Origin of the sequence: Dactylosporangium sp. CA-139066, assembly GCF_050936175.1 — a bacterium.
Classification (GTDB): Bacteria; Actinomycetota; Actinomycetes; order Mycobacteriales; family Micromonosporaceae; genus Dactylosporangium.
This window is the reverse complement of sequence record NZ_JBNJNH010000001.1, coordinates 397136-453215: the sequence shown is the minus strand read 5'-3', so window position 1 is coordinate 453215 and position 56080 is coordinate 397136. Positions and strand designations below refer to the sequence as shown.

Below are 56080 nucleotides of genomic sequence, written 5' to 3'. Positions count from 1 at the left end.
CAACGGCGACCAGGCCGTGCAGCCGGTCGGCCGCCAGGTCATCTACTACAAGAGCGGCGTGATCGACTACCGCAGCGTCCGCCCGTTCCCGGCCGGCCTGCGCTACGTCGTGGGCAGCCCGTCCGCGACGATGGCCGACTTCCAGAACAACCCCGGCCACGTCGAGGGCTTCGAGTGCGGCGACATCACCAAGCAGTGGGACATCCCGGCCAACTGCGTGGCGGGCAGCCAGCTCAACGTCCGTCTCCAGGCCCCGAGCTGCTGGGACGGCACGCACCTGGACTCCCCCGACCACAAGGCGCACATGGCCTACCCGGTCGTCGGTGTCTGCCCGCCGGACCACCCGGTGGCCGTGCCGATGATCGAGTTCAAGATGGCCTGGCCGGTCTCCGGCAACATGGCCAACGTGCACTTCTCCAGCGGCCGCGGCTACTCGTTCCACTACGACTTCTACAACGCGTGGGACGCCCCGACCCTCAAGGCGCTGTCCGACCACTGCATCAACGGTGGCCTGCAGTGCGACCCCCGCGGCTTCGACCAGTACAAGCCGGACCGCGGCGCGGCCCTGAACGAGAACTACGTCCTGCCCTAACGACCTGACGAACACGCGGCCCGCCCGGGATGCCCGGGCGGGCCGTTGCGTTCAGACCACGCTGCAGTTGAGGCCGGTCAGCGCGGCCGAGATCATCCGCTCGTGCTCCTGCAGGGTCGGCAGCGTCTGCCGGGCGAAGGTGACCAGGTCGGGGTTGTCGCCGTGCGCGGCCTCGGCCTGGAACAGCCCGATCGCGCCGACGTGGTCGAGGTACGCGGCCGGCTCGTACGAGCAGTCGAACGCCTGCCCGTTGAGCCGCGACCAGTTCGTGACGATGTGCTGCTGCGACGGGTTGAGCCCGTGCGGCACGGTCGCGCCGCCGGCCTTGGTGGCGATCGCGGCGAGCTGGTTGTCGATCCGGGTGTGGTCGGTGACCATCCGCGCCCCGAAGGCGCGCACGGCCGGCGAACCGCCCCGGGCCTGCGCCAGCTGGCCGCCGGCGACCTCGAAGTTGCCGCCGTAGCCGGCGGCCGTGATGAACGCGGAGTCCTGCTGCGACTGCTGCGGGGGCGCGGCCAGCGGCGCGAGGACCAGGGTGCCGGTCAGGGCCGCGGCCACGAGTGATGGCATTGGCATGACCTGTCCCATTGCCCGCGGCGCGGCCCGGAAACGTGCCCGGCGGCGGCAAGGTCAGCCGGTACGCCGCAGCGCGTTCACCACCGTGGTCAGCTCCGCGATCAGCCCCGCCACGCTCGTCCCGTCCGTCCCGCCGATGTTCACCGCGCGCAGCTCGGCCGGCTTCGGCAGCTTCTCCACGATCGCCGGCAGCCGCTCGATGAGCCGCGCCTGCAGCGCCTCGGCCGACTGCTCGTTGTCGATGCCGGCCCGCAGCCGGACCCGCTCGAGCTCCAGCAGCGCCTGCTCGTGCGTACCCTGCGACCGGGCCGCGGCGAGCGCGATCTCGGCGTCGGCGGCCAGCCGGGTCAGCTCGGCCTCCCGCTCGATGCGCAGCCGCCCGATCTCGGCCTCCTCGGCCGCCCGCTCCCGCTCCAGGGCGAGCGCGTGCCGGCTCGTCGCGTCCTGCAGCTCGGCGAGCGCGCGGGCGTCCTCCTGCTCGCGCTGCGAGCGGCGCAGCGCCTCGGCCGTCTCCCGGTCGAACTCCAGCGCCGCGTTGCGCGCCCGCTGCTCGGCCAGCTCCCGCTCGCTCTCGATGCGCTGCTGCTCGCGCCGCCGCCCGGAGGCGAGCTCCCGCTCGGCCACCGCCTCCTCGGCCGCCAGCTCGGCCAGCCGCGCGATGCGCCCCTGCTCCGAGCGGTACGGCTTCTGCAGGTTCTCCCACAGCCGCGACGAGCTGACGACGGCCTCCTTGATCTGCACCGTCACGATCCGCAGCCCCAGCCCCTCGTCGGCGCTGCCGGAGCCCTCGGCGACCGCGCGCAGCCGCGCCGTGAGCTCCTCGATGATCGGCTGCTTGTCGCTGAGCACGTCGGCCACGCCCATCGTGGACACCTTGTCCTTGATGGCCGCCTCCGCCTGCTCCTTGAGCTGCAGGTTGACCAGCCGCATCGGGTCCTCGGCGTCGCCGAAGTCCAGCCGCCGGTACGCCGTGGAGAAGTCCTGGATGATCCACTGCACGTAGGCCTGCACGAGCACGCCCTGCAGCTCGCGGCAGATGCAGTACGCGTTGATGAGGATCGTCTGCATCGCGCCGGGCACGACGAGGTACGAGTCGGTCGCCGGGTTGTACCGGAACGAGACGCCGAGCCCGACGTGCAGCGGCTCGTCCCGCCCGCGCCGCGTGTGCACGACGAACGCGTTCGGCGGCACCAGGACGGTCTTCCACCGCCCGAACCCGGTCACCCGCACCTCGACCGCGTTCGGCGCCGGCTGCGTCACCACGCCGCCGCCGCGGCCGCCGCCCCCGCCGCTCGCCGCCTGCGCCATCGGCGGCATCGCGGACGGCGGTGCGCTGCGCTTCGAACGCAGGTCGGCCTCGAGCCGCTCCTGCTGCTTGACCACCTGATCGAGGTACGTGTTGGTGTTCGACATCCCGCCGGCCTCCTCAATGTCCGCAGTGGACGGTTGCGGCCCCAGTCTGCCAACCCGGTTCAAACCCTTGATGTATCCATGGCTCGGGTCCGTGCAACGCACGACCGTTCCTCCCGCGAGGAATCCCGGCGTCCGTGGTGCCAAGAACAGAACCGGCCCTCAGCCCCCGTTGCCGCTCGAGGCGGTCGGGCAGCCGGGCCCCGGCGTGCACTTGGGCGGCGCCGACGTCTTCGGGCTCGCCTCGAGCGCCCCGACCCACAGCGTGACCGTCCCGTTCTTGGCCACCTGCTTGTTCGCCTTGGGATCCTGCGCGAGCACGTGCCCGACCTGGTCCGCGTCGCTCGTCGTGCGCTGCTGGGTGCGGATCGTCCCGTCGAACCCGGCGTCGCGCAGCTGCTCCTTGGCGTAGTCGATGTACAGCCCGCTGAGATCCGGCATCGTGATCGTCTCGGCCCGCTGCGTCGTGGCCTGCGCCCGCGTCGTCGTGCTCGTCGCCGTGGCGGTGTCGTCGCCGCCCACCGCCCCGCCGCCGTCCTGGCTCGGCGCGTCCCCGGTCGTCGTGTCCGGTGTCGGCGTCTCGCTGGTCGCCGCCGGCTTCTTGTCCAGCTGCACCAGATAGATGGTCGTGCCGGCCCCGGCGAGCGCGATGAGCGCCACGACGACGAGGATCGCGTTGAGCAGGTTTCCCCGCTCCCGCCGCGGCCCCCGCCCGTCGGTCAACGGCGGCCCGGCCGGGCTGGCGGGCCGCACCGGCGCACCGGAGCGCCCGTCGTCGTACACCGGAATCACCCGGCTCTGCGGCCCCGGCGAGACCGGCACAGCTGCCGCATACGGCACGGCCATCGGCGGCGGCACGTACCGGTTGACCGGCGGCGGCGCCTGAGGTGTGACGGTCGGGAACTGCCCCGTCTGGTACAGCGTCCCCCTGGCCCCGGGCGCCCCTGACACCGGCACCCCGGAGACCGGCGCCGCCGGCACTCCCGACACCGGGGCACTGCCGACCTCGCGGGCCGGCGCACCGGAGGTGGGCACGCTCGACACGGGCGCACCGGGCATACCGGAGACCGGCTCGGCAGGCATTCCAGACGTCCCGGGCACCGGCTGACCGCCCTCGGGCCACGCCGGCCACGCCGGACCACCGCCATCCACCGGCGGCGCGGCCATACTCGCCGCAACCGGGTTCGAATCAACCGGGTTCGCGGCAACGGGGTTCGGGGCGATCGGACTCGGCGGCGGGACCGGGGCGTTCGGCGAGATCGGCGCCGGCGGGCTCTGCGCGGCGGCCATCGAGGCGTACGGCGCGGCCGCCGCCGCGGCGGCCGGCCACAGCGGCCCCTCCCCCGGCGCCCCCGCCCCGTCCCCCGGCGCCGCCGAGAGCGACAGCAGGCACCCCTCCGCCACCACGATCTCGGGCTGCTCGGTGATCGTCGGCGCGATCCCGAGCGACCGGTGCAGCATCGTCGCCACGAGCGGGATGCGGCTGCCACCGCCGACGAGCAGCACACCGGCCACGTCGTCGGGCGCGACGCCGGCCTGGCGGATGAGCGCGGCGGTGGTGAACACGGTCCGCTCGAGCAGCGGCTTCGCGGCCGCCTCGAACTCGTCGCGGGTCAGCTGGGCGTCGACGTTGAGCGGGGGCGGCATCTGCAGGACCACCGCCGGGGCCCGCGACAGCATCTCCTTGGCCACCCGGGCGTCGTGCCACAGCATCCGCCGGTGGCGCAGCGACTCGGCGTCCTGCGCGTCGGCGAGCCGGTTCCACAGCTCGGGGTCGTTGGGCGAGTACCGCTCGCCGAGCCACCGCACGATCGTCGCGTCGATGTCGAGCCCGCCGACGTCGGTGAGCCCGTCGACGGCGACCGCCTCGAACCCGGCCGGGCGCCGCACGACCACGCTGGCGTCGAACGTCCCGGCGCCCAGGTCGTACACGACGAGGGCCTTGCCGGTCGGCACCTGCTGCCCGAGCACCGCGGTGAACGCGTGGGCGGCCGCGACCGGCTCGGGCACGAGCCGCGCCGAGCCCAGCCCGGCCCGCCGCGCCGCCTCGGCGAGCACCGCGCGCCGCGAGGTCCCCCACCCGGCCGGATGGGCGAGCGCCACCGCGAAGTCGTCGGAGCCGGCGACCCGCCGGGCCTCGGCGTACACGAACCGGAGCACCGCGGCGACGAGCTCGGTGACCGCGACCTCGCGCGCCCCGAGCAGGATGGCCTGCTCGTCGATGTGCTGCTTCGGGTTCGGTTCGAGCCCCGCCGGGTCGAACCGCGCGTGGTGCAGCGCGTCGCCGCCGACGACCAGCTCCCCCGGGCTCTCGGGCGCGGCCGATCCCGGCCCCGGCTTGGACGGGGCGAACACGGCGGACGGGAGCAACGGGTTGGCGTCGAACAGCAGCGGCCTGACCCGCCCGTCGGGCCAGCGCATCAGGGCGACCGTGTTCGACGTACCGAAGTCGATCCCGAGCCCGAAGGCCGGTGACATGGCCCCAATCGTAGTGCCGCGCGCCCCGCCCCTACGATCGCGTTTCGGACGGCGACGGTCGCAACCCGGACAGTTCTTCGTAGGCCGCCAGCACGACCGCCGTCCGCCCCTCGACCTCGGCGATCGGGTCCGCCCCCGGCTCCTCCACCGCCGGCGGCCCGGCGGCGAGCAGCGCCCGCACCCGCTCGGCCCGCTCGTGCCCGCGCAGCGAGGAGGCCAGCCGCCCGAGCGCCTCGACCCGGGCGGCGAACTGCGCCCCGAGCTCCCGTGCCCGCTCCTCGGCCACCTCGGCCCGCTCGTCGGCCTCGTCGCGCAGCTCCCCCGGCGCGAGCCCGGCCCGCGCGGCCCGCAGCTCCTGCGCGTACGCCGCCATGCGCGCCCGCGCGCTGATCAGCTTCGCCAGGTGGTAGCCGGTCAGCGCCAGTGTCGGCCGGATGTCCGCCGGCTCGGCCATCCCGCCCAGCCCCCGCCACCCCCGCCGGATCTCCCGCAGCAGCGAGGCCGCGCGCACCCAGTCCCGCGCCGCGTCCCCTTCGAGCCGGATCCCGCTGCCCATGCGGTACCGCACGAGCCCCCCGACCCCGAACACCAGCGCAACGGCGACCAGGAAGGCGGCGGCGGGCGCCAGCGGCCACAGCACGAGCCCGCACAGCGGCACCAGCCACACCCACCACCCGGCCCGCGGTTCGGCACGATCGGCTCGGAGCGGGCGAAGCGCAAGGGCGACCCGCCGCGGATCGCGAACCACGCACACGGTCCGCCGCCGCCGCTCGTGCCTGCCCATCGGCACATCATGCCGCACACCGGCCCGCCACCCGCATCGACGCGTCACGCTGCCGGGCAAACCACTCGCCGCCCCACCCGACGCCGCTCGGGGCGACCCGTTCGTGACCCTGAGTCCGCCCGGCGCCGCCGACCCAGCGAACCGGTTTACCTCCTGACGACGCAGAGATTCGACACGTCACGGCGCGGGCCCACCCGGCCTTTCGTGCCGCCCGCGATCGGCCCTGCGTCGATGCCGTTTCGTAGTCGACCTGTGGCAAGGTGTCCGGGTGGCAGACGTATCCCCCGCCGGGCCGCCGGCGGTCGGCGCCGTCGTGGCGACGGCGCTGGCCGAGGAGCAGGACGCCGTCCTCGCCGTCCTCGACGACGTCGAGGTGACGCGGGACAGCGGCCGCGACCTGTACACCGGCCGGGCCGGCGGGCTGCGGGTCGCGGTGGAGTCGCTGCACGGCATGGGCAACCCGGGCGCCGCGGTCATGGCCGGAAGTCTCCTGGCCCGCTGGCGGGCCGAGCGCATCCTGCTCGTCGGCATCGCCGGCGGCTTCGGCGCCGCGGGCGTGCGCGTCGGGGACGTCGTCGTGCCCGACCAGGTGGTCGGGTACGAGGCGGGGAAGCTGCTGCCGGACGGCGCCCAGCGCCGGCCCGAGGCGTACCGCCCGGACTTCGACCTGCTCGCCGCGGCGCGCAGCGTCCAGCCGGCCGAGTGGGCGCCGCCGGCCGCCGTCCACTTCGGCACGGTGCTCAGCGGCGAGAAGGTCGTCGCCGACGCGGACGTGCTGGCCGGCTTCCGCCGCGACTGGCCCAAGGCCGTCGCCGTGGAGATGGAGAGCTTCGGCGTCGCGCTGGCCGCCTACCGCTTCGGCGGCCGCTTCCTCATGGTCAAGGGCGTCAGCGACCTCGCCGACGAGGCCAAGGACGACCGCGGCCGGGCCGGCGCCGCCGAGGCCGCGGCGCGCTTCGCCGCCGCCGTCCTGCGCCGCCTTACGGTCGCCGCACCGGCCCAGCCCGACCTCGTCGTCCGCGGCCCGCGGATGCTGCAGATCTGCTGGCGGCTCGTCGACGACTGGACCAAGCTCGCCCTGTACTTCGAGATCCCGCCGCACGACCGCGCCACGTTCGCCAAGGGCGACGAGCCGGCGCGGGTGTGGGAGTGGCTCGCGGCCCGCGGCCGGCTGCGCGAGCTGCCGGCCGCGCTCGTGTTCATCGGCCGCGCCGACCTGGCCGAGGAGCTGCTGCGTGGCTGAGGAGCGGCTGTACCCGGGGCCGGTCCGCATCGCCGTCTGCAAGGCGCTGGCCGGCCAGAAGTGGCTGGACCTGGCCCGCTACCTCGAGGTGCCGGCGGACGTCTACGCCACCGCCCCGGCCGACGAGAAGATCCCGCGGATCTGGGACTGGCTGGAGGGCGAGGGACGCCTCGGCGAGCTCGAGGCCGCGCTGGCGAGCCTGGGCTGGACCCCGGTCCTCGACCGGCTGCGAGAGGCGGCCGAGGAGCGCCGGCGCAGCCGGCTCGCGTTCACCATCCCGGAGCAGCACCGCAGCCTCACGACCACCTACTTCGACCTGAAGCAGGTGCGCGCCGCCCTGCTGCGGGCCCGGGACCGCAGCCCCGTGCAGCTCTTCGCGCTGCCGCACCCCGACGTCCGCATCGGCCACAAGCTCATGGAGTGGGTCACGGCCGTCTACCACCCGATCAAGGACAAGGGGAACCTGAGCCTGGGCACGCTGGCCTCCACCGCCGACACGGTCGCCCGCGCGATCCTGCGGCACCGCACGGAGCTGCGGCACACCGACCTCGCCCGGCACATCGACGCCATCCGCGCACCAACGCCGGTGCTGCAACGTCTGGTCGAGCGGCTGGAAGGCCAGTTCGACGCCGGAGGCTTCCAGCTCATGCTGCTGGTCACCGTCACGCCGGACGTCCAGCTTCCGGCCGCCATGCACCCGCTGCCGGCGCCGGTGGTCGTGCGCGAGGACATCGAGTACTGGACGGCCGAGGCGGCGGGCGTGCTGCGCGTGCCCGACGCCTGGCGGGCCTGGAGCGAGCTCATCTGCGCCTACGCCGCGGAGGAGAACGACGCCCTCAACCCGGGCAGCGTCTTCGAGTCGATGGACCGCGACATCAAGGAAATCCACGACGACATCGAGACCTTCGTCAACTACCTGAAGGGGGCGGGCCGCGATGCCTAGCCACGGCCGCGTCCACCGCGGCGTCCGGTTCGACCGGAACGCGGAGCTGCCCGATGAGCGCCCGATCGAGACCGTCGTGGACGGCGTGGTCGCGGAGCAGGACCCGCCGACGGTGATCGTCCAGCGGGAGCGGTACCGCGCCTCCGCCGCCCTGGAGGACGCGGTCAACCTGGCCCTGGCCCTGGGCCGGCCGCTGCTGCTGCAGGGCCACCCCGGCGCCGGCAAGACGCGCCTGGCCCACGCCGTGGCGTACGCGCTCGGCCGGCCGCTCGAGCTGGCCGTCATCAAGTCGACCAGCCTCGGCCGGGACCTGCTGTACACCTTCGAGGCGGTCCGCCGCCTCTACGACGTGCAGGTCCTGTCGTCGGACGGCCACGGCCCACGGCCGCAGGCGCGCGACTACGTCACCCTCGGCCCGCTGGGCCGGGCGATCGCCCGCGCCGGCTACGGCCGGCCGTCGGTCGTGCTCATCGACGAGATCGACAAGGCGGACCTCGACTTTCCCAACGACCTGCTGTACGAGCTGGACGAGCTGGCCTTCAGCGTCGCCGAGGTGCCCGGCCTGCGCTACGAGGTGCCGCGGGGCGAGCGGGATCTGTGGCCGCTGGTCATCGTCACGAACAACGAGGAGAAGACGCTGCCGGACGCGTTCCTGCGCCGGTGCATCTTCCACTACGTCGAGTTCCCCGACGACGAGGAGCTGCCCGAGATCCTGGCCCTGCACGACATCGACCGGCCCGACCTCGTCGAGGCGGCCGTGGCGGTACTGCAGGAGCTGCGCGGGCTGGACCTCGCCAAGAACCCCGGCCTGAGCGAGCTCATCGACTGGCTCAGCTACCTCGCCGACACGGCCGCGACCCCGGCCGAGGTGGCGAAGCTGCCGCACGCCGGCGCGCTGATCAAGCAGCACGGCGATCAGGTCCGCGTCGAACGCATGCTCCGCGACCGATGAGCGCGCCGCTGCCCGCCTTCGTCCGGTCGCTGGTCCGCGACGTGCGCCGCCGGGGAATCCCGCTCGGCGTCGACGACTGCATGGCCCTGCAGGAGGCGCTGGCCGCCGGTTTCGGCTGGCGCTCGACGGACGAGCTGCGGGCGCTGTGCGTGCGCCTGTGGGCGAAGTCGCGGGAGGAGGCCCGCACGATCGAGGCCGTGTTCGCCCGCAGCAACGTGCCGGCCTGGGACGTGGCCGCGCCGTCCACGACCGGCGGGGCGGGCGACGGCGAGCCGGCCCGGGCGGCCGCGGACCGCCCGATCGGCACGGTGGCGCTGAACCAGCCGGGGTCCGGTTCCAGCGCGCCGCCGCTGAGCGGCCAGCGCGACCCGACGCTGCTGCTCGTGCCGCAGTACCCGATCGGCGAGCGGGCCGTCGCCCAGGTCTGGCGCCGGCTGCGCCACCCGGTCCGGCAGGGCCCGCGGACCCGTCTCGACGTGGCGGCCACCGTCGAGCGGCGGGCCCGCGCCGGGGTCGCCGTGCCGCCCGTCCTCGTCCCGGCCGTGCGCAACGCCGCCCGGCTGCTCCTGCTGGTCGACCGCGACGGCTCGATGACGCCCTACCACCGCTACGTCGAGCACATCGGCCGGGCGATCGCGAACGCGGCCCGGCTCGACGTGCTGACCGTCGCCTACTTCCATGACGTGCCCTCCCACGGCGACCGCTCGGTGCTCGCCGCGGCCGCGCCGGGCACCGCCGACCTCGACCAGATCCTGCCCCGCATCGAGGCGCTGACCGGCGGCGCCGTCTACGCCGACGCGGCCCTGACCGAGCCCGTCGACCTGGGCCGCCTGCTCGCCGCCCTGACGCCGGACTCCTCGGTGGCCGTCGTCAGCGACGCCGGCGCGGCCCGCGGGACCCTCGACACGGTCCGGCTGCTCGACACCATCGCCCTCGCCAAGGCGGTCCGCCGCCGCCGCGCCACCCTCGCCTGGCTCAACCCCGTCCCGCGCCACCGGTGGCCCCGCACGACCGCCGGCCTGATCGCCCGCCACGTGCCGATGCAGCCGCTGGACCTGCCCGGCATGTACCGCGCGGTCGACGCCCTGCGCGGCCGGCACACCGCGGTGGAGCGGCCGCTGTGACCACGCCCGCGGCCGCGACCAACCGCCTCGACGACGTCCTGGGCACCCTGCCGCCCCGGGCCGTCGAGCTGGCCTACCACGCCGCCCTGCCGGTGGCCGTCGACGTCGAGCTGCTGCACCTGCTGCGCATCAACTTCCTCGACGACCTGGACTGGGAGACGGAGGCCCGGCTGCTGCTCTCCCCGCTCTTCCGCGAGCTGGGCGAGGGCCTGTACGAGATCGAGCCGGACCTGCGCTCGATCCTGCTGATCGGCCTGAACACCCGCTTCGGCGAGGAGCGGCTGCGGCGGGTGGCGCTGCTCCTCGAGCAGTACTGCGAGACGCTCGTCTGGGACGACAGCCCGAGCCTGGACTTCGCCCAGCGCCTCACCGCCCTGCACGTCCTCGACCCGGCCCGGGCCGAGGCGTGGCTGGCCTCGAACACGGCGCACGACGAGGACGCCGACCTCGGCGACCCGTGGTACGTCGCCATGCGCGGCCACCTCGACCGCCCGCCCGCCGACGTGACCCTGGACGACGAGCTGGCCGCCGCCATCGGCCGCCTCGATGCGGCCCGCCCGGGCGCGCGCACGGCCGCGATCCGCGCGGTCGGCGCGATCGGCGCCCTGCCCGGCGTGGACCCGGACCCGGCCGTGGAGACGCTGCGCGACGTCAAGGCGACCGGCTCCCCGCCGGAGAGCAGCCAGGCCGAGCGCCTCCTCAGGCGCGTCTCGACCACGGCGCACACTCGCGCTCCACGGCCGGACCCGGACCCGGACCAGATCGCCGCAATGATCGCCGACTTCCCGATGGGCGGCCTGACGGACGAGACCGGCCGCCGCCACCTGCGCCAGATCCTGACCTGGCTCCTGACGTCGGACCAGGACATCTTCGTAGCGGGCCCACCGTGGTCGGGCGTCGATACTCTGCGCCGCATGCTCGAGGCCGAGCTCGCGGCATGGTCGGCGCGGCATAGACCGGGCGTCGGCGCGCGCTTCTTCTTCGGGAACATGCCCGCGGGATCGTCCGGGCACATGCTCGAATTGGAGGCGCAACCCGGCACGCAGGACTACCTGGGCCGCGTCTTCGACCAAAACGGGACCGTGACCGGCGCGTGCTTCCAGATCGAACCCGGGGTGCTGGCCACCGCCTGGAACGTCGTCGCGGCGGCCGGCGCCGAGGACGTCGGCGACGAGGTGCTGATCGGAGCGCAGGCCGGCTACGACACCGCCACCGCGGTTGTCGTCGCCGCCGACCGGCCGCGGGACGTTGCGGTGCTGCGCTGTGACGTACCGCTGCCGGCGTCGGCACCCGGCCTGGCCGTGCCGAGCGCCCGTTCGGGCACGAAATACGCTGGGGATCTTGCCGGTTCGCCAGTGTTACGACGGATCGACGGATCGGTCGTCGGCATCACGGTGCACGGTATCCCCGGAATGGTGCGGAAATGGGTTGGCGCCGAGCACTTGGATCCGCTGCTGGAGGGCGTGGCCGAAACGAGGGTGCGGCCGACGCCGGCCGCAGAGGTACGGGATCGTGAGGCGCCGCCCTCTGTCGAGGATCTGGACCCGGCGGCCCCGGTGTTCTTCGTCAGCTACGCGAGGCCGAGGTCTCCGCAGCCCGCAGCGCCGACCGTCAGCAACCGCGTGGTCAACTTCTTTCACGAGCTCTCGCTGCACCTCAACAACCTGGTCTACCGCGAGGCCGGCGCCGATCCGGGCTACCTCGACGTGTCCCAGGACGACACCGGCGACTACCCCAGCCGCAGCCTGGAAGCCCTCGGCAGCTGCCAGGTGTTCGTCCCGCTGCTGTCGCCGGCGTATCCCAGAAGTCGATGGTGCGCGCTCGAGTGGAACGCCTTCACCTCCCGAGCGGTGCGCTCTCGCGAGAACGAGAGCCCGACCCGTTCCACATCGATATTGCCGGTCCTCTGGACATCGACACTCTCAAACTTCAGTCAGATGCCCGATGCGATTCGGAACATCCAATTCTTCTATCCCAGCCGCGTCGGTCGTTCTGGCAACTCGCAGCAATACACGGAAGACGGTCTGTACGGGATGCTCGCCTCGAACGCCCCCGGCACCGACGAGGTCATCTTCCGGCTGGCCCAGCGCATCGTGGAGATTTATCAGAGCAACCACGTCGGGCCGCTGACGACGGATCCGGCCGACCTGCCGTCGGTCATCACATAACGTCGATGTACTTCTTCCTCAGCCACGCTCCCCCGGCCCCGCTGAGCGGGTCGGCGGCCGATCCCGACCGCGAGGTGCGGCGGTTCTTCGGCGATCTGTCCCGGCAGGTCCGGGCCCGGGTCGGGGCGGGCGCGGCCGAGCCCGTGGGATTCCTCGAGGCAGAGGTGCGGGCGGGGGCCGACCGCAACGCGGCGCGGATCCGCGCGCTCGGATCCGCGCAGGTCTTCGTGCCGCTGTACTCCCCCGCGTACCTCGAGAACGCGTTCGCGCGCGGTGAGCTGGCGGCGCCCGGTCGGAGTTCAAGGTGGCGCACGAGGACTACGCCGGCCTGTTCGGCCACGGCCACCCGCATACGCTCGCCGCCCTGAACAACTTCGCCGTTGCCGAACGCGCCATGGGCGACATCGCCACCGCCGTCTTCGCGGTCGAGCTCGCCCACGACGAGCTCGCCCGGGCGCTGCACCCCGAGCATCCGCACCGGCTGGCGGCCCGCCTCAACCTCGTTGTGCTCGAGTTCGGATTCGGGACCGTGGGCAACGAGCCGGCGCAACGGGAAGCCGAGGCGGTCGCCGAGCTCCTCGGGGCGGGGCTCGGTGACCGGCACCCCGCCACGCTGCTGGCCCGGGCCGACGCCGCCCTGATGCGGACCGGCGGGGAGCCCGGCCACGCTGCCGTGCGGGCCCTGGCCGAGGTGCTGGGGGCCAACCATCCCGAGGTCCGGGCGCTGGAGGAAGGGCGGCTGGTCGCCGTGCTGCTCGACCCGCATCCGTTCTAGAGCGCGGACAGCTCGCGGTACGCGGCCAGCACCGCCTCCGTGCGCTCGGTCAGCTCCGCGACCGCGTCCGGCGCCGGCTCGGGGCCGATCGCGGCCGCCTCCGCCCGCCGCAGCGCGTCCCGGGCCCGGTCCGAGCGGGATACGTGGTGGGCGTGGTCGCCCGCCGCCTCCGCCAGGCGGCGCAGCGCGCCGATGCGCTCCGCGATGCGATCCGACAGCTCGGCCCGCCGGGCCGCGAACTCCGCGCCGCGCTCGTGGGCCTCGGCGCGCAGCGGGGCGCCGGCCGGGAGGCCGTTCGTGGCGGCGCGCAGTTCCTGCAGCGCCCGGTCCAGCTCGTCGCGCCGGTGCAGCAGCAGCGCCAGCCGGTAGCGGGCGCGGTCCAGGGCGGGGCCGATGTCGGGCGGGTCCGCCATGGCACCCAGGGAAGGCCACGACGCGCGGATGCGCTGCTCCGCCCGTTCGGCCTCGCGCCAGGCGGGGAGGGCGGCGGGCGGGACGTAGACGAGGCCGTGGCGCGGGGCCAGCGCCCGCGGCACCACGGCGCGGGCCGCCGCCACGAGGCCGGACAACGCCACCGTCAGGGTCACCGCCGCGAGCGGGGCGGCCGGCCACAACGCCAGGGCGGGCAGGGGCGCCGCCCACCACCAGCGGCTCAGCAGCAGGGCCGGGAGACGGGCGTCGGGGTCGGTGACCGGGACGTCGTCGGGGCCGCGCGAGCGGGAGTGGTGCTTGCCCACCCGAGCATCATGCCGCATGACCACAACCGGTTGACTTTTAGTTAACTTTCTTTATTGTTGTGCCTCAATAGATTCCTCGTTCTCCCTGGATGCAGGAGGCAGTGATGACATCCCGACTCCGGCTCGTCCTGGCCGCGGCCGCGGTCCTGGCGACCGCCGGCGGTATCGCGGCCATCACCACGCCGGCGCAGGCCGCCGGCTCGCTCACCGCCACGCTCAGCTACGACTCCGACTGGGGCAGCGGCTACCAGGCGAAGTACACGATCACGAACGGGACGGCCGCCACCGTCACGTCGTGGACGGTCGAGTTCGACCTGCCGTCGGGCTCGACGCTCGGCAGCTACTGGGATGCGCTCATGAGCCAGAGCGGCACCCACGTCACCGCGACCAACCGGACCTACAACGGCACGATCGCCGCCGGCGCCGCGACGAGCTTCGGGTTCCTCGTGTCCGGCTCCGGCAAGCCCGCCAACTGCAAGCTCAACGGCGCCTCCTGCGCCGGCGTCGCCGACACCCAGGCCCCGACGGCCCCGGGCAGCCTGCGCGTCACCGCCACGACGTCCAGCAGCGTGAGCCTCGCCTGGAACGCCTCGACCGACAACGTCGGCGTCACCGGCTACGACATCTACCGCGGCAGCACGCTCGCGGCGTCGGTCACCGGCACCAGCGGTACCGTGTCCGGCCTCTCCGCGTCGACGGCCTACACCTTCACCGTGAAGGCCCGCGACGCGGCCGGCAACGCCTCGGCGGCGAGCAACCAGGTCAGCGCGACCACCCAGGCCGGCGGCGGGGGCGGCGGCGGTGGGGGCGGCAGCACGCTCGCGGTCGCGCCGTACGTCGACATGGGCGCCTGGCCCACCCCGACCCTGACCGACATGGCCACCGGCGGGAACCTCAAGAACTTCACGCTCGCGTTCGTCAACAGCGCCGGCTGCAAGGCGTCGTGGTTCAACGCCTACGACCCGCGCGCCGCGTGGGCGAAGGACCAGATCGACGCCGTCCGGGCCCGCGGCGGCGACGTGAAGATCTCCTTCGGCGGCGCCAGCGGCATCGAGCTGGCCCAGGCCTGCTCCACGCCGGCCGCGGTCGAGGCCGAGTACCAGGCCGTTGTGGACGCGTACAGCCTCAACTACATCGACCTGGACATCGAGGGCGCCGCGGTCGCCGACCCGACGACCATCGCCCGCCGCTCGCAGGCCCTGGCCCTGCTGCAGGCCGCCCGGCCGAGCGTGAAGATCTCGCTCACCCTGCCGGTACTGCCCGAGGGCCTCACCAGCGACGGGCTGAACGTGGTCCGCTCGGCCCGCGACGCCGGCGTCAACCTCGACCTCGTCAACGTCATGGCGATGGACTACCAGCGCTCCACCGGCGACTACGGCAACTTCGCCGTGCAGGCCGCCCAGTCGACGTTCACGCAGCTCAAGGGCCTGTACCCGAGCAAGACCGACGCCCAGGTGTGGCGCATGCTCGGCGTGACCCCCATGCTGGGCAAGAACGACGACGGCGGCACGTACGACCAGAACGACGCCCGCCAGCTGGTCACCTTCGCCCAGCAGAACCACCTGGGCATGCTGTCGTTCTGGGAGGAGACCCGCGACCGCAACGCCTGCAACGGCGCGCTGTACATGTGCACCAACGTCCCGCAGTCGCCGTACGAGTTCTCGAAGATCTTCGCCGGCTACACCGGCTGACGCAGACCGCAGCAAAACGGCGCCCGGCCGCGAAGGCCGGGCGCCGCTTTTGTGCGGGTACTTACGACGGGTAGTTGGCCAGGTAGCTGGGCACGCCGATCGCGTCGTTGTTCACCGGCGCGCCGGTGTCGTTGACGACGTGGTCGATGGTGCCGGCGCTGAGGTTGACCGTCAGCACGTCGTGCAGCCGCACGCCGGGCTTGTTCGGGACCTCGAAGCCGTGCGCCGCGTGGATGGTCGGGTCCACGTTGGTGAAGATGTAGCTGCCGCCACCCCACAGCTCGTGGGTCTTCACGCGGTCGTTGACCTTGTACGCGGCCCAGCCCAGCGTGCCGTCGTGCTGCCAGGCCGCCTGGTTCGGCGGGTCGTACGGCAGCTCGTTCTGGAAGAAGATCGTCTTGCCGCGCTCCCCGTTCCAGATGACGTTGTACTGCTGGTAGTGCTCGACGAACAGGCCGGTCGCGAGGACGTCGTCGCCGTTGACGATGACGCCGTTACGCCCGGTGTTGACGTCCCAGCCGACCGAGCCCGCCACGCCGTGGTCGGCGCGCCACGCCCAGATGTCGTCCAGGATGACGTGGTCGGAGTTGACCTCGAGGCTCACGTCGGCCTTGCCGACGTGCGGGCCGCCGACGCGGAAGAACACGTCGTGCAGCACGGTCGGGTCGTTGGCGTCGCCCAGGTTGAGGGCGCCGCCGAGCTTCGTGCCGACCTGCATCAGCGCGGGCGAGTTGACGGTGCCGGCGTCGATCATGAGGCCGGACACGTCGATGCCCTTGCTGTCGGCGATCCACAGCGGGACCGCGCCCTTGACGGCCGTCAGCGTCGCGATGCCCATGCCGAGCACGACGGTGTCGGGCCGCCAGACCAGGATGGAACGGTCGACGTTGTACACCCCGGGCGTGAAGATCAGGTCCTTGCCCAGGGCCAGCGCGACGTTGATGGCGGTGATCGAGTCGGACGGCTTGGCCAGGTAGAAGTCCGAGATCGGGACCGAGCGGCCCTGGGTCGGGCCGTTCTGCCAGGTCGCACCCGACGAGTTCTTGCGCAGTGCGGGCACGAAGACCTTCCACTTGCCCTGCGCGTCCACGTACAGGAACGGCCGCTCCTTGCTCACCGGCGTCGCGGCGAGCGTGGTGTACGGCGGGTTCGGGAACTGCTGCGCCGGGGCGCCCACGGTGCCGCTGAACACCTGGTTCCACACGGCGTTGGACCACGACGCGATGTTGGAGTCGCGGACCAGGAACTGCTGCTGCGAGCCGTTGACCAGCGAGCCGGTCACCGAGTCGGACATGAAGCCGCCGCTGGCGTACTGCGGGCCGGCGGTGCAGTAGTCCATGAAGGTCATGTTGCCGTTGACCTTCACCCGGCGCAGCGGCGCGGCCTGCGACACCGCCCAGAACTCACCGGAGGCGCGGCAGCCGGACTCGCCGGCCACGTTGATGGTGAGGTTGGACAGCGAGCGCCAGAAGTTGACCAGCGCGATGCAGTTGTCCGCGGCGAGGCAGCGGTTGTAGACGTCGACGTGGCCGTTGATGACCGTGTCGGTGGGGTTGAGCCCGAGGCCGGCGACCTCGGTGTAGTACCCGACCTGGAAGATCAGCGGGTGGTCGGGCGTGCCGTACGTGCCGGGCTTGAACAGCAGCGTGTAGCGCTGCGTGCCCATCTCGTTGTCGACCTGCTCATTGTGGATGGCGTCGACACTCGCCTGGATCTGCTCCACCGTCATCGACGGGTCGAAGATCTTGACGTTGGGGCCGAAGTCGGGCTGGCCGCCCGACTTGCCGGCCGGGGCGGCCGCCGCGATGCCCGGGGTGGAGACGGCGGCGGCGGTCAGCAGGACGGCGGCGCCGAGGGCGAACCACCGGCCCAGGCGACGGAGGCCCGGTGCTGACCCGGCAGACCTGGCGGGCGCCTGGCCGGAGGGGACCAATGCCATGAAACGCGACCTACTTTCTAACAGTGGCTGCGTCCCCGGCGCGGGGCGACGATGCCTCGCCTGACCTGGTCCTTGGCCCAGGGCGAGTGCCATCGCGAGCCGGGGATTGCGCGCCACACCTGTGAGAGAGCGCTTTCACGGAGGGACGTTACCTCCTACATCACGACTGGTCCACGGGTACAAATCGCCCACGATCCTTCGGGAACTCGCTCTCTCGGCGCGGTTGCGGCCGACCCCGTTGACATCGGCGTTGCTCAGCGCCGGGAGAATGGCCGCAAATGACCCCGCTGCTCACCGCCGACGTGTTCGGCTGGACCGTGCGCCCCGCCCGGCGGCGCCGCGCCCGCGCGTTCCTCGTCGCGGTCGCCGCGACCGCGGTCATCGCGCTGCACCTGTGGTACGACCCGCCGGTCGAGTGCAGCGACGCCGCCCCGTGCGGCCCGGACCCGCTCAACGCCGTGCTGCTGGGCCTCGTCGCGGCCGTGCCCCTGGTCGCGTTCGTGTCGCTGCCGGTGACCGCGGCGCTGGCCGCCGGGTTCTTCGCCACCGACGTGCTGTGGCAGGTCGCGCACCCGGCGCTGGCCTCCCCGGCGTGGCTGAGCGGCGCCGACGCCGGGCTCGTCGTGCTGGCGTTCGTCGCCGCCCGGATCGCGCCGCCGGGGCTGGGCAGCGGCGCGCAGATGTGGGCGGCGACGACGTCGCACCTGACGCTCCCGCGGCCTTCGAGGCTGCCACGGTACGGGCTGGGGTGGCGACTGCTCGCGGTACCACTGCTGCTCGTGGCGTGTGGCGTGAGCACGGCGGCGCTGGTGTCGCAGTCGGGCGCGGACGCCCGCCTCGCCGGCGCCGAACGGGTCACGGCCGAGGTCACCGGCCATCCCGACGACTACTCGCTCCAGGTGCGCCTGCCCGGCGGCCGCGACGCCCGGATCACGGTGGTGGCGGCGGCCGATCACCCGGTCGGCGCGCACGTCGCCGTCCTCGACTCCGGCGACGGCCTCTACCAGCTCGTCAGCGAGCCCTACGACACGAGCCCCTGGCTGGCCCTGGCCGTCCTCGCGGCCGCGCTCGCCGCCGGGTGCCTGGCCCGGGCGAGGGCGCGGGGCGTGGCCGCGCGGGCGTTGTTCACGGGTGAGCAGCCGGCGACCGAGGTGTACGTCTGGGCGCTCGGCGGCCGCGTCGCCGTCTACGCCACCGACGCCCGCCCGGGCGAGCCGGCGCTGCTGGAGTTCTTCGCCCTGTCCCGCACCGGCTCCGACGACATCCGCCCCGGCGTCCTCTTCGGCGTGCCGGCCCAGCGCCACTGGTGCGCGGTCGCGGTCGACGGCGAGCTGCTGGTGCCCCGCGGCCCGGCCCGCAGCGGCCGCTTCGCCCCGACGTACGGCGGCATCGCCGACGGCGACCCCCGCGACGCCACCGGCGTGCCGGACGCCGCCCGCCTGCCGCTGCGCCCCGAGGAGATCATGGCGCTGCGCCCGGAGGACGTCTCCGCCGACCCGGAGACGGTCCACACGCACCGCCACAACCGCTTCTCGGGCTACGCCGTCATCGTCGCCGCCTCGTGGCCGTTCCTGCTGGTGCTGACCCGCCTGCTGCCGGACCTGCCGTACTGGGCCGACGTCGCGATGACCGCCCCGATCACCGCGATCGCCTGCCTGTCGGGCTGGCGGCTGTTCCTGCGCCCCCGCGTGAGCTGGAACGGCGCCGGCGTCAGCGTCGTGGGCAGCATCGGCGCCCGCCTGCTGGTCTGGTCGGACGTGCACGCGGTGCGCGCGGACCGCCACGGCGCGGTCACCATCGAGACCGACCACCACGGCGCCGGCCTGGTCGTCGCCGCCCGCGCCGAGCACTCACTGCTCCCCCGCGTCCTGTCCGGCGACGAACGCACGTCCACCCAGCTCGCCGGCGCCCTGCGCCTGTCCGCCGAACGCGCCGCCGCCCGCACCCGAGCCCGCCTCCGCGACGTGGTGAGTCTCCCCCCGGCCCCCGTGGCCCCGGCGGCGCCCGCTCTGCTGTACGCCGCCTGGCTGGCCGAGACCCTGACCTACGCCCTGCTCCTGCACTAGCCGCAACCGCAACCACCGCGCGAAGCGCGACAAGAGACCCGCGCGTGGGCGCCAGGCCGGCTTCAGCCGACGGTCGTGCCGCCCCACTCCTCGGGTGCGACGTCGGCGAGGGTCTGCGAGAACGTCCAGCGGTGCCCGGCGAGGTCCTCGGCCTGGTACTGCCGCTCGCCGTACTCGAAGTCCGCCGGCTCCATGACGATGCGCGCCCCGTGGGCCCGGGCGTGTTCGCAGTGGGCCCGGGCGTCGTCGACGCGGACCATCACGGCGTGCGTGACCGGCCCGCCGGTGGGGGCGCCGCGCTCGCCGCCGGTGTCGGCGACGATGAGCGCCCCGTCGCCGACGCGCATCTGCGCGCGGTGGTCCTCGCCGATGCGGACGCGCTCGGCGAACCCGAACGCGGCCTCGAGCCACGCGACGGCGGCCCGCACGTCGGGGTAGGTGAGCACCGGGATGACGGTCGCGGCGGGGATGGAACGGTTCGTCCTCACACCGCCGATTCAACCACCGCGCGGCGGAAGGTGCCCGACCATCGGCGCACCGGGGGCTCGCCGACGTCGAGGGCTTCCAGGTGTACCGCCGCGAGATCGCCGGCGGCGAAGGCCTCCATGTCGGCCCGGGTGAGGGGCCAGGGCATGGCGCCGGGGTCGCCGGCGTCCTCGCGGGCGCGGGCGAAGACCAGCAGCGTGCCGCCGGGGGCGACGAGCGCGCCGCAGCTGGCGATCGCGGCCGCGCGGGCGGCGCCCTGCAGCACCTGGACGGTGTAGCACTCGAAGACGAGGTCGAACGCGCCGAGCCAGTCCGCGGGCGGGGCGAGCAGGTCGGCCGTCTCGTAGCGCACCGGCGAGTCCGGGAAGCGGCGGCGGGCCCCGGCGACCGCGGTCGGGGCGACGTCGAAGGCGACGGTGCGGTAGCCGAGGCCGGCCAGGTACTCGGCGTCGTCGCCGAGGCCGCACCCGACGACGAGCGCGGTCCCGCCGTGCGGGTGCCCCGACTCCTGCGCCCACGCGACGAGCATCGGGTTGGGCTCGAGGTCCGCCCACGGCACGACGGCCTCGCCGGCCTCGGCCGCGGCGTACAGGGTCTCGAACCACGCGGTGGGCTCGCCGGCCGCGATCGACGCCGCGGCCAGCCGCCGCGCATGCGCCCGCTTCTCGTCCGTCATGCGCCCATCCTTACCCGGCCGCCGCGGAGGCCGGGTAGGCGGGGATCAGCGCGGTGATCTCCGCCGCCGTGAAGTGCGGGGCGGCGCCGGTCTCCCAGCGCCCGCGCGCGGTCACGGCGGTGTGCTCCTCGCCGGTGCGGCGGTGGGTGTACCGCACCTCGCGCTCGCCCCGCGTGCGGGCCGTCAGCCGGCCGCGCCGGCAGGCCGCCGGGTAGTCGTTCCAGTTGATGCCGGCCTCGGCGAAGAGCAGCTCCTGCACCTGCCCGGAGTGCAGGCCCTGCAGGCGCCGGTGCGGGAACACCGACTGGGCGGCCATCGCGATGCTGTTGCGCACGGCGTCGCGCTGGCGCCACATGAGGTAGCCGGCCACGTCGAGGGGGTCGGCGATGGTGAACACGCGGGCGTCGAACAGCGCGGTGGCGCCCGGGCGGCGGGCGTTGAGCGTCGCGGTGGCGAGGGACGCGGCGACCGAGCACCACTTCTGCACGACGCCGCCGAACCACGGCTCGGTGCCGGGCGCGGCGAAGTCGGTGACGAGAACGCTGACCTCGTCGGACTGCGTGTAGGCGAGGACGGCGCCGCTGATCTCGGCGCACAGCGCCTCGGCGACGCCGTCCATGGCGGCCATGAAGGCGGCGTCGAACGGGCGTTGCGCGCCGCGCAGGTACGAGTGGAAGGCGCGCCCGTCCACGCGCACCACGGTGTAGGTCCGTCGCGGCAGCACGGCGCGGGTGGCGCGCTCGTGCGCCTTCATCCGGTCCCCGAGGCCATCCATGCCCGTCAGGATGCCGCAGGTCGGGGGCGGGCGCCGCCGAGTTTTTACGGGATGAACCGCCTTACAAGATGAACCGCTCGTCGGTGAGCGGGCCGGCGGTTGCCGGGCGGGCCTCGGCCGGCAGCCAGAAGAGCTCTTCCGCGTCGTCCGGCTCGGCGGTCATCGGTTGGCTGCTGATGTCACTGGTGCTGATCATCGCGCTTTCCATGTGGGGTCCGTACCCCGTTTGCCGCTCGTCAAACCGGACAGGTTGTGACGAAGAACCCAATCAGAGCGCGGCGGCGAAGATGAGGACCTCCTGCGTGCCGTCGCCGTAACCGTGCGTGCGCTTCTCGAGGGTCAGGCCGGCCTTCCGCGCGACGCGCTGGGAGGCGACGTTGCCCGGGTGGATGATCGCGATGACGCGGCGGGCGCCGAAGCGGTCGCGGGCCAGGTCGCGGCAGGCGAGCGCGGCCTCGGTGGCCAGGCCCTGCCCCTGCTGGGCCGGCTCGACGTGGTAGCCGAGCTCGACCTCGTCGACGCCGTCGACCCGCTGGATCGTGAGCCCGCAGTCGCCGACGAACCCGCCGTCGGCGCGCCGGCGGACGGTCCACAGGCCGAAGCCGTCGTCGCGGTACCGCCGCCGGTTCTTCTCGATCCATTCGAGGGTCTCCGTGCGGGTCCGGGGCCGCGGGTAGTACCGCATCACGTCCGGGTCGCCGAGCAGCCGCGCGAGATCGTCGAGGTCGCCCTCGTCCATCTCGCGCAGCTCGAGCCGCGCCGTGGTGAGCACGGGGCTCATTCGACGTAGAGGTTGACCACCGCGCTGATCGGCAGCGCCACCATGACGAGCAGGAACGCGAGCAGGGCGGCGGCGCCGCGCTGCTGCTGCGCGTGGATGGTCCGCAGCGTGCACTCGCCGGTGAGGACGAACCAGTCGATGAGGTACCGCGCCACGTACAGGCCGACGTAGGCGACGCCGAGGGCCATGCCGAAGCCGGCGAGGCTCTCCGGCCAGGTGGTGAAGTCGCCGGCCATGGCGCCGTACAGGATCAGCCCGACGGCGGTGAGCACGGCGCCGGACTCGAGGCCCTCGGTCACCCGGCCGGCCGCCATCTCCGCCCGCAGGTTGCCGGGCGCGACGAGGGTGTGCAGGTGGAAGGCGATGACGAGGCCCGCGATGCCGGCGACCGTGAACACGGCGACCGACGCCAGCGACGTGCGCAGGTTGGGCGCGTGCCCGATGAACGTGGCCCGCACGACGAGGGCCAGGCCGAGGTAGAAGCCGAGGCGGACCAGGCCGACGGACAGCGGCACGGTGTTGAGCGCGGCGAGCGGGGTTGCGCGGGTGCGCAGGATCATCCAGTCGGTGATCCAGAAGCCGACGATCGCCAGCAGCGTGGCCCAGACGACGCCGCCGCCGACCCAGACCAGGGAGCCCCAGCTGTTGAGGTCCTGGCCGATGAGGCTCGACACGCCGATGACCTGCACGGCGACGAAGCCGACCCGCTGGACCAGGTAGCCCCAGTTGGACCGGGCCCACAGCTCGTCGTGGTCGTCGAACGCGGTGACCGCGTTGAGCAGCCACCAGCCGCCGCCCACGGCAAGGATCACGATGAGCACCTGGAGCACCGCGATCAGGGCGGCGGTACCATTCATGCCGGCTCTCCTACAGTTTGAATTCGCTGTGATCGATCGTGTGCGGGACGAAGTTGCTGAGGTTGTCGGTGATGAGCCCGGCGCTCTCGCGGATGCCGAGCCCGGCCGGCTCGCCGTCGATCATCCATACGCCCAGGACGGGGTGCCACTCGCCACCCCGGTTGTCGGGGAACCCGGGCAGCGGCGCGAACGCCTGGCACACGAACGGGCCGCCGTAGTCGCCGGGGGCGCTGGCCACGGTGATGCCGTCGACGATGATCGAGACGTTGGCGCCCTCGCGGCCCAGCAGCGGCTTACGCACGTACGACGTCATCCACTCGGGTCGCTCGGACTCGAAGTACGCCGGCAGGAGCAGGTCGCGGCGCTCGGGGTCGTCGCCGTACAGGTGCCACAGGATCGGCAGCAGGCCCTTGTTGCTCCAGAGCATCTTGTAGGGCGGCTCGATCCACACGGTGCTGTCGCGGCGCGGGTCGGCCATGTCGCGGAAGCACTGCTTGGCGAACTGCTCCTGCAGCATCCACTCCCACGGGTACAGCTTGAAGATGACGTCGATGTGCTCGCCCTGGGCGTCGTAGAAGCGGTCGCCGGCCTGCACGTCGCCGGCGCCGATCTCGTCCATGTAGAGGAACTTCGTGCGGTACCCCATGGGCTCCAGCGCCTGCCGCGCGGTCTCCATGAGGTACTCGGTGTTGAACAGGTCCTCGCCGCTGTCCTCCTCGCGGTCGCACGCGAAGTGGATGGTGACGGGGCTCAGCAGGTGGGTGCGGGCCTGGCGCAGCCGCGTGAGGTTGCGCTTCCACGCCTCGACGAGCGCCTCGTGGATGGCGTTCCACTGGTCGGTGCCCTGGCCGGTCTGCTGGTGCCAGTACCACTGGGAGACCGCCGACTCGGGCAGCGCCGTCGGGGTGTCGGCGTTGAACTCCAGCAGCTGCGGCCGGCCGGCGTACTCCCCGGCGTAGCGCAGGTCGAAGCGGCCGTAGATGCTCGGCGAGAAGTCGCCCTTGCTGCGCCCGCCGGGCTCGGTCTCGTCGTCCCACCAGGTGCGCTTGATCTGGTCCCAGGCGAACTCGGGGATGCCCAGCAGCTGGAACATGTTGTGGTCGATGACGAAGTCGCCGGCCGCGACGCACATCTCGAACAGCGTCGCCGCGCCCTTCTCCAGCGCGTCGATCTCGGAGGAGGTGAAGTCGTAGAACGGCCCCTCCCGCCAGTACGACATGGTGCCGCCGTCCGGCGTCGGGGTGTCGTTGTAGGCGATCCCCTGCGCCGCCAGCTGCTGGCGCCAGTCGGGCCGGACCTTGCCGTCGGCGATGCGGCGCACGTCAGCTGCCCGAGCTGCCGTGGCTGCTGCTGCCGAAGCCGCCGGAGGAGACGTGGCCGTTGCTCACGTGCCCGGTCGAGGGCAGCCCCGCGTTGGACCGGCCGATCGAGTCGGTGGAGGAGACCCGGCTGCCCCCGCTGAGCCGGAAGCCCGGGCTGCGGCCGCGGCCGTAGCTGCCGGTGTAGTAGTAGTGGCCCGGCGAGCCGTCGTCGCAGTATCTGTCCTCCACGACGACGCCGTTCGCGTCGGCGCAGTACGTCTGCTTCTCCCGTGCGCACGCCGACAGGCCGCCGGTCATGGCCAGCGCCGCCAGCGCGAGGTAGCTCCGGCCCAGCGGCACCGAACTACTGGATCGCCTCATCGTCTGCTCCCTCAGGTGTGCCTTAGCACGGTAAATGACCTTCGCAACCGGCACGACCGACGGGAAAGTCTCCGACACTGTCGGGTATCGCGCAAGAGCGGGCCGTCGTGCCGCGGCGCCCCGGCGGCACAGCGGTTCACGGTTTCCTAATGGGTTTAGGGTGTACCGCATGGTACGAGCCGGCCTGACCCGCGCGCAGGTGTGCACCGCCGCGCTCGAGCTGGCCGACGAGGTGGGCATCGACCACGTGACGATGACCGCACTCGCCCGGCGCCTCGGCGTGGCGGTGCCCAGCCTGTACGAGCACGTCCGCGGCGTGCCGGACCTGCTCGACGCGGTCGCAACGCTCGCCACCGGCGAGCTCGCCGACCGCCTGGGCGAGGCGCTGCAGGGCCGTGCCGGCCGCGACGCCCTGGTCGCCTACGCCGGCGCGCTGCGCTCCTGGGTCCTGGCCCACCCGGGCCGCTACGCCGCCACGGTCCGCCCCCTGACCGACCCGGAGGGCGCCGCCGCCCAGGCCCGGATCGTCGCGGGCTGCGCCGCCCTGCTGCGCGGCTACGGCCTGGAGGAGACGCGCGCGATCGACGCGGTCCGCTTCGTGTACAGCACCATGCACGGCTTCATCCACCTGGAGACGGACGGCGGCTTCAGCCACGCCCGCAACCTCGAAACAAGCTGGACCCTGGTGGTCGCCGCCATCGACCGCGCCCTGTCGACCTGGCCGGTCACGTGACCGGGCCGCCCGACGGCCACGGGCGCCCGTCTTATTGCAGGTCGACCCGCATGACGGCGCGGCGGGCGGTCGGGCGGCTCGCTGACCGACGCCGTCACCTGGCGCGGCGGCCGCATGCCGACCTCGGTCTGACCTAGCGCTCCCGCACGGTCATCACGCCGGCCAGGTCCACGTCGGCGGAGCGGCCGCCGTAGCCGCTGTCGGCGATCAGCCGCGCGCCGAGCACCGCACTCCAGAACGTGCGCACCTCCACCGACGGCGGGCGGTCCACCACCCAGCCGCGCCGGGCCAGCAGCTCCACCAGGTAGTGCTCGGCCCGGCGGAACAACACCGCCAGGTAACTCTGGGCGACCGGCTGGAGCTCGGGACGTACACGCGAAATCGACATGGCCTGAATCGCGGCCGGGACCGACGGCAGTGCCGGCGCCGTGCGGGCCAGGGCGTTGCGGAACGCCCCCGGTCCGCGCTGGCGCAGGCCGATCGGCTCGAGCCGCACCGCGTCGCGCAGCAGCGTCGAGAGTGACGCGTGCACGAACAGGCCGTCCTTGGAGCCGAAGTAGTAGGTGATCTGGTGCGGGTACGCCTGGGCGGCCCGCGCGATCGCGGCCACGCTCACCGCCGAGTGCCCCTGCGCCGCGAACAGCTCGGCGGCGCACTGCAGGATGCGCGCCCGGGTGCGGCGCCCGCGGGCCCGGGCCGGCTCGGCGATGGACATGTCATATTTGTATGCGATACAAGTATCCTAAAGCAAAACGAACCTGGGGAGGACACGGTGGGCACACCCGACGTGGTCATCACCGGCATGGGCGCGCTGACCCCGCTCGGCGCCGACGTCGACGCGCTGTGGACGGGCGCCCTCGCCGGCCGCTCCGGCGTGCGGCGCATCGACGACCTGCTGGCGGGCCACCCCCGCCTCGAGGAGATGCCGGTGCGCATCGGCGCGCCGATGGCCGTCGCCCCCGACACGATGCTCGACCGGGTCCAGGCCCGGCGCATGGACCGCTGCGAGCAGGCCGCCGTCGTCGCCGCCCGGCAGGCGTGGCAGGACGCCGGCGCCCCCGAGGTCGACCCCGACCGGCTCGCCGTCGTCGTCGCCACCGGCATCGGCGGCGTCAACACCCTGCTCAACCAGGACGACGTGCTCGAGGCCCGCGGGCCCGGCAAGATCTCGCCGCTGGTCGTGCCGATGCTCATGCCCAACGGGCCCGCCGCCTGGGTCAGCATCGACCTGGGGGCCCGCGCCGGGGTGTACACGCCGGTGTCCGCCTGCGCGTCCGGCGCCGAGGCGCTCGCCCTCGCCGTGCGCCTCATCCGCCTCGGCGAGGCCGACGTCGTCGTCGCCGGCGGCACCGAGGCCGCGATCGCCCCGCTGACCATCGCCGGATTCGCCCAGGCCCGCACCCTGTCCAAGCGCAACGACGACCCCGACCACGCGTCGCGGCCCTTCGACACCGGCCGCGACGGGTTCGTGCTCGGCGAGGGCGCCGGCGTGCTCATCCTCGAGCGGGCCGAGCACGCGGCCGCGCGCGGCGCCCGCGCCCACGCCCGGCTGGCCGGCATCGGCATCACCTCCGACGCCTACCACATCACCGGGCCCGACCCGACCGGCGACGGCCAGGTGCGGGCCATCGAGAAGGCCGTCCGCGACGCCGGCCTCACCGCCGCCGACGTCGGCCACGTCAACTGCCACGCCACGTCCACCGTCGTCGGCGACGTCGGCGAGGCGCAGGCCATCCGGCGGGCCCTCGGCGACCACGTGGTGCTCACCGCGCCCAAGTCCGGCCTCGGCCACCTCGTCGGCGCGGCCGGCGCCGTCGAGAGCATCCTGACCCTGCTCTCCGTCGTCAACGGCGTCATCCCGCCGACGCGCAACCTCGAGACGAAGGAGCCCGAGGTCGCCCTCGACGTCGTCGCCGGCGAGCCCCGCAAGGTGGAGCTCACCGCGGCGATCTGCAACTCGTTCGGCTTCGGCGGCCAGAACGCGTCGCTGCTGTTCACCCGCGCCTAGGCGACCATCGGCTGGTCCTCGAGCTCCGTCAGCCTGACGGTGCACAGGCCGCCGCGCTCGGCCACCACCGACGTCACCTTCAGCTGCGTGCCCGGGGCGAGGATGTACTCCTCCTCGCCCCGGAACGCCGAGAACCGCCGGATGCCGACCGCCCGCACCGGCGTCACCTCGAACAGGGTGCGCCGGCCCCGCCCGCCGAGGAACGCCTGCGCGACGCCGAGCTTCGACGTGCACGACGACACGCCCCACCACGTGACCGTCTGCCCGAGCGGGTACTGCGCGCGCAGGTCCAGCGCCACCCCGCGCCACAGCGGCTCGGTGCGCACCGGCAGGCGCGAAACCGCTTCGAAGAGCAGCCTGAGGTACGGCAGGAAGGGCACGATCTTCCCGCGGTCCGGGTCGCGCAGGGTCGCGTTGATCTGCCGGTAGAACGCGGACTCGCACGTGTACAGGTAGAGCGCCGCGGCCTCGTCGGCGCTCAGGTCCCCGGCGTGCTGCGTGCCGAACTCGTGGGACAGCTCGACGTGCCAGCCGAGCCCCGACATGAGCTTGGCCGCCGGCGCGACCGCCTCGCGGAAGTCCATGACCGGGGTGTCGAACACGCCGGTGATCGCCGGCAGCGCGAGACCCTCGTCCTTCACGCTCGCGAGGCGCTCGAGGTACAGCTTGTGCAGCTCCATCGTCGAGGCGATGAACTCGCCCATCCGATCGGCGCCGTCGCGGTTCCAGCCCTTGCTCGGCAGCCAGTCGATCGGCTCGGCCCCCAGCGCCTGCAGCGCGTCGTTCACGGCCGCGAAGTGCTCGTTGTCGCAGAAGATGTCGCCCTGCGCCGCCGGGTTCGGGTGGTCGATGTGGCGGACGTCGACGCCCGGGTACTTCTTCTGCAGCCGCACCACGACGCTCTTGAGGTTGCGCGCGTGCGCCCCCCACCACGCGAAGACGATGCTCCGGTGCGCCTCGTCCGGCTCGTCCTGCTTGGCCCGCAGGATCTCCTCGACCAGCCGCTCCACGACCGGCCGCCAGAACGCGGTGTGCGCGTCGGTGCCCATGGCCCCGTCCGCGCTCGCGGTCAGCGAGGCGTTGAGCAGCAGCACCCCCTGCGCGAGCATCGACGAGAACCACTCCGGCGGCGCCACCGTGTCATGCTGCTTGAGCAGCGCCCGGATCTCGGCGATCGGCGTCTTCTTCGCGATGCCGTACTTCCACATCGCCGCCGCCTTGATGATGCACCGGATGCTCACCACCTTCCCGAACTGGCTGTCCGCCCAGTCGGAGAAGGTGTTGTCGAACATCGCGATGCCGGTGGCGCTCTCCGGCCGCGGATAGGGATTCTGCCCGAACACCACCACCTTCCACTTGTGCGGCGGGTTCGGCTTGAGCGCCTGGAACGTGAGCTCCCGCACCGGCACGACCTGCGGGCTGCGCTGCGCGCCGATGAACGTCGCGGCGTCGCGCTGCGCCTCGATGACCGGCTTCAGCAGCGGCAGCCACGGCTCCCCGCCCCCACTGAACAGCTCGGCCAGCCCCAGCGGATCGTTCGCGTCACTCATCGCCGTACTCCCCCGCGCGTTCCACAGTGGACGCCGCACCGTAGCACTGGAACGGTTGTTGTAGGTTCCTGGACCATGACGCAGACCCCTCTCCGCGTGGTGCTCAGCGACGTCAACGCAAAGGTCGTCCAGGCCTGGATGTCCGCCTTCGCCGACACCCCCGAGGTAGAAATCGCGAAGGGCTCGATCCTCAACCAGCACGTCGACGCCTGGGTCACCCCCACCAACTCCCACGCCCGCATGGACGGCGGCGTGGACGCGGTCATCAAGCGCCACCTGGGCGCCGGCATCCAGCTGCGCGTCCAGCAGGCGGTCCGCTCGTCGTTCGGCGCCACCCTGCCCATCGGCAGCGCCGTCTGCGTCCCGTCGGGCGCCGCGAACCCGCACTACCTGATCGCGACCCCGACGATGGAACAGTCGGCGGAGAACGTCCGCGAGACGCTGAACGTCGCACTGGCATGCGCCGCCGCGTTCCAGGCCATCCACATGCAAAACTCCCTGGAGCGCGGCACGATCACGTCGGTCGCGCTCGTCGGCATGGGCGCCGCCACGGGCAAGGTCCCCCCGCAGGTCTGCGCCAACCTGATGTGGGCCGGCTACACCCTGTTCAAGGACCACACCTTCGACAACTACGACGACCTGCGCGAAACGGTCCACGCCCACCTGTCCGACATCGAGTCCCGCCCGTCGGAGCGCGTGCGCATGACCCCTCGCCGCCGCCGCTAAACTGCGGGTGACTTGCTCGTCACGCGACTCAAGGTCAATTTGATGACGGCTGCTACGGTTGGTTGACAACGGAACGCGACCGCCGGGCCTGCAGTGACGCGATTGCGGCGCCCGCTCGGCTCACGCCCTTTGCAGCGCTCTGCCGCCGGCCTCGGCCGACCTGAGTCAACCAACCGCGGTCCACTTTGGACCGCTCGCGACCGCCGATTCGGCGCCCCGCTTGGACGGGGCAGCGGCTCGGCGGCGGGGGTCGTAGAATGGTCGTCGCGGGCCGATCTCACGGCCTCATCTGATCTACAGCGCGTCGGGCGACGGTCTCCCGGCCCGGCTCGCTGCCCAATCAATCCACGCGGTCCGGCGCGACGGTCCGCGAGTAGTTCCGGCAGCACTCCTCCAGCGGAAGTCCTGCGGCGCACCGCGTCCGGCGTGCGGTGGCCGCGGCGGCGACTGTGGTGGTGGTGTGCGGCGCCGCCGCCGCACTCCACCGCGGCCACGCCACGTCCAACCGCGCGGCCGTGGCACCCGCCGTCACGGTCGTGTGGCCGCGCGGCCGCGACGACGGCTGGCACAGCCGTAGGCGGCCTCGACGATCGCCGGCGGCGACCTCGCCCGAGCCGCAACCACGTCGGGCCGCAACCGACGCCGGGCCGCAACAAAGGGCAGACCGCAACGAGGCCGGGTTGCCACCCGCCCCTGAGCCGGCGATCACGCCAGCGGCGACCGCGGGCTCCGATCGCGATCGCGCCGGCGGCAACCGCAATCACGACTGCGCCGGCCGCGACCGTGCCGGGACCACGCCGTCGGCCACCACAAAGCGCGTCATCACGGCACGCCAGGGCCGTCGCGGGCGCCGAGCGAGGTCCGTGCCCGCGTTGACCAAAACTGACCAAAACCGGATAAAACGCCCCCACGCTAACGGCGGGCCTCGTAGACGATGTTGAAAGGGGTCTCGGCGACGCGGCGGAACGAGCTGAAGCCGGCGTCCGTGGTCAGGTGGCGCATCGGGGGCTCGCCGGCCTGCGCGCCCAGCGAGTACCCGCCCTCCTGCGACAACGCGTTCGGCACGCACAGGAAGGTCGAGAACGAGTAGTACACGCGGCCGACCGGGTTCAGGTTGTCCTCGACCGTCTGGCCCGCGAACGGCTCGACGATCATCCACGTGCCGCCGTCCGACAGCTGGGAGTGGACGTGGCGGGCCGCGCCCAGCGGGTCGCCCATGTCGTGCAGCGCGTCGAACGTCGTCACCAGGTCGAAGGGGCCGCCGGTGAAAGTCTGGGCGCTGGCCACGTCGAAGCGCACCCGATCCTCCGGCAGGGATCGCTCCGCCGCGCGCTTGCGGGCCGTCGCGACCGAGTCCGGGTGCGAGTCCGAGCCGATCACCGTGGCCGACGGGAACGCCTCGGCCAGCAGCAGCGTCGACGCGCCGTGGCCGCAGCCGATGTCCGCCACGCGGCCGCCGGCGCGCAGGCGGGGCTCGACGCCGTCGAGTGCGGGCAGCCAGGCCGTCACCAGGTGGGCCGCATAGCCGGGGCGGTAGAAGCGCTCGCAGCCGCTGAAGACCTCGGCGTCGTGGGCGTGCCACGGTACGCCGGTGCCCGAGCGGAACGCCGCCTCGATCTGCGGGACCGAGCGCAGCGCCGCCACCGCGAGCTGGAAGGCGCCCGGCGCGAACAGAGGACCGTCCGGGTCGGTCAGGACGAACGCCTGCTCCTCGGTCAGCCCGTAGGTGCCGGTGTCCGGGTCGTACTCGACGTAGCCGCCGGCCGCCTGGCCGCGCAGCCACTCCTCCACGTAGCGGGGGCGCGGTGCCGGTGGCGGCGGCCAGCTCGTCCGGGCGCCGCGGGGCGTCGGCCAGGGCGCGGTACAGGCCGAGCCGGTCTCCGACGACGATGTTCCCGGCCGCCATGGTCGCGCCCAGGTCGCAGACGAACCGGTGCAGGAACTGCGTCAGTTTCGCCTCGTCGATAGCCATCTTGTCCTCCAAAGGCATCAACCGACCCCTCGGTTCCAAGCAAAAGCGCGGCGCGGCGAATCGGCCTCACCTACCGAGGCCGGGCTGACGGAGCGCCAGGCGGAGTTGTACGCCGAACTCGCCGACAGCCAGGTGGCCGCCGCTGAGGCCGGTCGCGGCGTACAGTGCGCGCATGTCTCTGTGGCGGCTCGGGCCGCTCGTCGCGGTGGTGGTGCTGCTCGGCGGCTGCGACGCGAACGCGCCCGCCGCGCCGTCGGCAACGTCGTCCGCGACCGCGCCGGGCGGCGGGTCGCGGCTGCTGGAGGCGCTCGCCCACGTCGCGGACAGCGACGCGACGCGGGCCCGGTTCGACTTCTCCGACGTGGCGTTCCTCGGCACGATCGGCGGCCCGGGCTGGGCCGGCATCCGCTATCAGGGCGCGCGCAACGTCTCGCTGAAGCTGGTCGGCGACGCCGGCCTGCCGATCGGCGCCGCGCAGTATGCGGTCACGGCCGGCGAGGAGCCCCGGCACGTGATCGTGTTCGCCGGCGGCCAGGACGTGGCGGCGGTGGCGGCGGCGCTGCGCAAGCTGGGCTGGACCGCCGACGGCGACCGGTTCGTGGCGCCCGCGGCGGCGATGACGCCCGCCCCGCCGAACGACGGCGGCCTCATCCCGGCCGGCCAGGCCCGCGCGAGCGGCGCCGACCTGCTCGTCGGCGGGCAGGCGTCGGACCTGGCGGACGCGGCGCCGGCGGGGCGGGCGACGCTGGCGCAGCGGCCCGCGGTGGCCGCGCTGGCCGGGTGCCTCGGCGACGTGGTGGCGGCGCTGGGCCGGTTCCGGCCGGCCGGGGGCTACCTGGCGGTGGCCGCGGCCGGCGTGCGCCGCCCGGCGTCGGCGGAGGAAAAGCCAAGAGCCGTCCTGTGTACGGCGACGAAGTCCGCGAGCGACGCCGAGGCCGTCGCCGAGCAGCTGCGGCAGGGGTTCCGGACGGGCCGGTCGGCGCAGCAGTACGGCGACGTCACGGTGACCGTCCTCGGCGGCCCCGAGCACCTGGTCCGCGCGGAGGCGACGGCCGCCGCCCCGGGCACGATGCTGTTCACGTTCGCCGGCTACGGCCTGCCGGGCGAGACGGGCCAGCCGGAGGTCTGAAAAGTCCCGCGGGCGGGCTGTCGAAGCGGACCGCCGCCGATCGACGCATGGGCAGAGGACACCCGAGAGCCTGAAAGCAACATCACGATCACCGGCAGTGCCGCGCTGGTCCGGTCCCTGCTCCCGACCGGCGTGGTGCACCTGACGTACCGGCCGGCCTGACACGGCGCCGTTCAGCGCGGGACGCCGTCAGGGGCCGTGTCTGACGCGTGTCAGGAGGGTGTCAGGGTGCGCCCCGAGCATCGTGTCCATGAACGCGATAGCGGTTTCGGGCCTGCGCAAGGCCTACGGGGACAAGGTCGTCCTCGACGGCATCGATCTCGATGTACCGGCGGGCTCGATCTTCTCCCTGCTCGGCCCGAACGGGGCCGGCAAGACGACGACGGTCAACGTGCTGACCACCCTGATGAAGGCCGACGGCGGCACGGTGCGGGTCGCCGGGCACGACGTGGCGACCGAGACGAAGCAGGTGCGCGCCGCCATCGGCGTCACCGGGCAGTTCGCGGCCGTCGACGAGCTGCTGACCGGCCGGGAGAACCTGCAGCTGATGGCGGACCTCAAGCGGATCCGCTCGGGCGGCACGGTCGTCGCCGGGCTGCTGGAGCGGTTCGACCTGGTCGAGGCGGCGCCGAAGCTGGTGTCGACGTACTCCGGCGGCATGCGCCGCAAGCTGGACCTGGCGATGACGCTGGTCGGCAGCCCGCGGATCATCTTCCTGGACGAGCCGACGACCGGGCTCGACCCGCGCAGCCGGCGCACGATGTGGGAGATCGTCCGCGAGCTGGTGGCCGGCGGCGTGACGATCTTCCTCACCACCCAGTACCTCGACGAGGCCGACCAGCTCGCCGACCGGATCGCGGTGCTCGACCAGGGCCGCATCGTCGCCGAGGGCACCCCGGCGCAGCTCAAGCGCCGCGTCCCGGGCAGCCACATCCGGCTGCGTTTCGCCGGCGCGGGCGAGCTCGCCGCGGCGGCGCGGGTCCTGGCCGGCGCCACCGCCGACGAGCAGGACCTGACCCTGCGGGTGCCCGGCGACGGCGGGGTGCAGGCGGTGCGGGCCCTGCTCGACCAGCTCGACCGGCACGGGGTCGACGCCCTGGAGTTCTCCGTGCACACGCCCGACCTCGACGACGTCTTCCTGGCCCTGACGGGCCGCGCCAGCACGGAGGTGACCGCGAAATGAGCGCCGACTCGGTGATCATGCTGCGCCGCAATTTCAAGCACACGCTGCGCAACCCGACCACGGTGTTCAACGCCGTGCTGTTCCCGGTGGTGCTGATGCTGATGTTCGTGTACGTGCTCGGGGGCGCGTTCAACGTCGGCGAGAAGTACATCAACTACGCCACCCCGGGCCTGATCGTGATGGCGATCAGCTACGGGCTCAGCGCCACCGCGGTGTCGGTGAACGCCGACATGACGCGGGGGGTCATCAACCGGTTCAAGGTCATGGACGTCTCCCGCGGCGCGGTGCTGACCGGCCACGTCGTCGCGACGACGCTGCGCGCCCTCATCGCCGACGCGGTCATCATCGGGGTGGCGTTCGCGATGGGCTTCCGCCCGTCCGCGGGCCCGCTGGACTGGCTGGGCGCGGTCGGCCTGATCGCGCTGCTGAGCTTCGCCGCGAGCTGGCTCACGGTCGCGCTGGGGCTGGCCGCGAAGTCCGTGGAGTCGGCGGGCATGGCCACCGTACCGCTGATCATGCTGCCGTTCCTGAGCAGCGCGTTCGTGCCGGCCGACACGATGGGCACCGGCGTGCGGCAGTTCGCCGAGTACCAGCCGTTCACGCCGATCATCGAGACGCTGCGGGGGCTGCTGCTCGGCACCCCGTCGACCGGCACGGCGGTCGCCGCGGTCGCCTGGTGCGTGGGCCTCGGCCTGGTCGGCTACCTGTGGTCGGTGTCAACCTTCAAAAAGCGCGCGTGACGCGCATTAAGAAGCGAGCGTGGCGGCGGCCAGCGCCGCCCAATTCCCCTCGGTCCCTTCCCGTGCCGCCTCGGCGAACCTCGTGTCGCCGAGGCGGCTCCGTGCGGTCCGCTCGATCCGGGCCACGTCCGGGTTGCCGCGGTCCGGCAGCCCGCGCACGCGGTCGCCGGCCGCGAGCAGCCGCGCGGCCTGCTCGTCCCGGCCGGTGCGCAGCGCCAGGTCGGCGAGCCCCACGAGGACCTGCGCGACGAGGGGCGCGTGCCCGGCCTCGGTGGCCGCCGCGACCGCCGCGGCGTGGTGGGCCCGGGCCTCGCCGGGGTCGTCGGCCAGGTAGCCGCGCGCGTCCTCGAGCGTCGCGCGGATGCTCGGCTGCTCGGCCTCGGTGCTGAGCAGGCCGGCGCCGAGGCGCAGCTGCTCGCGGGCCTCGTCGGTGTGGCCGGCCCAGCGGGCGAGCTCCGAGCGCGTCAGGGCCAGCTCCGCCAGCGAGTCCGGCCAGGTGACCCGGTGGGCGTAGCGCTGGGCCTCGGCGAGCGCGGCCGCGCCGGCGGCCCGGTCGCCGCTCACCCAGTACAGCCGGGCCTGCCGCGACCGCATCCGGATGATGTCCTCGATGGCGCCGACCTCGGCGACGACGGCGATGCCCTGGTCGTAGTAGTCGCAGGCGTCGGCGAACTCGCCGCGGGTGGCGATGCGGTCGGCCAGCTCCGTCAGCGCGAACGAGATGCCGAACCGCTCGCCGAGCGCCCGGAACTCGGCGAGCGCCTGCTCCAGGTAGGTGTCGGCGTCGAGCCCGCCGTCGCCGGTCATGACCCGCATCTTGCCGAGGTGCAGCCCGGCGAGGGCGCGCACCCAGGGGTCCGGGTCGTCCAGCAGCGCCTCGAAGGCGAGCAGGACCTCCTCCGGCGCCCGCAGCATGCGCTCCATCGCGGCGATCAACCCCATCACCGGGTGGCGGGGCCGGCCGTGGCGGCTGTACTCGGCGGCCTTGTGGATCCACGCCGCCGCCTGGTGCTCGTCCCCGCGCCCGCCGCTGACGTACATCGAGATCAGCGCATAGACGGTGGCCCGGGTGTCGTCGTCGGTCTCGCCGGGCGTCTCGCTGGCCGCCGTGATCAGCTCGATGCCCTCGGCCTTGTGCCCGGCGAGCCACCAGTACCAGCCGGCGCCGGCGGCCAGCCGCATCGCCGCGTTCGCCTCGCCGGCCGCGACCGCGCCGCGCATTGCGGCGCCGATGTTGTCGCGCTCGGCCGCGAGGATCGCCAGCCACTCCATCTGCTCGGCCCGGCGCAGGTGCGGCTCCGCGACCTCGGCGAGGTCGGTGAAGTACGCCAGGTGCGCGCGGCGGGCCGCGTCCGTCTCGCCGGCCTCGTCGAGGCGGTGCCCGGCGTACTCCTTGATGGTGCCCAGCATCCGGTACCGCGGCCCGCTGCCGCCCTCGGTGACCAGCAGCGACTTCTCGGCCAGCGAGGTCAGCAGCTCCAGCACCTGGTCCGGCTCGACGCCGTCGAAGGCGCAGACCCGCTCGGCCGCCTCCAGGCTCGCCCCGCCGGCGAAGACCGCGAGCCGGCGCAGGACGGTCCGTTCGTCGTCGGTGAGCAGCTCCCAGCTCCAGTCGACGACGGCCCGCAGCGTCTTGTGCCGCGGCAGGGCGATCCGGCTGCCGCTGGTGAGCAGGCGGAACCGGTCGTCGAGCCGGTGCGCGACCTGCTCGATGGACAGCGTCCGCAGCCGGGCCGCGGCCAGCTCGATCGCCAGCGGCATGCCGTCCAGCGCCCGGCAGACGCGCAGCATCGTCGCGACCGTGGCGGCGTCCGCGGCGAGGTCACGGCGCACCGCGCCCGCCCGGTCCCGCAGCAGTTGTACGGCGGGAGAAGCCTCGATCTCGCCCGTGTTCGCGTCGGCGCCGGGCAGGGCGAGCGGCTCGACGTGCCAGAGTGCCTCGCCGGTGATGCCGAGCGGTTCGCGGCTCGTGGCGAGGATCCGCAGCCGCCGGCACTCGCCGAGCACCCGGTGCGCGAACGCGGCCGCCGCCTCGATCACGTGCTCGCAGTTGTCCAGGATCAGCAGGGCGTCCCACTCGCGTACCGCGGCGATGAACCGGTCCGTCAGGTCCTCGGCCGGTGGCGCGCCGAGCAGCGCGTCGCGCAGGCCGAGCCGCGACAGGGCGGCCTGGGCCACGTCGCCGTCGGCGCCGATGGCGGCGAGCTCGACGAGCCAGGCGCCGTCGGGCCGCTCGCCGAGCATCGCCCGGCCGGCCTCGGTGGCCAGCCGGGTCTTGCCGGAGCCGCCCGGCCCGGTCAGGGTGGTGAGCCGGTGCCCGGCGACGAGCCCGCGCACGGCGGCGACGTCGGCGTCGCGGCCGACGAAGCTGGTGAGCTCGGCCCGCAGGTTGGTCGTGCGGTCCTCCTCCCGGCCCCGCCCGACCTCGCCGCGCAGGAGCGCGACGTGCAGCGCGGACAGCTCCGGGGAGGGGTCGACGCCGAGCGCGTCGGCCAGGGTCTCCTTGGTGCGCTGAAACACCATGAGTGCCTCGCTGGCCCGGCCGGCCGCGACGAGCGCGCGCATCAGCGCGGCGACGAGCCGCTCCCGGGCCGGGTTGGCGGCGACGAGGTCGGTGAGCTCGGCGACGAGCTGCGCCCCGTGCCCGAGGGCGGCCTCGGCCTCGAACCGGTCCTCCAGGGCGCCCAGCCGCAGCGCCTCCAGCCGCGTGACGGCCGCGTCGAACGCCGGGCTTTCGGCCAGCCCGACATCGGCCAGGGCCGGCCCGCGCCACAGCGCGAGAGCCTCACGCAGCAGCGGTACCGCCCGGGCTCCGTCGCCGTCGCGGACGCGACCGGCGACGATGAGCCGCTCGAAGCGGACCGCGTCGACGGCGTCGGCCGGCACGGCGAGCCGGTAGCCGTCGGTCTGCCCCTCGATCGCGGCCTCCGGCAGCGCCTTGCGCAGCCGGGACACGAGGCGCTGCAGCGCGTTGGTGGCGTCGGACGGCGGGTTGGCGCCCCAGATCCAGTCGATGAGCGTCGCCTTCGGCACCGCCTGCCCCGGGCTGAGCGCGAGCGCGATCAGCAGCCCGCGCAGCCGCGCGCCCGGCACCTCGACGGGGCTCCCGTCGCCCGCCCGGACGTCGAACGGCCCCAGGATCCCGATCTGCACCTGCAGATTCTGCCACGTCCGCCGATCGGCCGACGACGCTGCGCTGCCGGGCCCGCGGCTCGTCACGCGCCGTCACCGCCGCGGCAACGCCGCGCACCGCGGCTCGTCACACGGCCCCGCCCGCCTGGGAAGCGCCGCGCGCGGCGGCTCGCCGCGCGGCGCCGCCTGGCAGCGGCTCGTCACGCGCCGTCACCGCCGCGGCAACGCCGCGCACCGCGGCTCGTCACACGGCCCCGCCCGCCTGGGAAGCGCCGCGCGCGGCGGCTCGTCGCGCGGCGCCGCCTGGCCGCGGCTCGTCACGCGCCGTCACCGCCGCGGCAATGCCGCGCACCGCGGCTCGTCACACGGCCCCGCCCGCCTGGGAAGCGCCGCGCGCGGCGGCTCGTCGCGCGCCGCCGCCTGGCCGCGGTGGATGGCTGAGGCCATGGACGCGCCTCGTGCGCTCCCCGTCGATCTGCGCGCCGCCTGGGCCGTGCCGGAATACCGCTCGCAACGCCGGGCTCGGTAGTCAGTAGGGGGCGACTCGGCGGCGGCGCTCTAGCTGGGCGATGCCGGCCGAGCGGCCTGCCGGAGGCGGCACGGTAAGGGCACGCCGCGCCCCGCGAACGTCGGCGGCCGGCCCTGGCCCGACGGGCTGCTGGTCGCCAGCGGCCTGCGACAGCCGTGCCGGCGGTCCGTGTCAGGGGGCGTGTCAGGGCGGCGGCACGGCGGTGTCAGGCCCGGCGCCGATGGTGGAGGCACAACCGAGGACGACCTACCCCGAAGGAGCCACCGCCATGAACGTCACCCTCTCCGAGCAGGACAAGGCCACGCTGCGCACCGCCGCCTACGGCGCCGTCACGCTGCTGTCCGCCGCCGGCGCCGTCGGCGGCTCGCCGCACCGCATCGCCACCAACGGCAGCATCGCGCTGGGCTCGGCGACCGGGCTGGTCGGGCACGTGCTCGCCGACTACCCGAAGGGGAAGGATCTCGGCGGGAAGTCGGTGGCCGAGATCGCCGACCGAGTGCTGCCGGCCCTGACGGCGGCCATGGGGCTGCTCAAGGCGCAGGCGCCGCAGGAGGCCGCCAACTTCCGCAGCACCGTCGTCACGGCGATGGAGTCGGCCACGTACAACCGCCGGCCGGGGCCGGTCGTGTCCGACATGATCGTCAAGATCACCGCGGCCATGGACGCCGCCTGACGGGAGCCGCCGCGTCGCCGGGACCCTCGCCGGTCCCGGCCGCGTCACCGGCACCGTCGACATCCCCCGTCGCGCATTGCCGCGGCGGTGGATGTTGGCGTTGCCAACATTCGTGCTATGTTGGCGGCACCAACAACGATCGGAGGCGTACCCGTCTCAGTCGCCCGGCGGCCCGTCGTCGGCGGCGACCAGCTTGAGCAGCAGGGCGGTGAACTGGCGCCGCTGCGGGCCGGTCAGCGGGGCCAGCAGCCGCTCCTGGACGCCGTCGACGACCCGGTCGAGCTCCTCCAGCCGCTCGAGCCCGGCCGGCGTGATGGTGACGATGTTGCGGCGCCGGTGCCCGGGGTCGACGGAGCGCTCCACGAGCCCGCGCGACTCGAGGTCCGACAGCGACGCCGTGACGTCGCTGCGGTCGATCCCCGTCGCCCGGCCGAGGTCCGCCTGGCTCGCCGGGCCCCACTCGTCGAGCGCGGCCAGCAGGCGGTAGTGGTAGCCGCGAAGGCCGCCGCCGTGTGCCTCGAACGCGGCGGCGAGCAGGCCCGACGAACGGGCGTAGGCCCGGCCGACGAGCCAGGTCGGCCGGCCCGCGATGCGCGCGGGCGAGCTGGACGGGTGCTCCATGCAGCGACCGTACCAGTTGTTGGTACGACCAACGTTCTATCCCGTAAGGAGACTGCGCATGCAACGCGTCCTCGTCATCGGCCGCAGCCCGGGCGTCATCCTGGACACCGTCGAGATCCTGCGCGGCCGGGGCTTCCAGGCCGACGCGACCAACCAGTTCGACGACGTCATGGTGGAGTACGACACCGTGGGCCTCGACATCGTCGTCTTCGGCGGCATGGTGCCGGCCGCCACCAAGCAGCACCTCCGGGACGAGATCTCGAAGGTCAACGACCGGGTCACCTTCGTGCAGGGGCTCGGCGGCATCGCCGGGCTCATCGCCGCCCAGGTCGAGGGCGCCGCCTCCGCGGCCGGGGACGACGGCGCCGTGGCGTACGACGCGGCGCGGCGATCGGTGCGGCTCACCCTGGCCGAGCCGGCCCGGGTGGTCGTCGATGCCTGGTGGGGCACCTCCTTCACGCCGCCCGAGCCGGCGAGCACCTCGCTGCGCGTGACCGACGCCGGCTTCGACGCCGGCGCGCACGTGATCGCGCTGCCGGCCGAGGTGCCGGACGTCGCGTCGTTCGTCACCGTGTCCGCCGGGGCGGTCGTCCGCGCGTTCACGGTCGGCGCGATGCCGGAGGCGGTCACCCGGCTGGTGCCGACTGGCGACCCCGCCCGGCCCTCCGCCCTCCCGCCCGTGCGGCCGGTGTCGACCCACAGCACCACCACGTCCGAGCGCGTCCACCGGCCCTGAGCGCGCCCGGCCCTGAGCGCGCCCGGGCCTGAGCGCGCCCGGGCCTGAGCGCGCCCGGGCCTGAGCGCGCCCGGCCCGGGCGCCGGTCGACGGGCCGGGCGCCGGTCGACGGGCCGGGCGGCCCCCCGGCTGGCACACTGGCGCTCGTGGCGAATGCGAACCCGACCGGTGTGGTCATCCCGAGCGTCGACGGCCGCTCCAGCACGTCCGCGCTCGGGCGGGCCGTGGTCGCCGACGCGCTGCGGGGCGTCGACCCGGTCGGGGCCCGGGGCGCGGAGGCGTCGACCGACTGGCGCCACGACTACCTGGTGCACTTCCGGCGGCTGGTCGAAGCGGGACTGCCGTCCCGCGAGGCCGCGCTGAGCATCGCCCAAGACGGGCTGGCGTCGCTGCATGAGCGGATGCGGTACCGCGGAAAACCGGACGGCGACGAGGAACCCCTCGCCGCCGCGCTCACCCCCGGCGGGCCGGACCTGGCGACCGTGACGGTGACCGGGCAGGGGGAGGCGGAGCGGGAGCTCGTCGTGCCGTACCGCGGCCACCGCCTCACCGGCGGGGAGCTCGACCGCCAGCTCGACCGGTGGGTGGCCGCCGGGGTGATGGAGCGCTCGTGCGCCGAGGCGCTGCGCACCGTCGCCGCGAACCCGGACTGGCTGTCGCTGCCCGAGCGGCGCGTCGTCGTCCTCGGCGCCGGCGCGGAGATGGGCCCGCTGCGCGCGCTGCTGCGCTGGGGCGCCGACGTGGTCGCGGTCGACCTGCCGCGGCCGGCGATCTGGCAGCGCCTGACGGGCCTGGCCGAGCGGTACGCCGGCCGCCTCCACCTCCCCGCGACCGGCGACGAGCGCGGCGCCGACCTGCTGCACGACCTCGGCCGGGTCGCCGGGTGGATCGAGGGCCTCGACGGCCGGCTCGTGCTCGGCAACTACGTCTACGCCGACGGGGCGCTCAACGTGCGGGTCGCGATGGCCGTCGACGCGCTCACCGTCCGCCTGCGGGAGCGCCGGCCCGACCTGGCGCTGGCGTTCCTGGCGACGCCGACGGACGTGTTCGTGGTACCGGATGATGCCGTCGACGAGGCGAACCGGCGCTATGCGGAGGCGGCCGGCATCGGCCGGTTCCGGCGGCCGCTGCGCGTGGTGAGCGCCGGGCGGCTGCTCACCCGCAACTACCCGCCCGGCCTCTACCCGGGGATCAACGACAGCCTGGTACCGCAGCAGGGCCCGAACTACGCGCTCGCCAAACGGCTGCAGCGCTGGCGGGCGGCCGAGGCCCGGGCCGCGGGCGGCGCGGTGTCGTTCGCCGTCGCGCCCGCCACCCGCACCCGCAGCGTGGTGAAGAACCGCCTCCTCGCCGCCGCGTTCGCCGGCGCCCACCGCTTCGGCATCGAGATCTTCGACCCGGCGACCAGCAACACGCTCATGGCCGCGCTGCTGGTCCACGACCTCAACACCGAGCGCCCGGCGCACGAGCACCCGTGGCAGGACGAGGCCTGGGCGGCGGCCCACGGCGGGCTGTGGCGCCAGCCGTACTCCGCCCGCAGCGCCCTCGGCATCGCGGTCCTCATGGGCATGGTCAACTCGGGCTGAGCACGGGCGCCGTGCGGGCCCGCGGCACGAGGGCGACGGCACCGGCCGTGAGCGCGGCGACGACCAGCAGCGCCGGCGAGTAGCCCGTGACCGGGGCGAGCAGCCCGACGGCGAGCGGCCCGGCCGCCATGCCGCCGTCGTAGGCGGCGGGCCACTTCCTGCGGGAACGGTGCTAGCGCCTGTTTCATTACTGGGGTGGGAGCGAGGCCGAGTCCAGATTTCGTCTGGCGGTGGCCCGCGGAAGCCTGGCTACCGGTGTTGTAACCCGGCTTTCGCGGGACGCCGCCAGGCGGAATCTGGGCCGGCCGCAGCCCCGCCTCAGTAATGAAACAGGCGCTAGGCCCGCCCGGCTAGCGATTGCGCGCCACCAGCCGTTACGTGGCGTTGGCCACTGCGGATGACGCCGGATCGTTCCATCGGGTTCACCCGCCCGTCACGGTTGCGCTTTCAACCGTTGAATGATCGCCATCACGCTCGGCGCCAATATCCGCACTGCCAGCGAGGAGCACACATATGCGCTTCCGATCTCCCTCGCGCCGCGGCGCGCTGCTCGGGGCGGCAGTCGCCGTCGCGGTCGGGGCCGGGCTCGCCGCGGTCGCGCCGGTCGCGTTCGCCGCCCCCGGAGCGCCGGGTACGCGGCCGGCGTTCTGCGACCACGACCAGCGCAAGACGCCGTTCGCGCAGTACCTGTGCGCCGAGGCCGGCGACCTGCTCGACGTCCGCATCGGCGACGTGCACCCGACGCAGCCCTCACTGGGCTACGACGAGGTCTACTACAAGCTGGGCCGCTACACCCTGGGCAAGGACGCGATCAACAAGAAGTTCGACGACTGGTGCGAGGCCGACGGCCGGATCGCCGCCGCGACGGCCGCACCCGCCGCGCGGCTGGACGACCCGTCCTCCTTCACGTGCCAGCTCCCGGTCGGCGCCGAGACCGCGGACAGCATCGCCGCCATGAAGACCGTGGTCATCGGGCCCGGCGGCGAGCCGTTCCTCACCGACGGGCACCACACCCTCACGTCCTTCTACGAGACCCCCGACGGCGGCGCCGACCTGCACGTCCGGCTGCGGGTCGTGGCCAACCTGAGCACCCTCACCCGCCAGAACTTCTGGGCCGCGATGCAGGAGCACAAGTGGGTGTACCTGCGTGACCCGGAGGGCAACGCGGTCACCGTGAACAAGCTCCCGACCAGCGTGGGCCTGGCCAACTTCACCGATGACAAGTACCGCAGCCTGCTGTACTTCGGCCGCGACATCGGCTACGCGCAGAACGGGCTGGCGTTCCAGGAGTTCTACTGGGGCAGCTGGGTCCGCGACGCCAAGCCGATCGACCTGGCCGGCTGGAACCCGAACGACCTCGCCGGCTACCTGGCCACCGTCAAGACCCTGACCGAGACGATGACCGCGCTGCCCAAGACCACCGTCGTCGACAGCGGCTTCACCGCCGCCGACCTCGGCGCCCTGGACCAGTGGAACGCCGGCAAGGCCGCCAACAAGGGCGAATTCGACAAGCTGAGCAAGCCGTACTCCGACGCCAAGCCCGGCAAGCTGGCCTACACCCTCGAGTACAAGCGGGTGCACGGCCTGGGCTGATGCCCTACCGGCTCGTCAGCCGCTCGGCGACCTCAGTTCGCCGAGCGGCTTCGTCGTGCGGCTTCGTCGTGCGGCTTCGTCGTGCGGCTTCGTCGTGCGGCTTCGTCGTGCGGCTTCGTCGTGCGGCTTCGTCGTGCGGCTTCGTCGTGCGGCTTCGCCGAGCGGCTTCGCCGAGCGGCTTCGCCGAGCGGCTTCGCCGAGCGGCTTCGCCGACGGATCAGGAGTAGTAGTCCTCCAGCCGCGCCGGCGTCAGCCCGGCCGCTTTGATCCCCCGCAACGCGCCGATGAAGTCCTGGACGAACTGGTCCCGGAAGTGCATGAGGATGACGTCGCCCGGCTGGACGACCTTGACGTCCTGGTACCAGACGTTGCCCTGGTTGACCGACTCCTTCCAGAAGAACGCGGCCTTCATCCCGCAGTCCCGCACGGCGCGAAGCGTGGTCGCGTCCTTCTCACCGAACGGCGGCCGGAACAGTGTCGGCCGCCGCCCGTAGAGCTCGCCGAGCCGGTCCGCCGAGCCGCAGATCTCCCGCCGCTGCGCGTCGTACGACAGGCCGGACAGCTTGTTGTGGGTGATCGTGTGCGCCTCTATCACGGCGCCCAGCCCCTGCAGCGTGCGGAAGTACTCCGGGTTATCGCTGATGGCGTCGATCGTGAGGAACAGCGTCACCGGCACGTGCGCCTCCCGCAACAGCTCGGCCGCCTCGGGATGCTTGACCCAGCCGTCGTCGATGGTGAGGAACGCGACGCGCTGGTCGGTCGGCACCCGCGCGACCCACGGCACGGCGCCGCCGTCGACGACCGTGGCCGTACGGACGGCGGGCGGGGCCGCGTCGAACCGCGGCAGGCGATCGGCGTAGACCCCGGCGGACGGCGAGGCAGTCGGCGACCCCGTCGCCCTCGGCCCGGCGCTCGGCAATGCCGACGGACGGGCCCCGGCGGAGCGCGGACGCACGCCGCCGGCGGCGAGCTCACCGTCCGCCACGAGGGGCGTGGCCAGCAACAACGCGACCACCAGCAGGCGTACCCAGCGCACCTTGACGACCCGGACCAACATGCGCCGAGCGTAGGCAGAGGCGGACATGCCGTGAGCCGATGTCGGGGCGAAACCGCGGGCGAGCGGCAGCCGCATCGGCGGATGTCCGGCCCGGTGCCATGGCGAACATCAGCCACCAGAGGTCAGGGCCGGTACGGCTCGGTGGCGTAGCGGCTCATCACCTCGAGGATCGCGCTCGGGTGGCCGCTCTCACCCGCCTCGGCCAGCCTGCCCAGCTCGCGGAAGTACTCGATATACCGGTCGGGGGTGACGGTGCACAGCATGGTCGCCGGCTGCGTCCGGTCGGGATTTGAGAACGTGTGTGGCGTGCCGATCGGCGCGGTCACCAGGTCGCCGGCGGGCACGTCGAGGTGGTCGGCGCCGGAGGTGAACCGAACCGTACCGGAGAGCACGAAGAACGTCTCGTCGTGCTCGCGATGGACGTGCTGCGGCGGCCCGGGACTGCCCGGGGGGAGCGAAAGCTCGACGAGACCGATGCGGTGGCCGGTGCGGCTGCCGTCCTCCAGTACCCGGATCGTCTGCGTCCCGACGGTAATCACCTCGGCGGTGTCGGGGGTCGTGAGATGTACCCTCATCGTTCTCGGCTGCCTTTCGGCCCTACGGCGTCAAACAACCCACCTTTCCCGATACGAGCTCGTCAACCGCCCACCCATGGCTTCTTGTGTCCCTGCAGCGAACGGCCGGCACAGTCCAGAGGGTGGCGTGACGACTGGCGGACGGTTCCCATTCGCCCTGCTCGGTCGCTCCGAGCGCCTGGGCATGTGGCGGCCCCGGCAGGCCCGGCTCATGACCGCACGCGAGCAAGACCTGTACCGAAAGGAGATCGGTCAATGACCAACCTAATAGGTTCGGCAAGTCGCCCGGGCCGCTGGCGAGGCAAGACCACGAACGTTGAGGCGCGGACGGTCGTCGGCGAAGCAGCGAGGCCGCAACGTGATCGCGGACATCCGAGCCGCGGAGATGCGCGCAAGGCGGACGGACCGGACGGGCCCGTGCGGACGCCTCGTGGTCTGGCAGCGCAGCGCGGCCAGTGGCCGCGCAGCGGCCATGGGGGTGCGGGTGGGAACCCCCGCCGCGCCGAAGGCGCAGCTAACACGGTGGGGCGGACGATGCACCATGCGAACCGGTGGATCTTCGTGCTGGGCTGCGCGCTGCCTATCGACGCCGTCCGCCGATGATCACCGGCGTTCTGTGCGGGGTGCCGCTCATGCGGCGGCCTCGGGATGCCGATCCAGCCACTCGGCGACCGCTTGACGGATGATGCCTGAACGCCCGGCCCGGTCACGGCCCGCGGCATGGTCGAGTTTCGCCACCATGTCACCCGGCATCTTGACCGTAACCACCTTCTCGACCGGTGCGCCCTTCGCGTCGACCTGGACCAGGTCAACGCCTTGCACGCGCTCACCTGCAGCGATCAGTTCGCCCAGATCGTTGTTGGTGAACCAGTCGGCGACCTCGTCAGGAGACATCGCCTTGAAGTCCGGTAGTGCCATCCCTACGCCCCCATCCGCCTGTTCCACTGGCTTATCTCGTTTGGTCCGGCCAACTGAGCCCGCATGACCACCCAGATGAACGAGTCGTCCTGGCGATGCAACAGCGCCGCCACCAGGCCCGGCCCAGCAGGAGCGATCACCGCCAGCATCAGCTCGTTGAGCCTGATCTGCAGCGAGAGCCCGGGAGGCCGGTCAAGCGCCTCCGCCACGTCCGCAACGGTCAGACCGTCCCGCAGGACTGCCTCGGGGCGCTCGCCCGGTTGCGGCATGCGCCACTGCATCTCCCCCATGCCCGATGTAATACCGGTAATACCACGATACCGCAAGTCGCGCACAGCGCTAGCCCGTCGCCGCGGCACGCACGCTTGTCAGGCTAGAGCTGGGGGACTCATAATCCCTTGGTCGCGAGTTCGGTACGCCGGGGATCAAGCCTTCGTACGCCAGCCGCCACCGACGGTCCGCCGTAGCAGGCTCTAGGCGAGCGCGGTCGCTACCAGCGCCGAGAGTCCAACGACAAGCAAGGCGGCACCGGCGATCAGCAGTCGGGCAAGGCGACGGTCACGCTCGCCGGCCGACTGCCTACGCCAGACGCTGTACGTGACGGCAATGAGCGCCGCGCAGCGGTTCGCACAATGCGTCACCCGCTCGGCACGAACGTGCAGGTGAGCGCACTGGTGGGGCGGGCGGGACTCGAACCCGCGACCAAGGGATTATGAGTCCCCAGCTCTAACCTGCTGAGCTACCGCCCCAAGCGTCGCCAGCTTACCGAGCCGCGCAAGTCGAATGCCGCCCGGAAACGGGCGGCGTCACGAAAAAAGGCCCCCGAAGGGGCCCGTACTGCTCCCGCGATAGGACTCGAACCTATAACCTGCCGGTTAACAGCCGGCTGCTCTGCCAATTGAGCTACGCGGGATTGCATCTCCCCCTGTTCGAGGGCGACCGGGAAAGAGTACAGCATGACTCGGGGGGTCCACGCCACCGGGTATCCCTATCCGCGGCGCGAACCACCGCTTCGGGTGCTACACCGTGGCAAACCGGAGCAAGATCGATGTGTCGGGACGACGATGGACGGGTATGTCGGAGGAGACGGCGCACTAGGCAACGATGACCCCGCGCCGTGAGAAGGAGGTCGTCGCTATGCGCGGCAAGCTACTGTTCCTCGGCGGTCTGGCCGCGGGCTTCGTGCTCGGCGCCCGGGCCGGGCGGGAGAAGTATGAGGAGCTCAAGGCCACTGCTCTGAAGATCAAGGAGAGCCCGACGGTCCAGGAGGCTGCCGGGGTCGTCCAGGAGCAGGCCACGCGGCTGTACAGCGAGGGCAAGACGAAGGTCACCGACCGGCTGGCCAACAGCCGGTTCGCCGAGACCGACATCGGGCAGCGGCTGCTGCACACGTCGCAGTCGCCGGCGCTCGATCGGGACATGGCCACCACCGGCGCGCCCGGCACCAGCACGCCGTCGGCGGGAACCAGCTTCTAGCACGACGCACGAAAGGGCCGGCCCACACAGGGCCGGCCCTTTCGCCGATCCGGTCATAACCGAAATGTCGGAAATGTCGGGCGCGCCAGCGCCCGACATTTCCGCGTCAAGCCACGGCCCGCGTCAAGCCACGGCCCACATCAAGACGAGGGCCGCATCAAGACGAGGCCCGCATCAAAGACGAGGCCGGCATCACGACGAGGACGAGAACGCCGCGTCGAAGGCGGCCGCCGGAGCGTCGAAGGCCAGGCGGCGGACGAACTGCAGGGCCTCGGGCGCGCCGACCAGGCGGTCCATGCCGGCGTCCTCCCACTCGATCGAGATCGGGCCGTTGTACCCGATCCCGTTGAGCGCCCGGAAGCAGTCCTCCCACGGCACGTCGCCGTGGCCCGTGGACACGAAGTCCCAGCCGCGGCGCATGTCGGCCCACGGCAGGTGCGACGACAGGCGGCCGCGGCGGCCGTCGCCGGTGCGGACCTTCGCGTCCTTGCAGTCGACGTGGTAGATGCGGTCGGCGAAGTCGAAGATGAAGTTCACCGGGTCGAGCTCCTGCCACACGAAGTGGGAGGGGTCCCAGTTGAGGCCGAACGCGGGGCGGTTGCCGATCGCTTCCAGGGTGCGCTTGGTGGTCCAGTAGTCGTAGGCGATCTCGCTGGGGTGCACCTCGTGCGCGAACTTCACGCCGACCTCGTCGAAGACGTCGAGGATCGGGTTCCACCGGTCGGCGAAGTCCTGGTAGCCGGCCTCGATCATCTCCGGCGGCACCGGCGGGAACATGGCCAGGGTGTGCCAGATGGACGAGCCGGTGAAGCCGACGACCACGTCGACGCCGAGCTTGCGCGCGGCCCGGGCGGTGTCCTTGATCTCCTCCGCGGCCCGCTGCCGCACGCCCTCGGGCTCGCCGTCGCCCCAGATCCGGGCGGGCAGGATGCCCTGGTGGCGCTGGTCGATCGGGTGGTCGCAGACCGCCTGGCCGACCAGGTGGTTGGAGATGGTCCAGACCTTCAGGTTGTACTTCGCGAGCGTCTCCAGCTTGCGCTCCACGTAGGAGTCGTCGGAGACGGCCTTGTCGACCTCGAAGTGGTCGCCCCAGCAGGCGATCTCGAGGCCGTCATAGCCCCACTCGGACGCGAGCCGGCAGACCTCCTCGAACGGGAGATCGGCCCACTGGCCGGTGAAAAGCGTAATTGGACGCGCCATGCTGCTGTCCTCCGATGAAGGGGATCCAGGCGCGAGGGAGACCTGTGTGCAGTACGAAACCAGAAGCAAGTGGGTTGCGCCCCCACACCGGCAATCTTAAAAGACCTGATAGCAAAGCAAAAGAGGTTCCCCGCCCGCCCGGACCACATCGCGAGGAGGAGGGTCCGGGCGGAGTCGGCGTCACCGACCCGGATTCCGCAAGCGACGCGTGTGATGTCCAGGCGGGCGGGGCCCGAAGGCGAGGCCGGTCGGCGTCTCGGCCCCACCTCCGTCAAACGCGACCGACCACGAGGGTCAGCCGATCAGGGAGAACTCATCAATGTCGAACAGGGACCCCGATCCGCCGTGGAAGACGAGGTACACACTGGTGGCGGAGTTCGTCGAGAGCGGGATCGCGGCCTCGCGGAACGTGTCCCAGCTGCCCGTGTTGGCCAGCGCGATCGTGCCGAGCAGCGCGCCCGTCGACGAGCCGGCCCGGAACTCGACGGTGCCGCCGGGGCCCGCCGAGGACCACCGCACGCGCGCGCCGGCCACCGTGGCCAGGTTGACGCCGGTGTAGCCGGCCCAGTCGTTGTTGTCGATGAAGCCGGCGGTCTGGCCGCCGACGGCCGGGCCGTGCGAGGCCACCTGCAGGCCGCTCATCGACGACCACGCCTCGCCCTGCTTGGTGGTGGCGTTGCGGGCCAGGGTGAACTGGTCGACGTCGAACAGGGAGCCGCCGTTGCCGCGGAACACGAGGTACAGCGACGTCGACGTGCTGGCCGTGAGCGTGGTGAACACGTCGCGGAACGTGTCCCAGCTGCCCGTGTTGGGCACCGCGACCGAGCCGAGCAGCGTGCCGGTGGTCGAACCGGCCCGGAACTCGACGGTGCCGCCGGCCCCGGCCGAGGCGACGCGCACGGTGACGCCCTTGACCGCGGACAGGTTCACGTTGTTGTACGCGATCCAGTCGTTGTTGTCGATGAAACCGGCGGTCTGGCCGCCGACGGCCGGGCCGTGCGAGGCCACCTGGACGCCGCCCGTGGAGTTGAACGCCTCGCCCTGGTAGACCGAGTTGCCCGACGGCGCCGGCGGGCTGCAGTCGGCGTCGACGCGCTTGGCGGTGTACCGGATGGCGCCCAGCAGCAGCTTGGTGAAGTTCGGGTCGGTGTAGCTCTCCTCGGTGTGGCCGAAGCCGGTGTAGAAGGAGCGGCCACTGTCGATGGTCTTGCACCACGTGATCGGGTGGTCGCCGTTCATCGTGCCGCCGGAGTACGACGACTCGTTGAGCGAGGCCAGCACGTGCGCGGTCGTGCGGGGGTTGGACTGGTAGTTGTACCACTCGTCGGTGCGCACCCAGGTCGCGCCGAGATGCGCGGTCGCCGGGTGCGCGCGGTCCTCGACGTTGACCGTGGCCTGCTGGATCGCCGGGTGCGAGGCGAACCAGGCGCCGACCAGGGTGCCGTAGAAGGGCCAGCTGTACTCGGTGTCCGCGGCCGCGTGCACGCCGACGTAGCCGCCGCCGCCCCGGATGTAGCTTTCGAACGCCGTCTGCTGCGTGTCGTTGAGGACGTCGCCGGTCGTCGACATGAACACGACGGTCTGGTACTGCGCCAGGTTGGCCGTCGTGAACGCGTTGGCGTCCTCGGTGGCGGTGACGGTGAAGTTGTTGGCGGAGCCGAGCGTCTGGATGGCGGCGATGCCGTTGGGGATGGACGAGTGGCGGAAGCCGGCGGTCTTCGAGAAGACCAGCACCTTGTACGGTGCGTCGGCCGCGCTGGCGGGCGCGGCGCCCAGGGCACCGGCGGCTAGGAGGCCCACCGTAGCGGCGGCGAGCCACGTGCGGATGGTCATGACAGTTCCTTCACGATTTGGGCCCTCGAGCCCGAAGTGGGGCGCGCGCCGCCGCGCTGTCATGTCACTGTGCGAATTCAGTTGTCCGGGCCCGGCGCGGTGCCTGGCTGGCACCGCGCCGCGCTCGGGTCGTGCACTCCCCCGGGTCCGGTACCCCTGCCCGCGGGGCGCAACCGCGGACAGGCCCTCGCCACCGGCGCCGGGAAAGACGTCAGCGAATACCCAGTAGGTGCTCCATGGCCAGCTGGTCGAGGCGCTCGAACGCCATACCGCGCGCGGCGACCGCCTCGACGTCGATCTCGTCGGCCCGCAGCTGGTCGAGGGACTCCCCCGGCAGCAGCGTCGGCACCGACAGCTCGTCGACCCGCGCAGTGGCCAGGGCGGCGGACACCTCTGGGTCATCGCGGAAGGTACGCACCTTCTCCTTGAGGATCAGGTAGTTGCGCATGCAGGCCGCCGCGGTGACCCAGACGCCCTCGGCGTCCTCGGTGCGGGGCGGCTTGTAGTCGAAGTGGCGCGGCCCGGCGTACGCCGTCGGGTAGCCGGAGCTGTTCTCCAGCACGTCGACGGTCCAGAACGCGCCCCGCAGGTTGCCGGCGCCGAAGCGCAGGTCCTGGTCGAAGCGCGGCCCGTGCTGCCCGTTGAGGTCGATGTGGAACAGCTTGCCGTGCCACAGCGCCTGGGCGATGCCGTGCGCGAAGTTCAGCCCGGCCATCTCCTCGTGGCCGACCTCCGGGTTCAGCCCCACCCGCGACGGCTCGTCGAGGGTGGAGATGAGCGCGAGGGCGTGGCCGATGGTGGGCAGCAGGATGTCGCCGCGCGGCTCGTTGGGCTTCGGCTCGATCGCCAGGCGGATGTCGTACCCCCGCTGGCGGATGTAGGCGCAGATGGCGTTGATCGCCTCGCGGTAGCGGTCCAGCGCGGCGCGCATCTGCTTGCCGGCGCCGGACTCCGCGCCCTCGCGCCCGCCCCACAGCACGTAGGTCGGCGCGCCGAGCTCGGCGGCGAGGTCGATGTTGCGCAGCACCTTCTGCAGCGCGAACCGCCGCACGGCACGGTCGTTGGCGGTGAACGCGCCGTCCTTGAAGATGGGGTGGCCGAAGAGGTTGGTGGTGGCCATCGACACGACCAGCCCGGTGCCGTCGAGGGCCTCGCGGAAGCGCGCGACGACCTTGTCGCGCACCGTCTCGTCGCTGCCGAACGGGATCAGGTCGTCGTCGTGGAAGCTGACGCCGTACGCCCCCAGCTCGGCCAGCCGGTGCACGGTCTCGACAGGGTCGAGGGCCGGGCGCGACGCCGAGCCGAAGACGTCCTGGGCCTGCCAGCCCACCGTCCAGAGCCCGAACGAGAACCGGTCGGCCGGCGTGGGGACATACGGGTCGGTGCTCATGCCAGCACGCTCACCCAGGACGAGTCGGACTTCGCCACGGCCTCGAGCACCTGCTGCACCTGCAGCGCGTCCTCGAACGACGGCGTCGGGTCGTTGCCCGTCGCGATCGCCTCGATGAAGTCGCGCATCTCGTGGGTGAACGAGTGCTCGTAGCCGATGATGTGCCCCGGCGGCCACCAGGCGCCGAAGTACGGGTGCTCGCCCTCGGTCACGAGGATGCGGGACCAGCCCTGCTCGGCCGCGGGCAGCGACGCGTCGTAGAACTCGAGCTCGTTGAGCCGCTCAAGATCAAAGGCCAGGGAGCCGTACTCGCCGTTGATCTCGACCCGCAGCCCGTTCTTGCGGCCGGTCGCGAAGCGGGTCGCCTCGTAGGTGGCGATCGCGCCGCCGTCGAGCCGCGCGATGAACAGCGCCGCGTCGTCGACGGTGACCTCGCCGGTGGCGCTGCCCCCGCTCGCCGACAGCCCGCTGGAGGACTCCGGCAGGGGGCGCTCCTTGATGAACGTCTCGGTCAGCCCGGACACGCCGGTGATGCGCTGGCCGGTGACGAACTGGGTCAGGTCGATGATGTGCGCGCCGATGTCGCCCAGCGCGCCCGAGCCGGCCCGCTCCTGCTGCAGCCGCCACACCAGCGGGAAGGCCGGATCGACGATCCAGTCCTGCAGGTAGGCGGCCCGCACGTGGCGGATGGCGCCGAGCCGGCCGGCCGCGATCATGTTGCGCATGAGGCTGACCGCGGGCACCCGGCGGTAGTTGAACCCGCAGGCCGAGCGCACCCCGACCGCCCGCGCCTTGACCGCCGCGGCGACCATGGCGCGGGCCTCCTCGACGGTGTTGGCCAGCGGCTTCTCGCACAGCACGTGCTTGCCGGCCTCGAGCGCGGCGATCGCGATCTCGGCGTGGCTGTCGCCCGGGGTACAGACGTCGATGACATCGATGTCGTCCCGGGCGATCAGCTCGCGCCAGTCGGTCACCGCCTCGGCCCAGCCGAGCCGGGCCGCGGCCTCGGCCACCTTGGTCGCGTCGCGACCGCAGACGGCGACCATGCTCGCCCGCGCGGGCAGATCGAACACCCGGTTCACGGTGCGCCACGCCTGGGAGTGCGCGGCGCCCATGAAGGCGTACCCGACCATGCCGACGCGCAGCTCCCCGCTGCTGCCCTGACTGGACACTGGCGGTTCCTTTCTTGAGGTTCAGGTCCTAGCGCCTGTTGCATCACTGAGGCGGGGCTGCGGCCGGCCCAGGTTCCGCCTGGCGGCGTCCCGCAAAAAGCCGGGTTACAACACCGGTAGCCAGGCTTGCGCGGGCCACCGCCAGACGAAATCTGGACTCGGCCTCGGCCCACCCCAGTGATGAAACAGGCGGCCGGATCGGATGGTTCAGGACTTGAAGCCGAGGGGCAGGTACTTGTCGACGTTGTCCTTCGTGATCGTCTCGGACTGCAGCACGATCAGCTTCGGCACCTGCAGCTCGACCAGGTCGCCCATGCCCTTGCCCTGGGCCGCGAGGCGGGCCAGGATGATCGCCGACGAGGCCATCGACGGCGGGTAGGTCACCGTCGAGGTGAGCACGGTGTCGCCGGCCTTGATGTGGTCCATCGCGTCGCGCGAGCCGGCGCCGCCGACCATGAAGAACTCCTTGCGGCCCGCCTGCTGGATCGCGGCGAGCACGCCGACGCCCTGGTCGTCGTCGTGGTTCCACACGGCGTCGAGCTTCGGCGCGGCCTGCAGCAGGTTCGCCGCGGCGGCCTGGCCGGTCTGCACGGTGAAGCCGGCCGCGACGCGGTGCTTGACGCTCAGGCCGTAGGTCTTGAGCGTGTCGGCGAAGCCCTTCGAGCGGTCCTTGGTCAGCTGCAGCTCGTCGATGCCCGGGATCTCGCCGATGACCGCGTCGGTCTTGCCCTTGAGCTTCTCGCCGATGTAGTGGCCGGCGGCCACGCCCATGCCGTAGTTGTCGCCCTTGATGAGGCAGAACGACGCGGCCGAGTCCGAGAACTCGCGGTCGAGGTTGATCACGATGATGCCGGCGTCCATGGCCTTCTTGCCCACCGCGGTGAGCTGCGCGCCGTCCTGCGGCAGCAGCACGATCGCGTCGGGCTTGCTGGCGATGAGGGTCTCCAGCGCGGCGATCTGGGCGGGGGCGTCCTTACCGGCGTCGACCGCCTTGAGGGTCACGTCGGAGAACTTCGCCGCCTGCGCCTTGGCGTTGGCGGTGATGGCGCCGATCCAGCCGTGGTCGGCCGCCGGGGCCGAGAAGCCGATGGTGACCGGCTTGCCGGGCGCCTCGCTGGCGGCGTTGCCCTCCTTGACGTTCGTCGCGGGGGCGTCGTTCTTGGTCTCGTTCGACGTGCAGCCGGCCAGCAGGGCGCCGGCGCCGATGGCCGCTCCGCCGAGCAGCAGCCGGCGACGGGACATGTCGCTCATCGCGACCTCCAAATGTGGTCAGTTGTGGGATGTGGGGTGATTTTGGGTGTGCTGATCAGCGCCTCCGTCCCGGCGTGGACGGTGGCGATGTTTTTCGTGGGTGGCGCTATGCCGCTTTTCGGCGGCGCCAGAGCGACGCGATCGGGAACGTCTGGATGAGCACGGCGACCACGATGATGCCGCCCTTGATGATCCGCTGCGAGTCGATCTGCAGGTTGTTGATGACGAACAGGTTGGTGATCTGCGTGAAGATGAGCACGCCGAGCAGCGAGCCGATGATGGTGCCCCGGCCGCCGGTCAGCGCCGTGCCGCCGATGATGGCGGCGGCGATCGCGTCGAGCTCGTAGAGATCGCCGTGGGTGTTGCTGCCGGAGGTGGTCTGGGAGACCACGATCAGGGCGGCGATGCCGCAGCAGATGCCCGACAGGACGTACAGCAGGACGGTCTGCAGCCGCACGTTGATGCCGGCGAGCCGGGCGGCCTCGGCGTTGCCGCCGATGGCGACCGTGCGCCGGCCGAACGTGGTCCGGTTGAGCAGGACCCATCCGATCGCGACCACGACCAGGAAGATGATCGCCACCACCGGCACGCCCAGCACCTTGTTGGTGGCGAAGCCGTTGATGAACGCGTCGTGGTTGATCTGCGTCTGCGAGCCGGAGATGCTCTGCGCGAGGCCGCGGCCCGCGAGCATCACGGCGAGGGTGGCGATGAACGGCACGAGCCGGCCGTAGGCGACGAGCGCGCCGTTGACCGCGCCGGCGGCCGCGCCGACGACGAGCGCCGTGAAGATCATCGAGAACGTGCCGTAGCTCTGGGTCGCCACGGTGGTACACCAGACGCTGGCCAGGGCGAGCAGCGCGCCGACGGACAGGTCGATGCCGCCGCTGATGATCACGAACGTCATGCCGATCGTCAGCACGCCGATGCTGGAGGCCTGGGTGAGGACCGTCAGCTCGTTGTTCCACAGGCGCTGGCCGTCGAGGAAGATCTCGGGGTGCGTGACCGCGCCGATGATCAGCAGGAGCACGAGCACGCCCAGCAGGGCGAGGTTGCGCTTGGCGTTGTCCGCGCCCTCGCGCTGCCACCAGCTCTGGGCGGTGACGCGGGGCGGGTCGTGGACGTCCACCGGTTCCGTGGCGGTGCTCATGCGGCGTTCCCTTCAACAACGGCGGCATCGCCCGTGAGGTCGGCCCCGTCGAGCAGCGAGCCGGCCATCACCAGGTCGAGCACGGTGTCTTCGTCGAGTTCCTCCGCGGGCGCCTCGCGCACGACCCGGCCCTCCCGCATGACCAGCACGCGGTCGGAGAGGCCGAGCACCTCGGGCACCTCGCTGGAGACGAGCAGGACCCCGACACCCTCGTCGGCGAGCCTGCGGATGACCTGGTACAGCTCGGCGCGCGCGCCCACGTCGACGCCGCGGGTCGGCTCGTCAAGCAGCAGCAGCTTCGTGCCGCCGAGCAGCCAGCGCCCGACGACGACCTTCTGCTGGTTGCCGCCGGACAGGGTGCGCACCGGACGGCGGACGTCGGCCGGGCGCAGGTCCAGGCCGCGGGTGGTCTGCT

General features: G+C 72.8%; 52 protein-coding genes and 2 tRNA genes (2 of these 54 cut by a window edge). 21 read left to right on the top strand and 33 right to left on the bottom strand.

Annotated elements, in window-relative coordinates:
- Positions 1–592, top strand: the end of a protein-coding gene (locus tag ACQEVU_RS02140) for a DUF1996 domain-containing protein (RefSeq protein ID WP_433334750.1). 755 nt of this gene lie to the left of the window's left edge; 592 of the gene's 1347 nt are visible here — the last part of the coding sequence; its start codon lies off the left edge, out of view; it ends in the stop codon at positions 590–592.
- Between the two features lie 51 nt (positions 593–643).
- Here ACQEVU_RS02140 and ACQEVU_RS02135 read toward each other — a convergent pair whose 3' ends face one another.
- From ACQEVU_RS02135 to ACQEVU_RS02120, 4 genes are all read right to left on the bottom strand, one after another.
- Complete coding sequence (locus ACQEVU_RS02135) at positions 644–1162, bottom strand: DUF4142 domain-containing protein (RefSeq protein WP_433319676.1); 519 nt, start codon at positions 1160–1162, stop codon at positions 644–646.
- Positions 1163–1222: 60 nt separating this feature from the next.
- Positions 1223–2581 (bottom strand): SPFH domain-containing protein, encoded by a 1359-nt coding sequence (locus ACQEVU_RS02130; protein ID WP_433319673.1) that lies wholly within the window; start codon positions 2579–2581, stop codon positions 1223–1225.
- Positions 2582–2740: 159 nt separating this feature from the next.
- Entirely contained in the window at positions 2741–5056 is a 2316-nt protein-coding gene (locus tag ACQEVU_RS02125; protein WP_433319670.1) for an Hsp70 family protein, read from the bottom strand.
- A gap of 31 nt (positions 5057–5087) precedes the next feature.
- Positions 5088–5840, bottom strand: coding sequence for a hypothetical protein (locus tag ACQEVU_RS02120; protein WP_433319668.1), 753 nt, complete (start codon positions 5838–5840; stop codon positions 5088–5090).
- A gap of 268 nt (positions 5841–6108) precedes the next feature.
- Here ACQEVU_RS02120 and ACQEVU_RS02115 point away from each other — a divergent pair, with 268 nt between their 5' ends.
- Genes ACQEVU_RS02115 through ACQEVU_RS02085 form a run of 7 tightly spaced genes read left to right on the top strand, consistent with a single transcriptional unit; the run spans position 6109 to position 13045 of the window.
- Complete coding sequence (locus ACQEVU_RS02115; protein WP_433319665.1) at positions 6109–7083, top strand: hypothetical protein; 975 nt, start codon at positions 6109–6111, stop codon at positions 7081–7083.
- Positions 7076–8026 (top strand): hypothetical protein, encoded by a 951-nt coding sequence (locus tag ACQEVU_RS02110; RefSeq protein WP_433319662.1) that lies wholly within the window; start codon positions 7076–7078, stop codon positions 8024–8026. The genes ACQEVU_RS02115 and ACQEVU_RS02110 overlap by 8 nt, the downstream gene beginning before the upstream one ends.
- A complete protein-coding gene (locus ACQEVU_RS02105) occupies positions 8019–8978 on the top strand; it encodes an AAA family ATPase (RefSeq protein WP_433319659.1) in 960 nt (319 codons plus the stop codon). Before ACQEVU_RS02110 ends, ACQEVU_RS02105 begins: the two co-directional genes overlap by 8 nt.
- On the top strand, positions 8975–10102 hold the full coding sequence (locus tag ACQEVU_RS02100; protein WP_433319656.1) for a VWA domain-containing protein: 1128 nt from the start codon (positions 8975–8977) through the stop codon (positions 10100–10102). The genes ACQEVU_RS02105 and ACQEVU_RS02100 overlap by 4 nt, the downstream gene beginning before the upstream one ends.
- Entirely contained in the window at positions 10099–12270 is a 2172-nt protein-coding gene (locus ACQEVU_RS02095) for a TIR-like protein FxsC (protein WP_433319654.1), read from the top strand. The genes ACQEVU_RS02100 and ACQEVU_RS02095 overlap by 4 nt, the downstream gene beginning before the upstream one ends.
- 5 nt (positions 12271–12275) lie before the next feature.
- Positions 12276–12638, top strand: a complete 363-nt coding sequence (locus ACQEVU_RS02090; protein WP_433319651.1) for a hypothetical protein — start codon at positions 12276–12278, stop codon at positions 12636–12638.
- The gene (locus ACQEVU_RS02085) at positions 12575–13045 is read left to right on the top strand and encodes a hypothetical protein (protein ID WP_433319648.1); all 471 of its coding nucleotides are present in this window, start codon (positions 12575–12577) and stop codon (positions 13043–13045) included. The genes ACQEVU_RS02090 and ACQEVU_RS02085 overlap by 64 nt, the downstream gene beginning before the upstream one ends.
- Here ACQEVU_RS02085 and ACQEVU_RS02080 read toward each other — a convergent pair.
- Positions 13042–13782 carry a hypothetical protein gene (locus ACQEVU_RS02080; protein ID WP_433319645.1) on the bottom strand — a complete coding sequence of 247 codons (741 nt, stop codon included), beginning with the start codon at positions 13780–13782 and terminating at the stop codon, positions 13042–13044. The two genes, ACQEVU_RS02085 and ACQEVU_RS02080, sit on opposite strands and share 4 nt — an antisense overlap.
- A gap of 104 nt (positions 13783–13886) precedes the next feature.
- Between ACQEVU_RS02080 and ACQEVU_RS02075 the strand changes: the two genes are divergently transcribed.
- Positions 13887–15473, top strand: coding sequence for a cellulose binding domain-containing protein (locus ACQEVU_RS02075; RefSeq protein ID WP_433319642.1), 1587 nt, complete (start codon positions 13887–13889; stop codon positions 15471–15473).
- Between the two features lie 61 nt (positions 15474–15534).
- On the opposite strand, the gene ACQEVU_RS02070 is transcribed toward ACQEVU_RS02075, so the two are convergent.
- Positions 15535–17412, bottom strand: coding sequence for an adenylyl cyclase (locus tag ACQEVU_RS02070; RefSeq protein ID WP_433319640.1), 1878 nt, complete (start codon positions 17410–17412; stop codon positions 15535–15537).
- 278 nt (positions 17413–17690) lie between these two features.
- On the opposite strand from ACQEVU_RS02070, the gene ACQEVU_RS02065 reads away from it, so the two are divergent.
- Entirely contained in the window at positions 17691–19478 is a 1788-nt protein-coding gene (locus tag ACQEVU_RS02065; RefSeq protein WP_433319638.1) for a PH domain-containing protein, read from the top strand.
- Positions 19479–19540: 62 nt separating this feature from the next.
- On the opposite strand, the gene ACQEVU_RS02060 is transcribed toward ACQEVU_RS02065, so the two are convergent.
- The 8 genes from ACQEVU_RS02060 to ACQEVU_RS02025 form a co-directional block, all read right to left on the bottom strand.
- Positions 19541–19966: a VOC family protein gene (locus tag ACQEVU_RS02060; protein WP_433319635.1), complete on the bottom strand. Its 426-nt coding sequence runs from the start codon at positions 19964–19966 to the stop codon at positions 19541–19543.
- Complete coding sequence (locus ACQEVU_RS02055; RefSeq protein ID WP_433319633.1) at positions 19963–20640, bottom strand: class I SAM-dependent methyltransferase; 678 nt, start codon at positions 20638–20640, stop codon at positions 19963–19965. The genes ACQEVU_RS02060 and ACQEVU_RS02055 overlap by 4 nt, the downstream gene beginning before the upstream one ends.
- A 10-nt stretch (positions 20641–20650) precedes the next feature.
- Positions 20651–21415, bottom strand: a complete 765-nt coding sequence (locus tag ACQEVU_RS02050) for a tRNA(His) guanylyltransferase Thg1 family protein (RefSeq protein ID WP_433319631.1) — start codon at positions 21413–21415, stop codon at positions 20651–20653.
- 61 nt (positions 21416–21476) lie between these two features.
- Complete coding sequence (locus ACQEVU_RS02045; RefSeq protein WP_433319628.1) at positions 21477–21611, bottom strand: hypothetical protein; 135 nt, start codon at positions 21609–21611, stop codon at positions 21477–21479.
- 72 nt (positions 21612–21683) lie between these two features.
- Positions 21684–22196, bottom strand: a complete 513-nt coding sequence (locus ACQEVU_RS02040) for a GNAT family N-acetyltransferase (protein WP_433319625.1) — start codon at positions 22194–22196, stop codon at positions 21684–21686.
- Complete coding sequence (locus ACQEVU_RS02035; protein ID WP_433319622.1) at positions 22193–23053, bottom strand: DUF350 domain-containing protein; 861 nt, start codon at positions 23051–23053, stop codon at positions 22193–22195. Before ACQEVU_RS02035 ends, ACQEVU_RS02040 begins: the two co-directional genes overlap by 4 nt.
- Positions 23054–23063: 10 nt before the next feature.
- Complete coding sequence (locus ACQEVU_RS02030; protein ID WP_433319619.1) at positions 23064–24374, bottom strand: glutathionylspermidine synthase family protein; 1311 nt, start codon at positions 24372–24374, stop codon at positions 23064–23066.
- Position 24375: 1 nt separating this feature from the next.
- Complete coding sequence (locus ACQEVU_RS02025; RefSeq protein WP_433319616.1) at positions 24376–24735, bottom strand: hypothetical protein; 360 nt, start codon at positions 24733–24735, stop codon at positions 24376–24378.
- A 169-nt stretch (positions 24736–24904) separates the two neighbouring features.
- On the opposite strand from ACQEVU_RS02025, the gene ACQEVU_RS02020 reads away from it, so the two are divergent.
- The gene (locus ACQEVU_RS02020; protein WP_433319613.1) at positions 24905–25468 is read left to right on the top strand and encodes a TetR/AcrR family transcriptional regulator; all 564 of its coding nucleotides are present in this window, start codon (positions 24905–24907) and stop codon (positions 25466–25468) included.
- 133 nt (positions 25469–25601) lie between these two features.
- Here the strand turns inward: ACQEVU_RS02020 and ACQEVU_RS02015 are convergent, their stop codons facing one another.
- Positions 25602–26183, bottom strand: coding sequence for a TetR/AcrR family transcriptional regulator C-terminal domain-containing protein (locus tag ACQEVU_RS02015; protein WP_433319610.1), 582 nt, complete (start codon positions 26181–26183; stop codon positions 25602–25604).
- Positions 26184–26240: 57 nt separating this feature from the next.
- Between ACQEVU_RS02015 and ACQEVU_RS02010 the strand changes: the two genes are divergently transcribed.
- Entirely contained in the window at positions 26241–27476 is a 1236-nt protein-coding gene (locus ACQEVU_RS02010) for a beta-ketoacyl-[acyl-carrier-protein] synthase family protein (protein WP_433319607.1), read from the top strand.
- Here the strand turns inward: ACQEVU_RS02010 and ACQEVU_RS02005 are convergent.
- Positions 27473–29026 (bottom strand): ADP-ribosyltransferase domain-containing protein, encoded by a 1554-nt coding sequence (locus ACQEVU_RS02005; RefSeq protein WP_433319604.1) that lies wholly within the window; start codon positions 29024–29026, stop codon positions 27473–27475. The genes ACQEVU_RS02010 and ACQEVU_RS02005 overlap by 4 nt on opposite strands.
- Before the next feature lie 75 nt (positions 29027–29101).
- On the opposite strand from ACQEVU_RS02005, the gene ACQEVU_RS02000 reads away from it, so the two are divergent.
- Positions 29102–29752, top strand: a complete 651-nt coding sequence (locus ACQEVU_RS02000; protein ID WP_433319602.1) for a macro domain-containing protein — start codon at positions 29102–29104, stop codon at positions 29750–29752.
- A 912-nt stretch (positions 29753–30664) separates the two neighbouring features.
- On the opposite strand, the gene ACQEVU_RS01995 is transcribed toward ACQEVU_RS02000, so the two are convergent.
- The gene (locus ACQEVU_RS01995) at positions 30665–31543 is read right to left on the bottom strand and encodes a class I SAM-dependent methyltransferase (protein WP_433319599.1); all 879 of its coding nucleotides are present in this window, start codon (positions 31541–31543) and stop codon (positions 30665–30667) included.
- A 353-nt stretch (positions 31544–31896) separates the two neighbouring features.
- Here ACQEVU_RS01995 and ACQEVU_RS01990 point away from each other — a divergent pair, with 353 nt between their 5' ends.
- From ACQEVU_RS01990 to ACQEVU_RS01980, 3 genes are all read left to right on the top strand, one after another.
- A complete protein-coding gene (locus ACQEVU_RS01990; RefSeq protein ID WP_433319596.1) occupies positions 31897–32853 on the top strand; it encodes a hypothetical protein in 957 nt (318 codons plus the stop codon).
- 244 nt (positions 32854–33097) lie between these two features.
- Positions 33098–34036, top strand: coding sequence for an ATP-binding cassette domain-containing protein (locus ACQEVU_RS01985; protein ID WP_433319593.1), 939 nt, complete (start codon positions 33098–33100; stop codon positions 34034–34036).
- Positions 34033–34776, top strand: a complete 744-nt coding sequence (locus tag ACQEVU_RS01980) for an ABC transporter permease (protein ID WP_433319591.1) — start codon at positions 34033–34035, stop codon at positions 34774–34776. The genes ACQEVU_RS01985 and ACQEVU_RS01980 overlap by 4 nt, the downstream gene beginning before the upstream one ends.
- A gap of 6 nt (positions 34777–34782) precedes the next feature.
- Here ACQEVU_RS01980 and ACQEVU_RS01975 read toward each other — a convergent pair whose 3' ends face one another.
- The gene (locus tag ACQEVU_RS01975; protein WP_433319588.1) at positions 34783–37929 is read right to left on the bottom strand and encodes a BTAD domain-containing putative transcriptional regulator; all 3147 of its coding nucleotides are present in this window, start codon (positions 37927–37929) and stop codon (positions 34783–34785) included.
- 776 nt (positions 37930–38705) lie between these two features.
- On the opposite strand from ACQEVU_RS01975, the gene ACQEVU_RS01970 reads away from it, so the two are divergent.
- Positions 38706–39110: a hypothetical protein gene (locus ACQEVU_RS01970; protein ID WP_433319585.1), complete on the top strand. Its 405-nt coding sequence runs from the start codon at positions 38706–38708 to the stop codon at positions 39108–39110.
- A gap of 156 nt (positions 39111–39266) precedes the next feature.
- Here ACQEVU_RS01970 and ACQEVU_RS01965 read toward each other — a convergent pair whose 3' ends face one another.
- Positions 39267–39731, bottom strand: a complete 465-nt coding sequence (locus tag ACQEVU_RS01965) for a MarR family winged helix-turn-helix transcriptional regulator (protein ID WP_433319582.1) — start codon at positions 39729–39731, stop codon at positions 39267–39269.
- 58 nt (positions 39732–39789) lie between these two features.
- Between ACQEVU_RS01965 and ACQEVU_RS01960 the strand changes: the two genes are divergently transcribed.
- Positions 39790–40467 (top strand): hypothetical protein, encoded by a 678-nt coding sequence (locus ACQEVU_RS01960; protein ID WP_433319579.1) that lies wholly within the window; start codon positions 39790–39792, stop codon positions 40465–40467.
- 146 nt (positions 40468–40613) lie between these two features.
- Positions 40614–42053 (top strand): hypothetical protein, encoded by a 1440-nt coding sequence (locus tag ACQEVU_RS01955; protein WP_433319576.1) that lies wholly within the window; start codon positions 40614–40616, stop codon positions 42051–42053.
- Here ACQEVU_RS01955 and ACQEVU_RS01950 read toward each other — a convergent pair.
- Complete coding sequence (locus tag ACQEVU_RS01950; protein ID WP_433319573.1) at positions 42040–42183, bottom strand: hypothetical protein; 144 nt, start codon at positions 42181–42183, stop codon at positions 42040–42042. The genes ACQEVU_RS01955 and ACQEVU_RS01950 overlap by 14 nt on opposite strands.
- Positions 42184–42566: 383 nt before the next feature.
- Here ACQEVU_RS01950 and ACQEVU_RS01945 point away from each other — a divergent pair, with 383 nt between their 5' ends.
- Entirely contained in the window at positions 42567–43646 is a 1080-nt protein-coding gene (locus ACQEVU_RS01945) for a ParB-like protein (protein WP_433319570.1), read from the top strand.
- 217 nt (positions 43647–43863) lie between these two features.
- Here ACQEVU_RS01945 and ACQEVU_RS01940 read toward each other — a convergent pair whose 3' ends face one another.
- From ACQEVU_RS01940 to ACQEVU_RS01915, 6 genes are all read right to left on the bottom strand, one after another.
- Positions 43864–44703, bottom strand: a complete 840-nt coding sequence (locus ACQEVU_RS01940; protein WP_433319567.1) for a polysaccharide deacetylase family protein — start codon at positions 44701–44703, stop codon at positions 43864–43866.
- A gap of 122 nt (positions 44704–44825) precedes the next feature.
- Positions 44826–45278 (bottom strand): cupin domain-containing protein, encoded by a 453-nt coding sequence (locus tag ACQEVU_RS01935; RefSeq protein ID WP_433319564.1) that lies wholly within the window; start codon positions 45276–45278, stop codon positions 44826–44828.
- A gap of 630 nt (positions 45279–45908) precedes the next feature.
- Positions 45909–46196, bottom strand: coding sequence for a ribbon-helix-helix domain-containing protein (locus ACQEVU_RS01930; protein ID WP_433319561.1), 288 nt, complete (start codon positions 46194–46196; stop codon positions 45909–45911).
- A 2-nt stretch (positions 46197–46198) separates the two neighbouring features.
- Positions 46199–46486, bottom strand: coding sequence for a hypothetical protein (locus ACQEVU_RS01925; RefSeq protein ID WP_433319558.1), 288 nt, complete (start codon positions 46484–46486; stop codon positions 46199–46201).
- Positions 46487–46868: 382 nt separating this feature from the next.
- Positions 46869–46945: transfer RNA gene (locus tag ACQEVU_RS01920), tRNA-Ile, on the bottom strand.
- 91 nt (positions 46946–47036) lie between these two features.
- A tRNA-Asn gene (locus tag ACQEVU_RS01915) sits at positions 47037–47109 on the bottom strand.
- 224 nt (positions 47110–47333) lie between these two features.
- On the opposite strand from ACQEVU_RS01915, the gene ACQEVU_RS01910 reads away from it, so the two are divergent.
- Positions 47334–47672, top strand: a complete 339-nt coding sequence (locus ACQEVU_RS01910; protein ID WP_433319555.1) for a hypothetical protein — start codon at positions 47334–47336, stop codon at positions 47670–47672.
- A 192-nt stretch (positions 47673–47864) separates the two neighbouring features.
- On the opposite strand, the gene ACQEVU_RS01905 is transcribed toward ACQEVU_RS01910, so the two are convergent.
- The 7 genes from ACQEVU_RS01905 to ACQEVU_RS01875 all read right to left on the bottom strand — a co-directional run.
- Positions 47865–48872: a sugar phosphate isomerase/epimerase family protein gene (locus ACQEVU_RS01905; protein WP_433319552.1), complete on the bottom strand. Its 1008-nt coding sequence runs from the start codon at positions 48870–48872 to the stop codon at positions 47865–47867.
- Between the two features lie 294 nt (positions 48873–49166).
- Complete coding sequence (locus ACQEVU_RS01900; RefSeq protein WP_433319549.1) at positions 49167–50705, bottom strand: ThuA domain-containing protein; 1539 nt, start codon at positions 50703–50705, stop codon at positions 49167–49169.
- A 211-nt stretch (positions 50706–50916) separates the two neighbouring features.
- Positions 50917–52095, bottom strand: a complete 1179-nt coding sequence (xylA, locus tag ACQEVU_RS01895; RefSeq protein WP_433319546.1) for a xylose isomerase — start codon at positions 52093–52095, stop codon at positions 50917–50919.
- Positions 52092–53228, bottom strand: a complete 1137-nt coding sequence (locus ACQEVU_RS01890; RefSeq protein ID WP_433334748.1) for a Gfo/Idh/MocA family protein — start codon at positions 53226–53228, stop codon at positions 52092–52094. The genes xylA and ACQEVU_RS01890 overlap by 4 nt, the downstream gene beginning before the upstream one ends.
- A 246-nt stretch (positions 53229–53474) precedes the next feature.
- The gene (locus ACQEVU_RS01885) at positions 53475–54518 is read right to left on the bottom strand and encodes a substrate-binding domain-containing protein (protein WP_433319543.1); all 1044 of its coding nucleotides are present in this window, start codon (positions 54516–54518) and stop codon (positions 53475–53477) included.
- A 106-nt stretch (positions 54519–54624) separates the two neighbouring features.
- Positions 54625–55665, bottom strand: a complete 1041-nt coding sequence (locus tag ACQEVU_RS01880; protein WP_433319540.1) for an ABC transporter permease — start codon at positions 55663–55665, stop codon at positions 54625–54627.
- Positions 55662–56080, bottom strand: partial view of a sugar ABC transporter ATP-binding protein gene (locus tag ACQEVU_RS01875; RefSeq protein WP_433319537.1) — the 3' end only. It continues 1186 nt past the right edge of the window; only the last 419 of its 1605 coding nucleotides appear in the window; its start codon lies off the right edge, out of view — the gene reads right to left on this strand; its stop codon occupies positions 55662–55664. The genes ACQEVU_RS01880 and ACQEVU_RS01875 overlap by 4 nt, the downstream gene beginning before the upstream one ends.

Coding starts and splice junctions, on each gene's coding strand:
- ACQEVU_RS02135 (WP_433319676.1), bottom strand. CDS start 1,162: ATGCCATCACTCGTGGCCGCGGCCCTGACCGGCACCCTGGTCCTCGCG.
- ACQEVU_RS02130 (WP_433319673.1), bottom strand. CDS start 2,581: ATGTCGAACACCAACACGTACCTCGATCAGGTGGTCAAGCAGCAGGAG.
- ACQEVU_RS02125 (WP_433319670.1), bottom strand. CDS start 5,056: ATGTCACCGGCCTTCGGGCTCGGGATCGACTTCGGTACGTCGAACACG.
- ACQEVU_RS02120 (WP_433319668.1), bottom strand. CDS start 5,840: ATGGGCAGGCACGAGCGGCGGCGGCGGACCGTGTGCGTGGTTCGCGAT.
- ACQEVU_RS02105 (WP_433319659.1), top strand. CDS start 8,019: ATGCCTAGCCACGGCCGCGTCCACCGCGGCGTCCGGTTCGACCGGAAC.
- ACQEVU_RS02100 (WP_433319656.1), top strand. CDS start 8,975: ATGAGCGCGCCGCTGCCCGCCTTCGTCCGGTCGCTGGTCCGCGACGTG.
- ACQEVU_RS02090 (WP_433319651.1), top strand. CDS start 12,276: ATGTACTTCTTCCTCAGCCACGCTCCCCCGGCCCCGCTGAGCGGGTCG.
- ACQEVU_RS02075 (WP_433319642.1), top strand. CDS start 13,887: ATGACATCCCGACTCCGGCTCGTCCTGGCCGCGGCCGCGGTCCTGGCG.
- ACQEVU_RS02070 (WP_433319640.1), bottom strand. CDS start 17,412: ATGGCATTGGTCCCCTCCGGCCAGGCGCCCGCCAGGTCTGCCGGGTCA.
- ACQEVU_RS02065 (WP_433319638.1), top strand. CDS start 17,691: ATGACCCCGCTGCTCACCGCCGACGTGTTCGGCTGGACCGTGCGCCCC.
- ACQEVU_RS02055 (WP_433319633.1), bottom strand. CDS start 20,640: ATGACGGACGAGAAGCGGGCGCATGCGCGGCGGCTGGCCGCGGCGTCG.
- ACQEVU_RS02050 (WP_433319631.1), bottom strand. CDS start 21,415: ATGGATGGCCTCGGGGACCGGATGAAGGCGCACGAGCGCGCCACCCGC.
- ACQEVU_RS02045 (WP_433319628.1), bottom strand. CDS start 21,611: ATGATCAGCACCAGTGACATCAGCAGCCAACCGATGACCGCCGAGCCG.
- ACQEVU_RS02040 (WP_433319625.1), bottom strand. CDS start 22,196: ATGAGCCCCGTGCTCACCACGGCGCGGCTCGAGCTGCGCGAGATGGAC.
- ACQEVU_RS02035 (WP_433319622.1), bottom strand. CDS start 23,053: ATGAATGGTACCGCCGCCCTGATCGCGGTGCTCCAGGTGCTCATCGTG.
- ACQEVU_RS02025 (WP_433319616.1), bottom strand. CDS start 24,735: ATGAGGCGATCCAGTAGTTCGGTGCCGCTGGGCCGGAGCTACCTCGCG.
- ACQEVU_RS02020 (WP_433319613.1), top strand. CDS start 24,905: ATGGTACGAGCCGGCCTGACCCGCGCGCAGGTGTGCACCGCCGCGCTC.
- ACQEVU_RS02015 (WP_433319610.1), bottom strand. CDS start 26,183: ATGTCCATCGCCGAGCCGGCCCGGGCCCGCGGGCGCCGCACCCGGGCG.
- ACQEVU_RS02005 (WP_433319604.1), bottom strand. CDS start 29,026: ATGAGTGACGCGAACGATCCGCTGGGGCTGGCCGAGCTGTTCAGTGGG.
- ACQEVU_RS02000 (WP_433319602.1), top strand. CDS start 29,102: ATGACGCAGACCCCTCTCCGCGTGGTGCTCAGCGACGTCAACGCAAAG.
- ACQEVU_RS01990 (WP_433319596.1), top strand. CDS start 31,897: ATGTCTCTGTGGCGGCTCGGGCCGCTCGTCGCGGTGGTGGTGCTGCTC.
- ACQEVU_RS01980 (WP_433319591.1), top strand. CDS start 34,033: ATGAGCGCCGACTCGGTGATCATGCTGCGCCGCAATTTCAAGCACACG.
- ACQEVU_RS01970 (WP_433319585.1), top strand. CDS start 38,706: ATGAACGTCACCCTCTCCGAGCAGGACAAGGCCACGCTGCGCACCGCC.
- ACQEVU_RS01965 (WP_433319582.1), bottom strand. CDS start 39,731: ATGGAGCACCCGTCCAGCTCGCCCGCGCGCATCGCGGGCCGGCCGACC.
- ACQEVU_RS01960 (WP_433319579.1), top strand. CDS start 39,790: ATGCAACGCGTCCTCGTCATCGGCCGCAGCCCGGGCGTCATCCTGGAC.
- ACQEVU_RS01950 (WP_433319573.1), bottom strand. CDS start 42,183: ATGGCGGCCGGGCCGCTCGCCGTCGGGCTGCTCGCCCCGGTCACGGGC.
- ACQEVU_RS01945 (WP_433319570.1), top strand. CDS start 42,567: ATGCGCTTCCGATCTCCCTCGCGCCGCGGCGCGCTGCTCGGGGCGGCA.
- ACQEVU_RS01940 (WP_433319567.1), bottom strand. CDS start 44,703: ATGTTGGTCCGGGTCGTCAAGGTGCGCTGGGTACGCCTGCTGGTGGTC.
- ACQEVU_RS01935 (WP_433319564.1), bottom strand. CDS start 45,278: ATGAGGGTACATCTCACGACCCCCGACACCGCCGAGGTGATTACCGTC.
- ACQEVU_RS01930 (WP_433319561.1), bottom strand. CDS start 46,196: ATGGCACTACCGGACTTCAAGGCGATGTCTCCTGACGAGGTCGCCGAC.
- ACQEVU_RS01925 (WP_433319558.1), bottom strand. CDS start 46,486: ATGGGGGAGATGCAGTGGCGCATGCCGCAACCGGGCGAGCGCCCCGAG.
- ACQEVU_RS01910 (WP_433319555.1), top strand. CDS start 47,334: ATGCGCGGCAAGCTACTGTTCCTCGGCGGTCTGGCCGCGGGCTTCGTG.
- ACQEVU_RS01905 (WP_433319552.1), bottom strand. CDS start 48,872: ATGGCGCGTCCAATTACGCTTTTCACCGGCCAGTGGGCCGATCTCCCG.
- ACQEVU_RS01900 (WP_433319549.1), bottom strand. CDS start 50,705: ATGACCATCCGCACGTGGCTCGCCGCCGCTACGGTGGGCCTCCTAGCC.
- xylA (WP_433319546.1), bottom strand. CDS start 52,095: ATGAGCACCGACCCGTATGTCCCCACGCCGGCCGACCGGTTCTCGTTC.
- ACQEVU_RS01890 (WP_433334748.1), bottom strand. CDS start 53,228: ATGGTCGGGTACGCCTTCATGGGCGCCGCGCACTCCCAGGCGTGGCGC.
- ACQEVU_RS01885 (WP_433319543.1), bottom strand. CDS start 54,518: ATGAGCGACATGTCCCGTCGCCGGCTGCTGCTCGGCGGAGCGGCCATC.
- ACQEVU_RS01880 (WP_433319540.1), bottom strand. CDS start 55,665: ATGAGCACCGCCACGGAACCGGTGGACGTCCACGACCCGCCCCGCGTC.